Source organism: Sphingomonas baiyangensis, from assembly GCF_005144715.1.
GTDB classification, from domain to species: Bacteria; Pseudomonadota; Alphaproteobacteria; order Sphingomonadales; family Sphingomonadaceae; genus Sphingomonas; species Sphingomonas baiyangensis.
The window spans coordinates 1,778,228-1,832,357 of record NZ_SWKR01000002.1; the positions used below are offsets into that span (position 1 = coordinate 1,778,228).

Genomic DNA, 54,130 nt, shown 5'->3' on the forward strand with positions numbered 1-54,130 from the left:
CGATCTCAACGAAGTGATCGCGCCGCTCAAGGGCTCGCTGCTGCCGTTCGGCTGGGCGAAGCTGCTGCTATGGATCCGGCGCCCGCGGGCGCGCACGATGCGCGTGCCGCTGATGGGCGTGGTCAAGCGGTTGCAGGCGTCGCGCATCGCGAGCCAGCTGGCTTTCATGATGATCGAATATATCCGCCGTGACGCAGTGGCGAAATACGGCGCCGAACGCGGCGAGATCGGCTGGATTCTCGACGACAATCAGGGGATGATCGCCATCGCCGACACGATCGAGAGCAAGATCAACCGGCGCTACACGATCTTCGAGCGATCGCTCGACGCCTGACGCGCGTCGCGACCGGACCGGGCATTCCGGTCCGATCGCATGCTGCGGCTCACACGCCGGCCGGAAGCGTCACGCCCGCGCGATCCCAGCCCCGCCGCGTATTGCATTCGGTGCGCATGATGCGCGAGTTCGGCTGCGCATCGCGTAGGCAGACCTTCTGGTTGGGGTTCTTCGCACGCGCAGGTGCGGCCTTGCTCGAGGCCTCGGCCTTCGGCGCGCGCGCCGGGTCGACGGCCGTGGCAGCGGCAGGCGACGAGGCGGCGGCAGCCATTGCGGCAATCGCGATCATGGGGGTGGCAAAGCGGAACATCTGATTTCTCCTCCAAGTTGCGCCGTTCTCGCCGGCGACAACCGTGTTAGTGCACTAGTTGTGCCAAACACTGGTCATGTGAGATTTCAGCGTGTTAGCGTTATCCGTAATCGCCGAAGGTGATGCAAAGAAGCGATAGGTACTACTATATGGCGCATTGCGCCAACTGGTCGTCAGCGGAGCGTGACCCAGGTCGGCGCATGGTCGCTAGCCTTTTCGCGGCCGCGATGCGCCTTGTCGACGCCGGCATCGGCCAGCCGGTCGGCGGCGGTGGGGCTGAGCAGCAGATGATCGATACGGAAACCCGCATCGCGCTGCCATGCGCCCGCCTGATAGTCCCAGAACGTCCACACACCGCCGCCGGGAAAGCGGGTGCGTAGCGCATCGGTCCAGCCCTGCGCCAGCAGGCGACGATAGGCCGCGCGCGATTCGGGCTGCATCAGCGCGTCCGATGCCATCGCGCGCACCGAGAATACGTCGTCGTCGTTGGGGATGACGTTGTAGTCGCCCGCAAGCACGACCGTCCGTTCGCTGTCGAGCAACGTGCGCGCATGTGTCGCGAGACGCTCGAACCAGCGCAGCTTGTAGTCGAACTTGGGGCCAGGCTGCGGATTGCCGTTGGGCAAATAGATCGACGCGACCACGAGGTCGCCGACCTCGGCCTCGATATAGCGGCTGTGCTCGTCCTCGGGCTCACCCGCCAGCCCGCGCACGCGCTCGACGGGATCGACGCCTTTCGCGAGAATGGCAACGCCATTGAACCCCTTCTGCCCGTGCCATACCGCGCCATAGCCGGCGTCGCGGATATCGGCTTCGGGAAAGGTCTCGTCGCTCGACTTCAGTTCCTGAAGGCAGACGATGTCGGGCGACTCTTCGGCGAGATATTCGAGCAGGCGCGGCAGGCGCGCCTTGATGCCGTTGACGTTGTAGCTGACGATCTTCACGCGCCGCGCTCAGACCGAGAAGCTGGTGCCGCAGCCGCATCCCGATGCCGCCACCGGATTATCGACGCGGAATGCTGATCCACCGAGGCTCTCGACGAAATCGACACGCGCACCGCGTACCAGATCGAGGCTCATGGGGTCGACGACCAGCCGAACGCCATCGGTCTCGACGGCGATGTCATCGGCCTCAGGCACATCGGCCAGTCCGAAGCGGTACTGGAACCCCGAACAGCCCCCTCCTTCGACCGACAGTCGCAGGATCGCAGGCTTGCCCTGCCGCTCGGCAATGGCGGCAACGCGCGCCGCGGCACTGGCGGTCAGCGATATGGCGGCGTCGGAAACGGCTTGGGTCATCGTCATCAGATAGGCCCGCGCATACGCTCCGGCAATGCGGACGATTACTGCGCGGGGCCACCCATCGCGGCGCGTGCGCGCAGTGCCTTGTCCTGCGCGCTCAGCAGCACGTCGGCGCTCTGCATGTACGGCATCGGATTCACCGGACGACCGTCGATGCGCACCTCATAATGCAGATGGCTGCCCGTCGACCGGCCGGTCGAGCCCATCAGGCCAATGAGCTGGCCCCGCTTCACGCGCGCATTGTCGCCGACGATGATGCGCGAGAGATGGCCGTAGCGCGTCTCGATGCCCTTGCCGTGATTGATCTCGACCAGATTGCCATAGCCGCCCACGCGCTTGGCGCGCGACACGACGCCGTCGGCGGTAGCGTAGATCGGCGTGCCGACGGGGCCGGGAATGTCGATGCCCGCATGCATCGCGGCAGTGCCGCGGAACGGGTCCGAGCGCACACCGAAGCTCGAAGTCAGCTTGAGATCGTCGACGGGCTGGAGCGAAGGGATGGCGATGACCGCCTGCTCAAGCGTGTCGAGCTTCTTCCAGCTCTGGAACAGCGAGCGGAACTGCGCATCGGCACCCGCACCTGCCGAGCCCGAGGCGGCTTCGGCCGCCGCTTCGGCGCCCTCGCGGCTGTCGAGCGGCAGATAGGGACCGCCCATCGCCGCCTGGGCGATGACGCGATCGGGGCGAACGCCCAGCCGGCGCAGATGCCGCTCGGTCGCCTTGATGCGCGCATCGGTGATCGCGCGCGCCTCGATCGCGAAGGCGACCTGCTGCGCGCCGACGCGCCGCAGCGGCGCCACGACCGACGCCGCGAGCCCCGTCGCCTGGCCGGCAGGCTGCGCCGCCAGCGCGGCGAGTTGCTCGGGATCGCCCTCGCCGCTCAGCACGGCGGCGATCAGTGCCTGACGCTGCTCGACCCGGGCTGCATGATCGGCGGCGGTCTTCTTGAGGCCGGCTACGTCGGCGCGCATCCGCGCCACTTCGCGCTGCATCCGCGTCACGCGCGTCTCGGCGGCCGAGGCACCGAACGCGCCCGAGGCGGTCAGCGTATCGACCGCAGCCGATGCCGCACCATAGCCCGAGAAGCCGAGCGCCAGCACCGCGGCGCCTGCCGCAAAGGCCTGCTGCCGGCCGGTGACGCTGAAACGGCGCAGCGTGCGCCCATCGTGCAAAATGAAATCGCGGTTTTTGAAAAGGTTGCGGAACCCGAAGCGGTAACTGGCGTTCGAAACGTTGGAAGTAGCGTGCATATTTCCCCGGCGACCCAGACGCACGGACGGGATTTTTCCCGTTCGCGAATGTGATGTCCCGATCGCAGCCCCTCCGCGCCCCGGACGGCTGCTCTTGTGCTTGGCGGGTCAGCCGGCGGCAAGAGCGCCGTAATATTCGCGCGTTAGACCGGCAGACTCACGCGCCGAGTCGTTGAACGGCGGCTTAATCGCTCCCCGAAAATACCGTGCGACCATCGCCTGCCAGTGCGCCGCCGGCTGGAATCCGTCCCGCGCGCAGGCATGATTGAACCAGATCGTGCCTGCGCGCACGTGCCGTACTTCGTCGGTCAGGATGCGCCGGAGGATCGCCACCGTCGGCGCGTCGCCGGCATGGGCGAAGCGCTCGATCGTCGCGGGCGTTACGTCGAGCCCGCGCGCTTCGAGCACCATCGGCACGACGGCGAGGCGCCCATGCACGTCGCCCGCCGTCGCCAGCGCGGCATCCCACAGCCCGTCATGCGCGGGCAAGGCGCCATAGAAGCTGCCGAGCGAGCGAAGCCGCCGGTCGACCAGTGCGAAGTGCATCGCCTCGTCGGCACCCACCGCGACCCAATCGTCGACGAACGCGCGCGGGAAGCGGGCGCCGAAGCGGCCGACCAGATCGAACGCCAGATCGATCGCGACGAATTCGATATGCGCCAGCGAATGGATGAGCGCGATCCGGCCGCGCTCGGACCCGCCCTTGCCGCGCTTGGGCATGCGGTTGGGCGGCAGCAACTCGGGGAAGTCGGGGCGCGCGGGCCGATCGGGCATCGCCACGTCGAATCGGTGGGCGAGCGCACCGCGCCGCCATGCCCGTGCGGCGGCGCGCGCCGCCTTGCGCTTGGCGACCGGATCGCCGGCGAGCAATACCGCGCGCGCCGCTCCGCCGATGCTCGCGCCGATGGTCAAAGCGCGCGTGCCGCCGCCAGCACCTGTTCGACATGACCGGGCACCTTGACCTTGCGCCACACGCGCTGCGCCACGCCCTTGGCGTCGAACAGGAAAGTCGCGCGCTCGATGCCCATATGTTTCTTGCCGTACATGTTCTTCTCGACCCAAACGCCGAACGCCTCGCACACCGCACCATCGGCATCGGTCGCGAGCGGCACGGTCAGGTCGTGCTTGGCAGCAAATTTCTGGTGATCGGCAGGCGAGTCCTTCGAGATGCCGATCACGCCGACGCCCGTTTCGGCAAACTCGGGCAGCATCGCGGTGAACGCCTGCGCCTCTCGCGTGCAGCCCGACGTATCGTCTCGCGGATAGAAATAGACGACGAGCGCGCGCCCGTCGGCCACATCGCCCAGCTTGCGCAGGGTGCCGTCGGGCAGCGTCACTTCGATATCGGGAAGCGTATCGCCCACTTCGATTGTCATCGCTCAATCTCCCTCGCCCGCGACGCCGCGCCACGCCGCTCCGACCTCCTGCCTAGTCGCTGCAAGCGTTTCAAGCACTGCCGGCCAGTCGGGCAGGTCGAGCGCCTGCGCGACCAGCGCACGCGTCGGCTCGGCCGGCGCGTCGGCATCGGGCGCCACCAGCCGCAGCGTGACCAGCAGCCGCGTCAGCACGTCGTGCGCGCGCACGAGCGTAGGCGCCATCAGGCCGGCTTCGGCCAGCGCACCGATCGCGGCGCGCAGATCGGGCGTGAAGCCGATGCGGTGGACGAGTTGCAGCGTGTGGACCGCGAATTCGAGATCGACGAGCCCGCCGTCGAGCAGCTTGGCGTCGAGCGGCCCCTGCGGCGGCTTGTGCGCGCGCATCTCGGCGCGCATCGCCACGGCATCGGCAACGATATCGCGCACCGGCCGCGCGCCCGCCAGGACGGCGTCGATCACCGATTGTACGGCTGCGATGGCTTCGGGCGATCCATATACCGGCCGCGCGCGGGTGAGCGCCATATGCTCCCACGTCCACGCGCTTTCCTGCTGATAGCGGCGAAATCCCTCGAGCGAGACGACCAGCGGCCCCTGCGCGCCCGATGGCCGCAGCCGCGTGTCGACCGGGTAGAGCGGCCCCGATGCCGTCGGCACCGAAAGCGCGGCGGTCAGCCGCTGCGCGAGGCGGTTGTAATAGTGCACCGCACCCAGAGGCTTCTCGCCATCCGATTCGACGGCATGGTCGCCGGTGAAGAGATAGACGAGATCGAGATCCGAGGCGTGCGTCAGCGCCGCGCCGCCCAGCCGCCCCAGCGCCAGCACGACGAGCTCGCTGCCCGGCACCTTGCCGTGGCGTAGTGCGAATTCGGCGACGGTCGCATCGCCCAGCACGCCGATCGCCGCCTCGGCGACGCGCGCATAGCCCGCCGATACCGACAGCGGATCGCTTGCCCCCGCGATGATCTGCGCACCCAGCGCGAAACGCTTCTCGTTGACCATTCGGCGCACATGGTCGAGCTGCCGCTCGTAATCCTGCCGCTCGCGACCACGCATCTCGGCCGTCAGCGTCGCGACGTCGGGAACGGGTTCGAGCGCGCTCGCATCGATCAGCCCGTCGAGCAGCTCGATGCGACGCCCGAGCACATCGGCCAGCGTCGGCGCGTGGCTGAGGATGTTGCCCAGCAGACGCGCCAGCGGTGGCTGCGCTTCGAGCAGGCGCAGGAAATTGATCGCGCTCGGAAGCCGCGCCAGCAGCTTGTCGAGCCGGATCAGCGCCTGGCCCGGATCGGCCGCGCCGCCCAGTGCCTGCATCAGGCCCGGCAGCACCGCTTCGAGCGCCGCGCGCGCCGTGGGGCTCCGCAGTGCCGGATAGCTGCCCGACCGCCATTCCTCGACGCGCCGCACCGCGACCTCGGCATCGGCGAATCCCGCAGCCTCGAGCCGTGCACGCAGCCGGTCGCCGTCCTCGGGCATGCCGCTATCCTCCTCGGGCTCGATCGCATCGTAGATGCGCCCGACGCGATCGACATGCGGCGCCAGAAGCGCGAGCAGCGCGCCGCCATCGGCAAGACCGTGCAGCCGCGCGACGCGATCGAGGCTGTCGCTCGCCGGCAGTGCGTGCGTCTGACGATCGTCGATCATCTGCACGCGATGCTCAATGGTGCGCAGCAAACGATAGGCATCGGCAAGCGCGCGCGCATCGGCGGCATCGATCCAGCCCGCCGCTGCTAGCAGGCCGAGCGCGTCGAGTGTCGCGGGCGCACGCAGCGCCGGATCACGCCCGCCATGGATCAGCTGGTGCGTCTGCGCGAAGAACTCGATCTCGCGAATACCGCCGCGGCCGCGCTTCAGGTCGTAACCGGCACCGAAGGCTTGGCCCTGCGCGTGATGATCGCGGATGCGCCGCGTGATCGACCGCACCTCGGCGATCGTCCCGAAGTCGAGCGCGCGCCGCCACACAAACGGGCGGATCGCCGCGAGAAACCGCTCGCCGAGCGCCTTGTCCCCCGCCGCGGCACGCGCGCGGATGAACGCCGCGCGTTCCCATGGCAGCGCCTGCGATTCGTAATAGGAGATGGCCGCATCGACGGGCAGCGCGATCGGCGTGACCTCGCTCGACGGGCGCAGCCGCAGATCGACGCGCAGCACATAGCCATTGGCGTCGCGCGCCTGGAGCAGCTCGACCACACGCTTGCCGATGCGGATCGCTGCCTGCTGCGCATCCTCGTTCGCGCGGTGTGGCAGCGTGGCGGGGTCGAACAGGAAGATCGGGTCGATGTCGGACGAATAGTTGAGCTCGCCGCTGCCCTGCTTGCCGAGCGCAATGGCGGCAAAGCCGATCGGCGGTGCGCCCGACACGCGCTCGTCGATCGCAGCGGCAATCGCGCGGTGCAGCGCGCCGTCGGCGAATTGCGTCAGGACCGCGACGACACGCTCGAAGGTATAAGCTCCGGAAAGATCGCCGAGCGCGACGATCAGCGCCAGACGGCGGCGTTCGCGCCGCAGCGCCTGCGCGACCGAATCTGCGTCGAACGCCGCTGCCACCGCGAGCGGATCGGCCAGCGCGGCTCGCAGGTTCTCGGCAAGATCGGGTTCGCGATCGAGCGCCCAGCCGAGAAAGGGCGATTCACGCCTGGCACGCGCCACCGCGTCGCCAAGCATTTCGGGCAGGACCGTTCGGGCAGGCGTAGCATTCATGTCACGCGTCGGCGAAATCGAGCGGGTGTGCGCTGTCAAGCAACAAATCGCCGCATGGGTCGTTCAACCGTCCATGATGGCGATGCATCTCGGCGACAATCTCGATCCGCAGTCCGCGCGCGTCCATATCGGGATGCCGCGCGCTACCGATGCCGTCGGCGGTGCGCTGCGCGGTGCCTATGCGCGCGATCGTTCGCTGCCCGGCGACATGCGCCGCCTGCTCGAACAGCTCGACGCCAAGACTTCCGAACGCCGCTGACCGGATCAGCGGTCGCGGCTTAGATCGTCGACCTCACCCATGATCGTGTCGAGCGCCGTACGGCCGCCGGCATCATGCTCGCGGCGCGACGGGAGCGCTCCCTGCGTGAGCAGCGCCTCGAGCGCGACACGGCCGCGCGCGACGCGGCTCTTGATCGTGCCGACCGCTACTTCGCAGATCTCGGCCGCTTCCTCATAGGCGAACCCGCCCGCGCCGACGAGGATCAGCGCCTCGCGCTGCGGTCGAGGAAGGTGGAGCAATGCTCGCTGCATGTCGGTCAGCTCGACATGGCGATCCTGGCTGGCGGGCGCGGCGAGCAGCCGGTCGGCAACCAGATCGTCCCACTCGCCCTTGAAGCGCGCGCGGCGCATCTGGCTGAGATACAGGTTGCGCAGGATGATGAAGGTCCACGCGCGCATGTTGGTGCCCGCCTGAAACCGCTTGCGCGCCGCCCACGCCTTGAGCAGCGTTTCCTGCACCAGATCGTCGGCCACGTCGCGGCTGCCCGAAAGCGAACGCCCGAACGCGCGCAGATGCGGAATAACCTGCGTCAGATGCGCCTTGAACTCGCCGTCGGGCAGCGAGACGTGCTCGCGCGGCGCATCGGCGGCGGACACCGCATCATTCGGTTCGGTGGACGACATGGTTTCCCGCTCTACCGGGCGCGGAGTTTCCACGCCAGAACGTTGAAGATAGGGCGCACCGGGGGCAAAGGCCAGCCCCCGGGCGTCTCGGTACGCAGTCGGCGGGCCTCAGGCCAGCAGCAGCCAGGCGAATATGATGATGACCAGTGCCAGCGACACGGGAAGGATCACACGCGTCATGTGCGGCGTGGTACCGGCACGGGCGCGGTCGGTGTCGATGTGCTTTGCGTTGTCTTCGTCAGCCATGCAGGCTCAACCCCCGGAAATCATTTTGGGTCCGTATCAGTCGTTCGATAGGGCGATGCTCAGCCGGCGGGCACCGTCGCCTGGTCGAAGAACAGCGCCTGGCTGATCGCCGCCTTCACCGTCGAGCGCTGGAACGGCTTGGTGATGAGGAAGGTCGGCTCGGGACGTTCGCCCGTCAGCAGCCGCTCGGGGAAGGCCGTGATGAAGATTACGGGCACGTTGAATTCGGCAAGGATGTCCTTGACCGCGTCGATGCCCGAACTGTCGTCGGCGAGCTGGATATCGGCAAGCACCAGACCGGGCCGGTCTTCGAGCGCCAGCGCCACGGCTTCGTCGCGCGTCACCGCCACGCCGGTCACATCGTGGCCAAGATCGCGCACGATCGTCTCGAGGTCCATCGCGATGATCGGCTCGTCCTCGATCACCAGCACGCGGGCGCGCGTCTGCTGCTCGATTTCGGCGAGCGCATCGCTCACCAGCTCGTCGACCTCGCTGTCGGTCGCGCCGATCAGATAGGCGGTATCCTCGACGGTGAAGCCTTCCATCGCCGTCAGCAGCAATGCCTGGCGCGAGAGCGGTGCGATCCGCGCCAGCCGCGCGCGGGCGATCGCCTCGGCGTCGCCGCCATCCTCGCCGGCATGCATGTCCTCGATCTGGCTCGACGACCAGATCGCCTGGAAGGTGCGATACAGCCCCAGCCGCGCATCGACGTCGCGCGGAAACTCCTCGGGCGCGGCGACGATCGCCTCGAGCGTGGCGCGCACATAGCGGTCGCCTTCGGTCTGGCTACCGGTCAGCGCGCGGCCGTAGCGGCGCAGAAAAGGAAGATGCGGGGCAAGCTGTTGTCCAAGCGACATGTTCGTACTTCACTCCTTCGGCGCGGCAAGGCCGCCGCTCGCGCATCGGCACGAGATGCTGGCGCGCGGGCAAATCTGCAAGCGCACAGGCGAAGGTTCCCCCCTTCCCCGATTTTGCTTCTCGACCGGAACCATCGAGAACGTTTTTTGTTTCACACCCGAAGCGCTTTGTGTGCTTGGGATATTCACGCTCCCACCCGGGGGCCGTAATTTCGTTCGCGTGCGCCTCAGGGGTGTTCGCGATCCGCAGGGGGAAGTAGGTGCGTTCAGGGAACAGCCCCGCCGCCGGCTCGCATGACGATGCGACCGCGACCGGGAAGAGCGGCAAAGAATCCCGTACCGGCAATCGTGATGGCAACGCAGGCGGTGCTCGGCACGGCGCAGGCGGTGGCCGTTCGGGTGGTGGCTCGGGTAGCGGTTCGGGCGGCGACCGCCGGAATGTCGGCGACGCCCTGCGTGCCGTCTATCGCGAGGCCGTCGATGAGAGCATCCCCGACGAATTGCTTGACCTGTTGAAGAAGCTGGACTGAACAGCAACGCGATGCAGGACGCTTCTCCACCGTCGGGGTTGAGCAGCCCCGCCGGGGGTCCGTCGGTCGACGGCTTAGTCGCACGCTCGCGCTTCCCGACGGGTGCGCGCGTATTTCTCATTCTCAGCGCCGCGCTGCTGCCGCTGGCGCTGATCGCGCTTTTTGCGTCGTTGCAGACCACGCGCACTGCCGAGATCGAAGTGCGCAGCCAGCTTCGGCTTGCCGCGACCGAAAGCGCGCGCGCACTCGCGATCGAGCTCGTCGGCAACATGACGTCGCTGCGAAGCGCCGCCGACGCGCTCGCGCTCGACCGTGACGATGTCACCGCCTGTGCCCGGCTACAGGGTCTGTTCGCACAGCAGCGCGCCGGCGGCGTCCGCTTCGCGATCACCGATAATGGCGGCGCGCTGCTGTGTGGCGGCCCCCTTCCGGCCAGTGTCGCGCTTGCCGCAACTTCGCCTGGCGCGCTGCTCACGCCCGACGCGCTGGTACTGACCATTGCTTCGCGCGACGGCACGGTCGAGGCGACCGCGATAATGCCGGCGCCCTTTCTTGCCACCGTCAGCCGCCCGAGCAGCTTCGCGCCCGAAAACGCCGTCGCGCTGTTGCTGGGCGACGAGACGCTGCCGCTCACCACACTCGATACCGGGTTGCTGCGTCGTAGCGAGCAGACCGAGCGCCCGATCGGCATCGCCGGGCTGCGTCTGGCGATGACGATGCGCAGCGCGCCGATCACGTCGCCGGTGTTGCTGTCGATGCTACTGCCGCTGCTGATGTGGGCCGCCGCTGCCGGCATCGCCTGGTTCGTCGTCGACCGGCTGCTGATCCGGCCGCTGCGCCGCCTGCGCACGGCGGTGGGTGCCTATCGACCGGGCGAAGAGCTGAAGCGCATCAATTACGGCTCGGTCCCCGCGCAGGAAATCCAGCATCTGGGCGATACCTTCGGCGACATCGCGCGCGTCGTGCGACTGCACGAGGCCGAACTCGCCGAGGGACTCGTACGCCAGACGAAGCTGACGCGCGAAGTGCACCATCGCGTGAAGAACAACCTGCAGGTGATCGCCAGTCTCATCAACTTTCATGCACGCGGCGCCGAGTCCGCCGATGCGAGCGCCGCCTATGCCTCGATCCAGCGGCGCGTCGATGCGCTGGCAGTGGTGCATCGCTATCATTTCGCCGAGCTTGAGGAAAATCGCGGCGTCGAGCTGCGCCCGGTGATCGGCGAGCTTGCCTCGAACCTGCGCGCCACCGCGCCCGCGGCCGCCGCGCGCATCAGCGTGGTGATCGAGGTCGAGCCCTATCTGGTGTCGCAGGACACGGCGGTCGCGGTCGCGTTTCTGTTGACCGAGATCGCCGAGCTGGCGATCCAGCACAATCCGCTGGCGGCGATACGCATGACGCTTCAGGCCGCGGAGAGCGAGCGGCAGGCAATATTGCGCGTCAGCTCGCCCGCGCTGATTGCCGATCCCGAGCTCGAAGCACTGATCGAACGTCGCTACGGGCGTGTGATGTCGGGCCTTGCCCGCCAGCTGCGATCGACGCTGCATCACGATCCGCTGGTCGGCGCATACGAGATCGCGATACCCATAACGGGCATCGCCTGATTTTTTGAATTGGCGCGGAACCCGGCGATTTGATCGGCGTTCTGCTCTTCGGATGGCGACCTTTTGCCCCCCCGCTCTCGCCATCCAAGACATGGGCCCGGAAGCGCTTCCCCTCCCCCCCCGGTGGCGCTTCCGGGCCTACAATTTTCCCCACATCGTTGATCGAGCCGCCGGGTTTCGCAGCGCCGAGCATTCGGTTGCTAAGGCGGAACGAAATCGCAGCGCGAGCATTCAATCGCGGCAAGCCGTTTTTTGGGAGATCACCAATGCGCAAGATGTTCGGACTGGCGATGGTAGCGACCGCTCTGCTGGTCAGCGCATGCAATACCGTCGAAGGCGTGGGCCGCGACGTGCAGTCGGCAGGCGCCGCGGTCGAGGACGCTGCGGACTGAGCAGCGCCGATCCCGTGATCGAAGCAAGAGGGCCGCGGTGCGAACCGCGGCCCTTTTCGCATCCGCTCATTCGGCGGGAGCGGCGTCCTCGCTTGCCGCAGCCTTCCGGCGCGAGCGCTCCGAAAACCAGATTCCGACCAGCGCCAGCTCGTACAGCAGGATCAGCGGGATCGCGAGCAGGAACTGCGAGCCGACATCGGGCGGCGTCAGCACCGCGGCGATACCGAATGCCGCGACGATCGCGTAGCGTCGCGCGCCGATCAGCTGCTTGCGCGTGACGATGCCGGCGCGCTCGACGAGCATCAGCAGCACCGGCAGCAGGAACGAGATGCCGAACGCGAACAGGAACTGCATCACGAACGAAAGATAGTTGGCGACCGAGGGCAGCGCTTCCTGACGGATGCCGCCGAAATTGCCCTCGAACCCGAGCAGGAAGTGCAGTGCCACGGGGATCGTCACGAAATAGGCGAGCGAGGCGCCCGCCGCGAATAGCAGCGGCGTGGCGAGCAGGAACGGCAGCAGCGCGCGCTTTTCCTTGCGGTACAGCCCCGGCGCCACGAACTGCCAGAGCTGGTTGGCGAGCACGGGGAACGAGATCATCAGCGCGGCGAAGAACGCCACCTTGATCTGGACGAAGAACGCTTCGAAGATCTGCGTGAAGATGATGCGATCCTGCCCCGCCTCGACCAGCGGCCGCACGAGGATCGTGAAGATCGGCTCGACGATGAAGTAGCAGCCAACGAACGCGAGCACGATCGTGATGACGCAGAACAGCAGGCGGCGACGCAACTCGATCAGGTGATCGAGCAGCGGCGCCTGCGATTCGTCGATATCGTTCACGGCACGTCCTTGCGGTCGGCAGCGCCGGCCGGTGGCATGGCAGGAGCGCTCGCGTCGCTGCGGATTTCGGGCTGGCTCACTTCCGCGCTCGGGCCATTCGATGTGGCGGGCTCGCCATCATCTGCCGAAGTGTGCGGTGCGGGCAGCGCAGTCGCGGCGGGCTCGGGCGGATGCTCGCGCATGATCCGCGCATTCTCCTCGGCCCATTTCGTTTCCATCTCGCTCAGCTCTGCCTCGCGCACCATCGCGTCGAAGCCCGAACGGAACTGGCGCGCCACGCCGCGCGCCTTGCCGACCCACTGGCCGACCATCCGCATCGCGCGCGGAAGATCCTTTGGGCCGATCACCAGCAGCGCGACTACCGCCACCACCAGCATCTCGGTCATGTTGAAGTCGAGCATGGCGCTCCAATGCCTACGCGCCGTCGCCGGCTCAACGCAAATCGTGCCGCCGGCGGATCAGCCGTGAGCGTTCAGCGCTCCTCGCGCGTGCGCTCGGCCTCGTGCTTGAACGCGGGCTCGGCGGCGCGCTGCGCCTCGATGCGCGATGGCGGCGCCTGGTCTTCGTCCTCCGACATGCCCTTCTTGAAATTCTTGATGCCCTTGGCGACGTCGCCCATCATGTTCGAGAAACGGCCGCCGCCCAGCAGGACGATGGCGATGATGCCGAACACCAGCCAGTGCACGAGGCTGAAGGAACCCATGGTCAATCTCCCGAATACCGCCCCTATCTAGTCGTCTTCGCCGGCACTTTCCACCTCGCCCTGCAACATGGCGGTGTCGACGGGATCCAGCAGCCCCGCTGCCCTGAGATCGTCGATGCCGGGCAGGTCGCGGCGGCTGGCCAGGCCGAAATGGTCGAGGAACGCCAGCGTCGTCGCGAACAGGAGCGGACGGCCGGGCGATTCGCGACGGCCGGCGGGGCGTACCCAGCCCGCTTCCATCAACACGTCGAGCGTGCCCTTCGATATCTGCACGCCGCGGATCGCCTCGATTTCGGCACGCGTGACGGGCTCGTGATAGGCGATGATCGCCAGCGTCTCGATACCCGCACGGCTGAGCTTGCGATGCTCGTCGCGGTCGCGCCGGAGCAGATGCGCAAGATCGCCCGCAGTCTCGAAATGCCAGCGCCCGCCGCGCTCGACGAGCACGATGCCGCGGCCGGCATATTCGTGCGCCAGCGTACCAAGCGCCTGCGCGATGCCCTCGCTGCCGCCCAGATGCGCGGCAATGGCGGCGGGCGTCATCGGCGATTCGGACGCGAAAAGCACCGCCTCGACCGCGCGCAGCAACGGGTCGCGCTCGCTCATGCCCTTGCGCCACGCAGCATGAGCGGCGCGAAAGCATGTTCCTGATCGAGCTCGATGCGCCGCTGGCGCGCAAGCTCGAGCGCGGCTACGAAACTCGATGCCAGTGCCGATCGCCGCCAAGGCGCATCGCCCTCGGGCAGGAAGGCCTCGATCCGAGTCCAGGCGACCTCACCACCCAGCATCGCCGCCAGCCGGGCGAGCGCGGTATCGAGCGTCATCACCGGGCGGCGCGCGACGACATGCAGCGCCGGGCGCGTGCGCGCGCTTACGCGGCCATAGGCGGCGATCAGGTCGAACAAGTCGGCCTCGGGGCGTAGGTGGCGGATCGTGCGCAGACCCTCGGGCGCGCCGCGTGCGAACACGTCGCGACCCAGCCGGTCGCGCGCCATCAGCCGCGCGCCCGCCTCGCGCATCGCCGCCAGCCGCTCGAGCCGGAGCGTCAGGCGCAGCGCCAGTTCCTCGGGATTGGGCGTCTCGCCGGGATCGCGCGGCAGCAGCAGCGCAGATTTGAGATAGGCGAGCCACGACGCCATCACCAGATGATCTGCGGCGACTTCGAGCCGCAGCGCGCGCGCGCCCTCGATGAACGCCAGATACTGGTCGACGAGTTCGAGGATCGAGATCGCGCGCAGATCGACCTTCTGAGTCCGCGCCAGCGCCAGCAGCAGGTCGAGCGGCCCTTCCCAGCCATCGATCGCCAGCGTCAGCATGCCGCTCGCGTCGTTATCGGCAGGCTGGGATGAAATGGACATGGCCAGATCATGCCAGAGCTTCGCCGGGCTGCGAAGCGGCCTCGCACCGTGCCGCCCGTCCCGGCTGGCGCACGGCCGAACCGCTTCGAGCTTGCGTTGCGCGACCGAAACCATGACCTCGCGCACCGAAACACCCGAAATCAAAAGGAGAAAATCATGATTTCGATCGGTCGCACGCTGATTTTGACGACTGCCCTCGGCCTCGCCGTGCCGGCGCTCGCGCAGACCACGCCGGGCACGATGCCGAGCGGCGCAACGCCCGGAACCTCGGGCACGCCGCCGCAGACGGCACCGATGACGCCGCCGGCCGCCACGCCGCCCGCAGGCACCACCGCAACCGCAACCGCCACGACGGTGAGCGATGCCGATGTCGGCAAGTTCGCCAAGGCGATGGTCGCGATCGACGCGGTGCAGAAGGACGCCGCGATCACGCCCGAGCAGAAGCAGACGCAGATGGCCGCCAAGGTGCAGGAAGCCGGGCTCGACCCCGCGCGCTTCAACGAGATCGGCCGCGCGACGCAAAGCGATCCGGCGCTGCAGGCAAAGGTGCAGACGGCAATCACCGCCGAAATGGGCGGCGCCACGCCGACGCAGTAACCTTGTAGCCATGCACATCGAGAGGGCGGCGGAAGCGATTCCGCCGCCCTTTTGGCGTCAGGCGAGCGCCAGCAGCGCGTCGCGCTTGGCGATGCACTCGGCCAGGTCGCCCTCGGGCGCCGTGCGCGACGCCATCGCCCGGTCGAGCCGCGTGCGGCCTTCGGCGCCGAGCGGCGCCACCTTGCCGGCAATGTCGGTCATCTCGTCCATGCGCGCCCAGCAGTCGAGCGCCACGTCGCAGCCCGCCGCCAGCGCCGCCGCCGCCTTGTCGCCGGCACTCCCCGACAGTGCCTTCATGTCGATATCGTCGGTCATCAGCAGCCCGTCGAACCCGATGCGCTCCCGGATCACGTCGCCGATGACCGTCGGCGAAAGCGTCGCCGGGCGCTCGGCATCCCACGCCTCGAACACCACATGGCAGGTCATGCCCATCGGCGCGTGCGCCAGTGCCGCGAACGGCGCGATATCGGCCTCGAGCGCGGTGGCATCGGCAGCGACGCGCGGCAGTTCGTGATGGCTGTCGACGAGCGCGCGCCCGTGCCCCGGCATGTGCTTGACGACACCGATCACGCCCGCCGCCGCCAGCCCGTCGAGCACCGCGCGACCGATCGCCGCCACCTGCATCGGATCGCTGCCATAGGCACGCTCGGCGATCGCGGGCGTCGTCTCGGCCACCACCACGTCGAGCAGCGGCAGGCAGTCGACGGTGATGCCGACCTCGGCCAGCGTCAGGCCGATCGCCTGCGCATTGACGCGCGCCGCCTCGATCGCCGAGATCGGCGCTTTCTCGTATAGCCGCGCGAAGGCGGGGCCGGCGGGGAAATCGGGCCAGACGGGCGGACGCATCCGCGCGACACGGCCGCCTTCCTGGTCGATCAGGATCGGCAGGTCGTCGCGGCTCGAAAGGCTGCGCAGATCGTCGGTCAGCGCGCGCAGCTGCGCGCGGTCGCCCACATTGCGGCCGAACAGGATGTAGCCGAGCGGATCGGCGTCGCGGAAGAAGGCGCGCTCGTCGTCGGTAAGCGTCAGGCCCGACAGGCCGTAGATCACGGGTAGCATCGCCGCGCGCTAGCCCATCGCGCGCGCGCGCGAAAGTCAGTCGGTCGTCGGTGCCGGCGCCACCTCGCCCATCTGGCCATCGCCGGCGCGATAGCCGAGCGTCGCGGTGCCCTGCACCGGCCCCGCGACGTCGGCGACCAGATAGAGCGGCCGCCGCTTCGATTCGACGTAGAGCCGCCCCAGATATTCGCCGATCATCCCCAGCACGAACATCTGCACCGCGCCCAGGAACACCGTGACCAACATCGTCGAAGTCCAGCCCTGCACCGCGGTGCCGGTGAAGAAGCCGATCGCGATGTAGATCAGCAGCAGGAACGACAGGAAGAACAGCGCAAGCCCGATATGGCTGGCGAAGCGCAGCGGCGCGGTGGAGAAACCGGTTACGGCATCGAAGGCGAAGCGCAGCATCTTCGAAAGCGGGTATTTGGTCTCGCCGGCATGGCGCTCGGCGCGATCGTACAGGAACGGCACCTGCCGGAACCCCACCCACGCCACCATGCCGCGAATGAAGCGCGCCTGTTCGGGCAGCGACAGGAAGGCGTCGAGCGCGCGCCGGCTCATCAGCCGGAAATCGCCGGTATCGAGCGGGATCGGCGTGTCGGTCACGCGGTCGAGCACGCGGTAGAATGCCGCTGCCGTCAGCTTCTTGAAGAAGGTCTCGCCCTCGCGGCGACGGCGCACGGCATAGACGACATCGGCATTCTCGCGCGCCATCGTCGCGCGCATCTCGCCCAGCAGCTCGGGCGGGTCTTGCAGGTCGGCGTCGATGATGAGGATCTGGCGTCCGCTGCACAGATCGAGCCCGGCGGTCAGCGCCAGCTGGTGCCCGTGGTTGCGCGAGAGATTGATCGCAACGACGCGCGGATCGGCCGCCGACAGGCGCTGCATTACCTGCCAGCTTTCGTCCTTCGACCCGTCGTTCACCAGCACGATCTCGTGATCGTCGCCCACGCATCCGCGCGCCGCCGCCGAAACACGGGCATGCAGCGCCTCGAGACAGGCGGCCTCGTTGTAGCAGGGAATGACGACCGAAAGCGCGGGACGGTTCATGGCGCGCGGCTCTAGCGTGAAATGCGCGGCGGGGAAATCGCCGAAGCTCAGCCCGGCAGGAAGCGGCGCACGATATCGCGCGCCACGCGCACGGGGCGGCGCGTGTCCGAATCGAGCGCGCACCAGCTGCTCTCGACCTCGGCCAGCACTTCCTCGCCGCGCCGGATCATCGTGGTGAAGAAGGCGCGCGCACCTTCCACCCGCTCGGCCACGACGGTGGCGATGACGGTATCGTCGAGAAAGGCGGGGCGGCGATAGGTGATCTCGTGCTTCAGCGCGACCCAAAGATGGCGGGCAACCGCCTCGGCAGGCGCCACCTTTTCCCAATAGGCGACGACGGCTTCCTGCACCCACGACAGATACACCGCATTGTTCACATGGCCCATGTGATCGATGTCGCCGGGCGCGATCGTGAGGCGGTGCTGATGCATACTGCATGATGCGCGTTGCTGACATCACTGTCAATGAATCGCGGCTTGCATTGCGCGCGCCGCGCGCGCCAAACGGGCGCATGATGCGGCGGCTGTTCCTGTTCTTCCTGCTGGTACTGGCAGCGGCGCCGGCTGCCGCACAGCGCCCGCCGCTGGTGCTCGCCGCCGCCAGCATGCAGGAAGCGCTTGAGGACGCGGCCGGTGCCTATGCCGCGCGCGGCAAGGCGCGGCCGGTCCTGTCGTTCGCCGCAAGCTCGGCGCTCGCGCGCCAGATCGTTGCCGGCGCGCCCGCCGATCTGTTCGTCTCGGCCGACGAGGCGTGGATGGATGCCGTCGAGGCGCGCCGCCTGCTTGCGCCCGGCAGCCGCGCGACACTGGCGGGCAACCGCCTCGTCGTGATCGCGCCGCGTGCGACGCGGCTTGGCGCGCTGCGGCGCGCTCGCGACATCGTGGCCGCGCTCGGGGACGGCCGGCTGGCGATGGCCGATCCTGCATCGGTTCCCGCCGGCCGCTATGGCCGGGCCGCACTGCAACGGCTGGGCGCATGGCCGGCGCTGGCGGACCGGATCGCCGCCGCCGAGAATGTCCGCGCCGCGCTGGCGCTGGTCGAGCGCGGCGCCGCGCCGCTCGGCATCGTCTATGCAACCGATGCGCAGGCATCGCGCCGCGTACGTGTCGTCGGTCGCTTCCCGCCCGCGAGCCACCCGCCGATCCGCTATCCCGTCGCGCGTATCGCCGCCTCGCGCAATCCGGAGGCCGAAGGCTTCCGCTGCTTCCTGCTGTCGCCCGCCGGCCGCGCGATCCTGCGGCGCCACGGCTTCGCCGTGCCCTGATGCTGTCGGGGGAGGAATGGGCGATCGTCCGGCTGTCGCTGCTTGTAGGCGGCGTGGCGGTGGCGGCGGTGCTACCGCTCGCCTTCGCGCTTGCGTGGCTGCTCGCGCGGCGGCGCTTTCCGGGTCGCGTGCTACTCGACGCGCTGATCCATTTGCCGCTCGTCGTGCCGCCCGTCGTCACCGGCTGGCTGCTGCTCCTCGCCTTCGCGCCCGATGGCCCGATCGGCGCTATGCTCGATCGCTGGCTGGGCGTGAGCGTGCTGTTCCGCTGGACGGGTGCCGCGATCGCCGCGGCGGTGATGGCGCTGCCGCTGATGGTGCGCGCGATCCGCCTGTCGATCGAGGGCGTCGACCGCCGGCTGGTCGACGCCGCGCGCACGCTCGGCGCATCGCGGATGCGCGCCTTCGCCACCGTCACGCTGCCGCTGGCGATACCCGGCGTGCTCGCCGGCACGGTGCTCGGCTTTGCGCGCGCGCTTGGCGAGTTCGGCGCGACGATCACCTTCGTGTCGAACGTGCCCGGCGAGACGCGCACGCTGCCGATCGCGATCTATTCGGCGTTGCAGACGCCCGGCGGCGAGGCTGCGGTGCTGCGGCTCGCGGCAATCTCGGTCGCGCTGTCGCTCGTCGCGCTCGTCGTGTCCGAAGCGCTGGCACGGCGCATGGGGCGCAGCGCGCATGTCCTTTGACATCTCGCTCGCCAAGCGCCGCTGCGATCGCCTGATCGCCGCGCACGTCACCGCCGGCGACGGCGTGACGGTGCTGTTCGGCCCCTCGGGCATCGGCAAGACGAGCGTGCTCGACATGGTCGCCGGTCTGCTCGCGCCCGACGAGGGCCATGTGCGCGTGCACGGCGTGACGTTGTTCGACTCGACCACGCGCACCAGCGTGCCGCCCGAGCGCCGCCGCGCGGGCTATGTATTCCAGGACGCGCGCCTGTTCCCGCACCGCCGCGTCGAGGCCAATCTGCGCTATGGCGAGCGGCTGGCCGCACCCGCCGAACGCTGGATCGATTTCGATGCGGTGGTGACCTTGCTCGACATCGGCCAGCTGTTGCGGCGCTGGCCCGCCACGCTTTCGGGCGGCGAGGCACGCCGCGTCGCGATCGGCCGCGCGCTGCTCGCAGCACCGCGCTTCCTGCTGCTCGACGAGCCGCTGTCGTTCCTCGACGCCGCGCGTCGCGACGAGATCGCCCGCACGATCGAGGATATCCGCGACCGGCTGCGTTTGCCCATCCTGATGGTGACGCATGACGCCGCCGAGGCAGAACGGCTGGCGACGCGCATCGTGCGCATGGGTTAGCCCTTGCTTGGCGCGCCGGGGCGGTTAGCCTTGGCGACGAACCGTTGCTTCCAAGGATATTCCATGCGCCTCATCGCCCTGCCCGCGCTGCTGCTCGCCACCTCGGCTCTGGCGCAGGAAGCCGCCACGCACCGCCCCGAAGATGTGGTGAAGGCCGAAGCCGTCAGCCTCGCCCCCGGCGCCACCGCCGCCGACGACGTGTCGCGCTACCTGCTGGTGCGCAGCCCGCGCGGTGCCGTGGCGCTCGCGGGCGGTGAGCGCGTGGCCTATACCAGCGACGTGACCGGCCGCCCGCAGATATGGGTGATGCCGGCGGGCGGCGGGCAGGCCGACCAGATCAGCTACGGCTCGGGCGTGGCGTGGGTGCGGCCCGCGCCCGATGGCGGCATCCTCTACGGCGCCGATACCGATGGCGACGAGCGCGTCGGCATGTACTGGATCGGCGCCGACGGCATGGGCGAGCGCACCGTCATCGCCAAGTCGCCGGCCTATCGCCAGTTCGGCGACTGGTCGGGCGACGGCAAGCGCTTCCTCTATGCCTCGACCGAGCGCAACAACACCGATTTCGACATCTGGGTCGCCGATCTCGCAGGCGGTGCGCCGCGCCTCGTGCTCGAGGCCAACGGCACCAGCTACTACCCCCTGGCATGGCAGCCGGGCGGCGAGCTGGTGATATTGTCCGAAGTGCGCGGTTCGGATGCCAACAACCTCCATCTGCTGAACGTCGCGACGGGCGAACGCCGCGCGCTGCTCGTGCCCAAGGAAGCCGCCGAGCATAGCGGCGTCACATGGGCGCCCGACGGCAAGGGTTTCTATCTCGCGCACAACGGCGCGAGCGATACGCATCGCCTTGCCTATTTCGATCTGGCGAGCGGCCAGCTTCGCACACTCGCCGATCCCAAGCTCGACATCGCCGGCGTCGAACTGAGCGACGATGGCCGCTATCTGGCGTGGACGACGATCGAGACGGGGTTCAACCGTCTGCACGTGCGCGACCTGCAAACAGGCCGCGACGTCGCGCTGCCTGAGCTTCCGGCGGGTCTCGTCGGGCTGCGCGCGGTGAAGGGCGGCGGATCGAAGATGCTGCTGTCGCTCAATACGCCGCAGACGGCGGGCGAGACGCATATCTGGGATCCCGCCGCCCCCTCGACGCCGCCGGTGCGCATTCTCAAGGCCGATACGCCCGGCCTCGATCTCGCGCAGATGGTCACGCCCGAGCCGGTGGCGTTCAAGGCGCGCGACGGCGCGCCGCTTACCGGCCTGCTCTACATGCCGCGCAACCTGCCCGCCGGTGCGAAGCCGCCGGTGTTCATCGAGGTGCATGGCGGCCCCAGCGCGCACGCGGTGCCCGCGTTCGCGCCCGACATTCAATATTATGTCGCGCGCGGCATCGCGGTGCTCGATTTCAACTATCGCGGCTCGACCGGGCAGGGCAAGGCGTTCGCCGCGCTCAACGATCGCGAGAACAAGGTCAACGAGGTCGGCGATCTCGCCGATGCGGTGGCGTGGCTGCGCCAGTCGGGCAAGGTCGACGGCAGCCGCATCGCGGTGGGCGGCGGCAGCTATGGCGGCTATCTCACCAACCTGGCGCTCGGCACCTATCCCGACATGTTCGTGGGCGGCGTGTCGGCGGTCGGCGTGTCCGACTGGGTGGCCGCGCTCGAAGGCGCCAGCCCCAGCCTCAAGGCCGCCGACAAGCTCGAGTTCGGCGACATTTCCGATCCCAAGGTGCGCGCATTCTTCGCCAAACTGTCGCCCATCAACAACGTCGCGAGGATCAAGACGCCGATGATGGTCCTCCACGGCGCCAACGACCCCCGCGATCCGGTGAGCGAAAGTGATCGGCTCGTCGCGGGCATCCGCGCGAACGGCGGCACCGTCACCTATCTGCGCTTCCCCGACGAAGGGCACGGCATCACCAAGGTCAACAACCGCGTTCACGCCTATCGCCGCGTGGCGGATTTCCTCGAACAGCGCTTCGGGATGCAGCGCGAGGCAGCGGGGTCGGCGTCGCGCTGACTTCGGGTCAGCGCTGGCCTCCAGCGCCGACGCGGTGCTTGACGGTGCGATTCCGGCGCCGTTTGCCTGCCACGGCGCTCCCGAACGTTGCCGCCTGTCGGTCCTGATCCTAAGGGGAGCGGCATGGCCAGCCCTCCCCCGCTTCCCGCCGGCAATGTCGCGCTGCTGATCGATGCCGACAATGCCTCGCCCGCAACGCTCGATCCGGTGCTCACCGTGCTGGCCGAGCTCGGCACCGTCAACATCCGCCGCGTCTATGGCAACTGGCGCAAGACCGCGCTCAAGGGCTGGGCCGACGCGACGCTGACGCATGGCATCGAGCCCTATCAGCAGTTCGATATCACCAAGGGCAAGAACGCCACCGACATGCGCATGACCATCGATGCGATGGACCTGCTGTTCCGCGGCCGCGTGACGGGTTTTGGCCTGATGTCGTCGGACAGCGATTTCATGCCGCTCGCGATGCGCATCCGCCAGGAAGGCCTGCCCGTCTACGGCTTCGGCAGCAGCCGCACGCCCGAGGGATTTCGCGAGGCGTGCAGCCGTTTCATCGACGTGCAGGCGCTGCTCGACAGCGAAACCGCCACCAAGCAGGGCGCGGTTGCGACGGACGCGCCTTCTGCTGCGGTGAGCGACGAGGTCGTCAAGTTGCTCATCGATGCCTACAATGCGAGCAAGAGGGACGAGCGCGGCTTCGCCAGCCTCAACGATGTCGGCCAGCGCGCGGGCAACCGTTCGAGCTTCGATACGCGCAACTACGGCTTCGCGCGGCTGTCCGATCTGATCGGCGCCGTCCCCAATTTCCAGTCCGAGCGGCGCGAAGGGGGCCGTGTGTACGTGAAGCGGGTACGGTGATGCAGGTGATGACGACGCAGCGAATACACGTCTCGGGCAAGGTGCAGGGCGTCGGCTATCGCGACTTCGTCGTCCGGCAGGCGCGCACCTGCGGGATCACCGGCTGGGTACGCAACACGCGCGACGGACGCGTCGAGATGCTCGCATCGGGCGACGACGAGGCGCTGGCCCGCTTCGTCGATCTGTGTCGCGGCGGCCCGATGCTCGCGCGCGTCGACCATATCGAGGCCTATCCCGACGACGAACGCCCCGCCAAGGGCTTCACCAAACGCTTCACCGCCTGATCGCGGGAACCCGCGGGCGCGTTCGTGCTTTTGCCGTAACGACACGGTGAAAGGGGGATGCGGATGCGCTGGAAGATGATGGCGATGGCGAGTGCCGCGGCACTCGCGGCCGCGACGCCGATCGCTGCCGAGGCTCCGCAGGCGCAGCGCGTGCAGGCGATCACCGCGCAGGAGCGCGCGCAGGGCCAGCAGGCCAATGCCGAAATCGTGCGCGAATATGGCGGCGTCTACGACGGCCCGCAGGTTGCCTATGTCAAGCGCGTCGGCCAGCGCGTTGCCACGCAATCCGGGCTGGCGACCACGCCCGGCGCGTTCACCATCACCGTGCTCGACAGTCCCGTCGACAATGCCTTCGCAACGCCGGGCGGCTATGTCTATGTGACGCGCGGATTGCTAGCGCTGATGAACGACGAGGCCGAACTGGCGGCGGTGCTCGGCCACGAGGTCGCGCATGTCGCGGCGCGGCACAGTCGCAGCCGTCAGAACACCGCGACGCGCAACACGCTGCTCGGCGCGCTCGGCCAGGCGATCGTCGGCGCGGTCGCGGGCAATTCGGGATTCGGTTCGTTGCTCAGCCGTGGCATCGGCGCGGGCGCGCAACTCGCGACACTCGGCTATTCGCGCGGACAGGAGACCGAGGCCGATACGCTCGGCGTCGGCTATCTCGCGCGCACCGGCTATGATCCCGTCGCCCTGTCGACCATGCTCGAAAGCCTCGCCGCGCAGAACCAGCTGAGCCAGGCGATCGCCGGCCAGACGCGTGCGTTGCCCGCCTGGGCGAGCACGCATCCCGAACCCGGCGCCCGCGTCGCCCGTGCGCGTAGCGAGGCGACGCGCATCCGCGCCACTGGCACCGCGCGCGGCCGCGACGCACATCTCGCCGCGGTCGACGGGCTGCTGTACGGCGACGACCCGGCGCAGGGCGCGATCCTCGGCCAGCGTTTCGTCCATCCTGCACTGCGCATCGGCTTCACCGTGCCGCAGGGCTATACGATGGCGAACAGCCCGCAGGCGGTGACGATCGTGGGCGGCGGCGGCCAGGCGCAGTTCGCGACGCTTCCCTATTCGGGCAATCGCGAAACCTATGTGCGCGGCGTGCTCCAGAGCGTTGCCGGCGCCAACGCACGGCTGCCTGCCTATCAGCTCCAGTCGACAACGGTAAACGGCATTCCCGCCGCCCAGGCGACGATCCGCGCGGCATCAGGCAATACGCCCGTCGATGTGACGGTGGTGGCGCTCACACCTTCGGCGACCCGCGCCTATCATTTCGTGACCGTCACGCCCGCTGGCCGCGGCGTGGCGCCCTTCGCCTCGACGATCCAGTCGTTCCGCACGATCACCGCCGCCGAAGCCGGCGAAGTGCGCGCACGCTATGTGCGCGTGGTGCCCGTCGGCGCGCGTGATACGGTGCAGACGCTGGCGGCGCGCATGGCGTTCCCCGACCGCCAGCTCGAGCGCTTCCTTACCCTGAACGGCCTGTCAGCTAACGAGCGGCTTACCCCCGGCACGCGCGTTAAGATCGTGACGCACTGAAGGCCCGGCGACAGCGCGCGCGGCTCAGCCGTCGTCGTCGTTGAGCCGCCGCGCGCGGATCGCGCGCCAGGCGGGTTCGGCGCGGTCGTTCCGGACCATGATCGCCTCGACCTCGTCGAATTCCTCGAGGCACAGCGCCTCGGTGATGCTCATCGGGAAATAGATGTTCTCGTCGGTCGAGGCGAGGATGCCGTAGGCACCCTTTCCCTCCTCGCTCGAGGTGATGAAAACCTGGTCCTTCTTCGCCATTCGATCGTCCGTCCGAGAATTAGTTGGCGGCGCGCACGACCAGCGTCGCGCAGCTCACCTTGAAGGAGCGCACCAGCCAGGTGAGGCGATGCAGTTGCGCCAGCGCGATCCGCGGGCGCCACAGGCCGCTCACGATGCGCCAGCCCGCACGCACCGGATAAGCGATGAGGTTGGCGGCCCCCTTCCCCGCTTCCTCGGCAATCAGCCCGCCATCGGCGAGGATCGTGGAGGCGACGATCTGCGAATTGGGGAAATCGCGTGCCAGCGCCACCGGGTCGGGGCGATACAGCGTGTCGATCGGATCGGGATGATAGGGGTAGCTGTGCGGCACCGTCACCACGATATGCCCAGCCTCGCCGACGATCGCCTCGCACGCGCGCGCCACCGCCTGCGGATCGCGCACATGCTCGAGCAGGTTCGAGCAGATGATCGAGCGGAAGCCCATCGCCTGCAATTGCGCGATATAGGCAGGGTCGAGCACATCGCCGACCAGGTCGACACCGTCGTCCTGCTTCATGTCGGCATGCACGATGCGAAAGCCTGCCGCGCGCAGCGGCGCGAGCAGCCGCGCCTCGATATGCGGTTTCGACACCTCGCGGAAATGGCGCGTCGACGATCCCAGATTGAGCAGCGGCGAAGCCTTGTCGGGCCCCAGCGCAAGCAGCGAGTCACGGATCCAGTCGGCTTCGCATGGACGCATGCGTCGGATATCCCAAAACGTACGGCGTCGGGACTGTCCCGCGTACCGCGCTCGTCTATAACAGCCTATCGTACGGCGCCAGTCGCATTGTCGCGCCCGGCAAGCTCGGCTATGGCGCGCGCTTGCGGGTCCGGGGGGGGTGGCGGAATGGCGAGAGTGCTGCTGGTCGCGTCCTACGCGCCGTCGCTCGTCAATTTTCGCGCGCCGCTGATTGGTGCACTGCGCGACGCGGGGCACGACGTACATGTCGCAGCGCCCGACGCGAAGGCGGTCATCGCGGCCTCGTCGCTTGCCAGCATCGTCACCGCACACGAAACCGCGCTCGATCGGGCGGGCGGCAACCCGCTTGCCGACCTCGCCTCGATCGCGGGCTATCATGCGCTGATGCGGCGCGTCGCGCCCAGCCATGTGCTGCCCTACACGATCAAGCCGGTGATCTATGCGACGCTGGCCGCGCGGCTGGCAGGGGTGCCGCACCGCTTCCCGATGCTCACCGGGCTCGGCTATCTGTTCGAGAGCGACAGCCCGCGTGCGCTTTGGATGCGCCGCGTCATCGCGCCGGTGATGCGTGCCGCACTGCGCGGCGCCGATGCCGTGATCTTCCAGAATCCCGACGATCGCGAGACGATCCGCCGCGCCGGGCTGCTCGCGCAGGACGCGCGGGCAAAAGTGGTTGATGGCTCGGGCATCGACCTCGATCATTTCACCCCGCAGCCGCAGCCATCCTCGCCCGCCGTGCTGTTCGTCGGCCGGCTGGTGGCGGCCAAGGGCGTGGCCGAGTTCGCGGCAGCGGCACGGATCGTGCGCGCACGGCGCCCCGACGTCGCCTTCCGCATCGCCGGCTGGATCGACGCAGCCAACCCGTCGGCGATCGCGCAGGCGGATCTCGACCGCTGGGTCGCCGATGGCGATATCGAATATCTAGGGCGGCTCGACGATGTACGCCCCGCACTTGCCGCCGCATCGATCTTCTGCCTCCCCTCACTGTACGAAGGGACGCCGCGTACCGGGCTCGAGGCGCTGGCGACGGGACGCGCGATCGTCACGACCGATGCCCCGGGCTGCCGCGAGATAGTGCGCGAGGGCAGCAACGGTCATCTGGTGCCCGTACGCTCGGCGCAGGCGATCGCCGATGCGGCGCTCTCGATCGTCGATACCCCGGGTCGCGCCGCTGCGATGGGCGAAGCGAGCCTCGCCTATGCGCGCGAACGCTACGACGTGCGCCGCGTCAACGCCGAGATGCTGCGGATCATGCGGCTGGAGGCAATCAGGTGAAGCGGTTGACCGATCTGGTGCTGGCAGGCGGCGCGCTGCTGGTGCTGTCGCCCGTGCTACTCGCCGTAGCGCTGGCGATCGCGCTGCGCGACGGGCGCCCGGTGCTGTTCCGCCAGCAGCGGCCCGGCCTGCGCGGCCGCCCGTTCGACATCCTCAAGTTCCGCACCATGCGCGTCGCCGCCGAGCCGGGCGCGCTCGACGCCACCACCGCGCGCGTGACGCCGCTCGGCCGTTTCCTGCGCGCAACGTCGCTCGACGAGCTGCCGGCACTCTGGAATGTCGTGCGCGGCGACATGAGCCTCGTGGGGCCGCGACCGCTGCTGATGCAGTATCTGCCGCTATATTCGCCCGAACAGGCGCGCCGGCACGAGGTACGCCCCGGCATCACCGGCTGGGCGCAGGTCAACGGCCGCAACGCGATCGACTGGGAGCGCAAGTTCGCGCTCGATGTCTGGTATGTCGACAACCGATCATGGTGGCTCGACTTGCGCATCCTGTGGATGACAGTGATGAAGGTCGTCCGCCGCGCCGATATCGATGCGGGGGCCGAGGTGACGATGCAGCCGTTCACCGGCAACGGCGAGCGGCGATGACGCGCTTTGCTATCCTCGGCGCCGGGGGCCATGCCAAGGTGGTGCTCGAAGCGCTGCGACTGGCCGTCGCCGATGCCGAGATCGTCGTCGTCGATGATGGGCGTGGCGACGACGGGGGCGACCTGCTCGGCGCACCGATCATCGGAACGCGCGCCGCCTTGCTCGATCGGCGCGCGAGCGCGCTCGTTCCCGCGCTCGGCGACAACCGCGCGCGTCTTGTGGCGATTGAATGGGCACGCGAGGCGGGGCTGGAGATCGCCAGCGTCATCCACCCCGCCGCGATCGTTTCGCCAAGCGCGGTCATCGGCGCGGGCTGCTTTCTCGCCGCAGGTGCGATCGTCAACGCCGACGCGCGGCTGGGATCGGGCGTGATCGTCAACACCGGCGCATCGGTCGACCATGATTGCGTGCTGGGCGATGGCGTGCACGTGGCGCCCGGCGCGCGACTGTGCGGCAACGTCCGCATCGGCGCGCGCACGCTGATCGGCGTCGGCGCGGCGATCATCCCGGGGCGAACGCTGGGCGCCGACTGCGTCGTCGGGGCCGGTGCGGCGGTGGTGCGCGACAGCGACGATGGCGTGCGCATCGCTGGAGTACCGGGACGTGCATGAGCCGCGCGATACAGGGGCGGCGAAAGCCGGCTTTCTGCCCGACCTCCAGATCGCGCGTTTCGTCGCGGCATTCATCGTCATGTGGGGGCACCTCCAGCACGAGACAAAGGCGCTGGGCATCGCCACGCAAGGAGCGCTGATCGATTTCGCGCCGATCTACTACCCCTCCGGCGTCGACATCTTCTTCGTCATCAGCGGCTTCATCATGTATCTGCTGGGGCGCGACCGCTTCGGCGAGCCGGGTTTCGCGCGGACCTTCCTCACGCGCCGCCTCATTCGCATCGTGCCGCTATACTGGCTGTTCCTGTTCGCGATGCTCGGTGCGATCACGCTGTTCGGCGGGCGCATGAACAACACCAATCTCGATGGCGCGCACATCGTCTCGTCGTTCCTGTTCGTGCCATGGCCGCGGATCGACGGTAACGTGGTGCCGGTGCTCAGCTCGGGCTGGACGCTCAATTACGAGATGCTGTTCTACGCGATCTTCGCCACCGGGCTGCTGTTTTCGCGGCGGCAAGGCATGACGATCGTCGTCGGCGCGTTGATCGCCCTGTTCGCGATCGGCCAGATCGTGCCCGAATCCTGGTTCGTGCTGCGGTTCTGGGGCAAGTCGATCATCCTCGAATTTCTGCTCGGCATGGCGCTGGCGCACTTCTATCTGCGGGGCATACGGTTGCCGCGCTGGGCGGCCATCGCGTTGATCGCGGCGGGCTTTGCGATGCTCGTCGTGGCGAACGACGTGCAGCTGGTGCAGCGCGCCGGCCGCTTCGTGGGCGCCGGCATCGCCGCGGCCTTCATCGTCGCCGGTTTCGTGCTGAGTGCCCGGCCATCCTCAGGGCCGGTCGCGCGGGGCTTCGTCGAGGCGGGCGATGCCTCCTACGCGCTCTATCTATCTCACCCCTTCACGCTCAACCTGCTCGCGATCGTCTGGGAACGGCTGGGAATTGGCAGTCCGGCATTGTTCTTCGGCAGCGCGCTCCTGCTGTGCGTGCTGGTCTCCATCGCGATCTACAGGCTTCTCGAACGGCCGGTGATCGCGTGGTTGAATGCACGCGCGGGCGGTCGGCGGAGCGAAGCCGTCAAGCAGTTCTAGGCACCCGGTTGCGACCGCGCATCACGAATGGTATCATGTGATACCAGTTCATTCGCGGAGCCACGCCATGCAGCATCTCGACGTCAATCCGATGGGCCTGAACGGGTTCGAGTTCTGCGAGTTCACCTCGCCCGATCCCGATCGCATGGCCGCGCTGATGGAGCAGATGGGTTTTGTCGCGGCCTCGCGGCACCCCTCGCGTGACGTGGTGCGCTACAAGCAGCAGCGCATCAACCTGCTGCTCAACCGGATGGAAAGCGGCCATGCCGCGCAGTTCCGCGCCGATCACGGCCCCTCGGCCTCGGGCATGGCGTTCCGCGTCGCCGATGCGAAGGCGGCGTTCGATGCCGCGCTCGAGCTTGGCGCCAAGGCCGCCGATGCCGGCGAAGGCGCGCTGGGCGAGGGCTATGCGCTCGAGGGGATCGGCGGATCGATGCTCTATCTCGTCGATCGCCACGGCGATGCCGGCGACCTCTATGCCGACTGGATCGCGATTGAGGGCGCCGAGGAAGCCGAGCGCGCCAACTCGGTCGGCCTCGACCTGCTCGATCACCTCACGCACAATGTCCGGCGCGGGCAGATGCGCGTGTGGAGCGAGTTCTACAGCCGCATCTTCCAGTTCGAGGAACAGAAATATTTCGACATCAAGGGCAAGGCGACCGGTCTGTTCAGCCAGGCGATGATCGCGCCCGACAAGGCGATCCGCATCCCGCTCAACGAAAGCCAGGACGACAAGAGCCAGATCGAGGAATATATCCGCGAGTATAAGGGCGAGGGCATCCAGCACCTCGCCTTCACCACCGAGGATATCTACGCGACGGTCGAAAAGCTGCGCGCGCGCGGCGTGCGGCTGCAGGACACGATCGAGACCTATTACGAGTTGATCGACAAGCGCATTCCCGGCCACGGCGAGGATGTAGAGCGGCTGAAGGCCAATCGCATCCTGATCGACGGCGACACCGGCGACGAGGGCATCCTGCTCCAGATCTTCACCGAGAACATGTTCGGCCCCATCTTCTTCGAGATCATCCAGCGCAAGGGCAACGAAGGCTTCGGTGCGGGCAATTTCCAGGCGCTGTACGAGAGCATCGAGCTTGACCAGATCCGTCGCGGCGTCGTCACGGTGGACGCATAAGCGTCGGCCGGACGCCGGCACGAAAGTGTCGGGCCGCGACCGGCCGGCACGGTAAGCCGGGCTTCGGGCACGGCTCTGCCGGGTCCGACGCCCGGCGGGTGTAATCTAGAGCGCAGGGCAGAACCGAAGATGCACGACTACACCCCCGGCTTCGGCAACCACATCGCGACCGAGGCTGTCACCGGCGCCTTGCCCATCGGCCGCAACAGCCCGCAACGGGCGCCGTTCGGCCTCTATGCCGAGCAGCTCTCGGGCAGTGCCTTCACCGCGCCGCGGCACGAGAACCGGCGGTCGTGGCTGTACCGGATGCGCCCCACCGCGCAGCATGGCGCCTTCACGCGCTATGCCGGTACGCCGCTCCTGCGCACCGCGCCGTTCGACGAGACTCCGCCCAGCCCCAACCGGCTGCGCTGGGATCCGCTGCCGATGCCCGATACAGCGACCGATTTCGTCGACGGTCTCGTCACCTATGGCGGCACAGGCGACGTAGCGGCACAGAGCGGCGTCGGCATCCACTGCTATGCCGCCACTGCCGACATGAACGATCGCGCGTTCTTCTCGGCCGATGGCGAGCTGCTGATAGTGCCGCAGCACGGACGCCTCGCGATCGACACCGAACTCGGGCGCATCGAAGTGGCCCCGCTCCAGATTGCGTTGATCCCGCGTGGCGTGCGCTTCCGCGTGGCGCTGCCCGATGGCGCGGCGCGCGGCTATGTCTGCGAGAATTACGGCGCGCCCTTCCGGCTGCCCGATCTGGGGCCGATCGGCGCCAATGGCCTTGCCAATCCGCGTGACTTCGAAACGCCGCACGCCTGGTTCGAGGATCGCGACACGCCGTTCGAGGTGATCCAGAAGTTCCAGGGCGGGCTGTGGACGACGATGCTCGACCACTCGCCCTTCGACGTGGTGGCATGGCACGGCAATTTGGCGCCGTGGCGCTATGATCTCACGCGCTTCAACACGATCAACACCGTCAGCTTCGACCATCCCGACCCGTCGATTTTCACCGTGCTAACCGCGCCGAGCGACACGCCTGGCACCGCCAATTGCGACTTCGTGATCTTCCCGCCACGCTGGATGGTCGCCGAGGACACGTTCCGCCCACCGTGGTTCCACCGCAACGTGATGAGCGAGTTCATGGGGCTCATCCACGGCGCCTATGATGCCAAGGAAGGCGGCGGCTTCGTACCCGGCGGCGCATCGCTGCACAACCAGATGAACGGCCACGGCCCCGACCAGGCGACGTTCGACAAGGCGAGCAGCGCCGATCTCAAGCCCGTCAAGATCGACTGCACGATGGCGTTCATGTTCGAGACGCGCCACGTCGTGCGCCCCACGCGCTGGGCGATCGAAAGCCCGACGATGCAGCTCGACTATGACGATGCCTGGGCCGGCTTCACCAAGGCGGCCCTGCCGCAGTGAGCGATGCGCGGCTCGATGCCACCCCCGCCGGCGTCGATCTCGGGCCGCTCGACCTGATCGCCGATGGCAACGCGCGCAACTTCGTCGTGCAGATGCGCGCGGGCCGCTTCCACGGCTTCGTAGTACGGCGCGGCGATGCGCTGTTCGGCTATGTCGATCGCTGCCCGCATATGGGCCTGCCGCTCGCACAGGCGCTCGACGACTATCTGACGCCCGATGGCAGCCGCATCGCATGTAGCTGGCACGGCGCGATCTTCGCGGTCGAGGACGGCGCGTGCATTGGCGGGCCGTGTGCGGGCGGGCGCCTCGCCGCCTGGCCCGTCCGCCTTCGCGACGGTCGCATCGTCACCGGCTGACCACCTGCTTTGGTCCATGTCCCGGCACGAAAAACCTTGCCAATCTTCATCGCATCGCGTTCGATGGCACCAGCGTCCGCGTGCCGCGTTGTCGCGCGGTGAAGTACAGGCGTAGCGTGCGAAGTCGGAGAAGCAGATAGTAGGAGCAGGTGGATGGACGAGCGAGCAATCAAGCGTAGCGGTTGGGTAGCCTTGGGGGTCACGACGAGCGCATTGCTGCTGAGCGCCTGTGGCGGCGGCGGTGAGGCCGAGAAAAAGTCCACCACCACCACCACGACGGCGGCGACGAACACCTCTGCTCCGGCAGCGCCTGCGGCACCCGCAGGCGGCGCGGCGCCCGCCCCCGACAATACCGACACGTTGACCGGCGCGACCTTCGCGAGCTTCACCGGCGATCCGGCGAGCGGTAAGACGGTATTCCTCCAGTGCCAGACCTGCCATGCCGTCGAAGCCGGCGTGAACAAGATTGGCCCCTCGCTTGCCGGCATTGTCGGCCGCGCGGCTGGCACCGTGGCAGGCTATAACTACACGCCCGCCAACAAGAACAGCGGCATCACCTGGAGCAAGGAGAAGCTGTTCCAGTATCTCGAGAACCCGCAGCGCGTGGTGCCGGGCACCAAGATGGCCTTCGCCGGCATCGCCGACGAGCAGAAGCGTGCCGACGTGATCGAGTATCTCGCCAACCCGCAATGACGCCAAAGGCCCCGCGCTCGCCGCGCGGGGCCCTACCGTTCCGGCTCGTCGCGCAGATCGGCGAGATGGAGGGGAAACGACAGCGCGAGCGCGACGGCGATCCATGGCCATGCCGCCTCGGTGAGCGCAAGGCGCAGCGCGACGATCATCAGCGCGCCCGGCCCCAGCCGCGTCAGGATGCGTATGACCGGCCACCCACGGCGACGAAGCAATAAAGCCTCGGCTGCGAGGATCGCGAGGATCAGATCCGCGGCGTGACCGCTCGCGAAGAAGGCGCTCAGCCGAACGGTCCGTTGAGACGGACGATTTCCCAGTTGAGCAGCGCCGCCACCATCACCCAGGCGAGATAGGGCAGCAGCATCAGCCCCGCCGTGCGCGATTGGCGCGCTGCCACCCACAGCAATGCCGCGGTCGAGGCGATGAGCGCCACCACCTCGACGCCCGCCCAGTCGGGTCGCGCGAGGCGAAAGAACAACATGCTCCACAGGATGTTGAGAAAGCCGTTGAGCGCGGCGAGCGCGACCAGCCAGTCGACCGCAGCGCGGCTGCGGGCATGTCGCCACGCCGTGACGCCGGCCAGCGCGGTGAGGGCGAATACCGCGGTCCACACGACGGGATAGGCCAGATCGGGCGGTGCCCAGCCGGGCTTGGCGAGGCTGCGATACCAGGGGCCGAGATCGGTCATCGTCGCGCCGAGCATCGCGACGAGTGCCGCCGCCATGCTGGCGACGATCACCGGGAACAGCCAGGGGCGGGCCAGCGCGGTCATGCCGCCGATCCGATCAAATGGCGCATGTCCTTCCAGAAGATGCGCAGATGCGCCATCGGGCGCGCGCGGACGAGGCGTTTGTGCATATAGGCCTGCCATGTCAGATGCTGGACGTCGGGGTCTTCGCACATCGCGACGAAGCGCTCGCGGCGCTTGTCGGTACGATACCAGAAATGCTGCATGATGCCGAGGATCCAGAACACCCGGCCATGCGCCGACAAAAAGCGGCGGCGCGCGCGCGCCAGTTCGCGCACGCGCCCGGTTGCGAGAAACGCATCGACGGCGCTCGCGCCTTCGCGCCCGCAGGCCATCGCGTAATAGATGCCCTCGCCCGATGCCGGCGCGACGACGCCCGCGGCATCGCCGACTACCAGCGTGTCGCGGCCATCGTCCCAGCGCCGGAGCGGCTTCAAGGGAATCGGCGCGCCTTCGCAGCGGATCGTCGCGCAATCCGCAAGCCCCGCCTCGCTGCGTACGCGCGCGACCGCATCACGCAGCGAGAAGCCCTTGTGCGCGCTGCCCACGCCGATGCTCGCGGTGTCGCCGTGCGGGAAGATCCACGCATAGAAATCGGGCGACATGCGTCCCTGATAGATCACGTCGCAGCGCGCGCGATCGAACCCCGCCGCCGGCGACGCGATGATCTCGTGATAGGCGAACACCGATTTGGTGATGCCCCGCCCGCCAAGCGCTGCCCGCGCCACGCCCGATCGCGCGCCATCGGCGCCGATCACGCTGCGCGCGCGCAGCCGCCGCTCGGCACCGCCCCGGCTCTCGCGGTAGACGACGACTGCGCAACCAACGGCATCGCGTTCGATCGCACTAAACGTGCCGGTGCGGCGCTCGGCACCTGCCAGCGCGGCACGCGCGCGCAGCCATTCGTCGAACTGCTCGCGGTCGACCATCCCCACGAACCCGTCGCCCACGGGCATGTCGACATGCCGGCCCGACGGCGCGACCATGCGCGCCTGCGTCGCCTTGCCTACCAGCAAATGATCGGGAATCGCGAAGTCTGCGATCGCGCGCGGGGGAATGGCGCCGCCGCACGGCTTAATGCGCCCGGCACGATCGAGCAGCACGACATGCCGACCCGCACGCGCCAGATCGGTCGCGGCCGTCGCCCCGGCAGGGCCGCCGCCCACCACCACGACATCAGCATCATAGCGCGCGTTGGTCATGCCGGTTCCCCCATCATCGCGCGCTCGCCTCGTGCCGCCACGGCGCCGATCGCAAGCATCGCCGCCACCGCGAACAGTGCGGCCTCGAGCACGAACACCAAGCCGAATGCCGCGGCATCGCTGCCGGTGAGCGCCCGGCCAGCATCGACGCCGATGGCGCCGCCGAGCCCGCCAAGCGCGAAGGCGATCGCCTGCGCTGCACCCCACACGCCCATGCGCACGCCCGCCTGCCCGTCGCCCGCCGCGCCCGCCAGCGCCATCATCGATCCGATCGCGGCGACGGCGAACACGCCATTGGCGAGGCCGAGCAAGGCGACATTGGCGGCGAGCGGCCAGCCCGGCCCTGCCTGCGCACCGAACGCCAGGCCCAGAAGCGCCGCTGCCGAAGCGAGGCAACCGGCGATCGTCCAGCTACGCAAGCCGCTCGCGCTGCCGCCGCCGAACGCGCCGGCGCCCAGCCCCACCGCTATCATCCCCGCGAGTACGCCGGCATGCTGCACGCCGGCGAGCTGCGTCGATTCGCCCGGCGTATATCCGAAGCGCAAGCCCGCCATCGGCTCGAGGATCATGTCCTGCGTGGCATAGGCCAGCATCGCGACGAACACGAACAGCGTGAAGCGACGCGCATCGCGGTCACGCGCTATCGATCGCAGCGCCGCCCTGAGCGCGACCGGCGCCGTTCCGGCGGGGGCGATGCTGCGGCCCTCGACGCCGGCGACCGCCAGCAGCGTGACCGCGAACGCCGCCATCGCCACGCAGCCCACTACGATCGCGAGGCGCGGCAGCGAATAGGGATCGAGCCATGCGCCGGTTACGCCGGCACTCACGACGATGCCGGCGACCATCATTACCCAGGTCAGCGCAGCCGCCGCCGGGCGACGAGCCGGCGCCACGCGCACGGCGAGCAGCGCCAGCAACGAAGTGCCCGCCGCTCCCACGCCCGCGCCGATCATCGCATAGGCGAGCACTGCCAGCGCGATGCCGCCCCAGCCGCCGCCCGCGATCCACGCCAGCGCATCGACCGCGAGCAGCGTGCCGAGCGCCAGCAGCGCCATGCCGCCAACGATCCACGGCGTGCGCCGCCGCCCGCGATCCGAGCCATGCCCCCACACGGGACGCGTGAGCTGGACGGCATAGTGCCACGCTACCAGCCCCGCCGGCAGCGCCGCCGTCAGCGCATATTCGACCACCATCACGCGGTTGAGCAGCGAGGTGGAGAGCATCACCATCGCGCCGATCGCCGCCTGCACGCAACCGAGTCGCGCAATGCCGCCCCAGCCAAGCGGCGGCGCGGCGCTCACCACAGCCCCCCGAGCCCGGCCGCTGCGGCCATCATCCCGAGCACGTAAAGCGCGACGCCGACGGCATTGTACCACGGCGCATGGCGCGCGGGGTCGGCGACGAGCCGGCGCATCGCGAGTGCCTGCCCTGCCAGCACGCAGGCGACGACCGTCGCGGGGACCGGCATGTCCCAGCGCGCCAGCAGCACGATCACTACAAGCTGCGGCACCACCATCGCGATGCAGGCGATCCGCACCGCGCGCGCCATGCCTAAACGCGCCGGCAACGAACGGACGCCGGTGGCGAGATCGCCGCGCACCGCCTTGAAATCGTTGAGCGTCATGATGCCCCAGGCGCCGGCGGCATAGAGCAGCAGCACCGCGAGTATCTCGCCGCGCGGCAGTCCGCCCGCCATCACCGCCGCGCCGGTGAACCAGGTCAGCCCCTCATAGCTGAGCGCCACGGCGCCCGGACCGAGCAGCGCATCGGTCTTCAGCCGCAGCGGTGGCGCGCTATAGGCCCAGGCGAGCGCTAGGCCGGCAAGCGTCGCCAGCGCGATCCACGGCCCCGTCGCCCACGCCACCAGCATCGCGAGCAGCGAGCCCGCGCATGCGATCCACCACCCCCATTGCCCGCCGATCCGCCCCGACGGGATCGGCCGCTCGGGCTGATTGATCGCATCGACATGCCGGTCGAACCAGTCGTTTACCGCCTGGCTGGTGCCGCAGACGAGCGGGCCCGTCAGCGCTATGCCCGCAACGAGGAACGACCAGCGATCGGCGACGGGCACGCCCGAAGAAACGACGCCGCACACGAACGCCCAAATCGGCGGGAACCACGTAATCGGCTTCAGCAGCTCGATCACGTCGGCCCATCGCGGCAGCGGCGTCGCCAGCGGAGGAGTCGTTGATCCGTCCATATAGCAAGGCTACGCCTCACATATCAAAGCGTCAATCTGGCTTTACACTCCAGCGCCGAGAAAGCTGTGCTTCCCGCGTCGCAATCATCGCTCGGTTGTGACCGGCCGGGCCGATCGCCATCTCCCGTTGCATGGCGACACTTCTCGATCCCGATGCGCGCGGGCGCGTCATTCTCGTCGGTGCGGGTCCGGGCGATCCCGGCCTGCTCACCGTGCGCGCGGTCGAAGCGCTGCGGATGGCCGACGTCGTGGTGCATGACGGGCTGATCGATCCGCGCGTGCTCGATCTCGCGCCACCCGGAGCGCAGCGCATCTCGGTCGCCAAAAAGCGGTCGCGCCACAGCGTGCCGCAGGATGGCATCAACGCGCTCATCGTCGCGCATGTGCGTACCGGCGCCATTGTCGTGCGGCTGAAGGGCGGCGATCCGTTCATCTTCGGCCGCGGCGGCGAGGAGGTCGAGGCAGTGCGCGCGGCCGGGCTGCCCGTCGAGGTCATCCCCGGCGTGTCGGCGGCGCTCGGCTGCGCGGCCGAGGCGATGCTGCCGCTCACTCACCGCGATCACAGCTCGGCCGTCAGCTTCGTCGCCGGCCAGTGCAAGGGATTGGCCGATCAGGACTGGTCGGGCCTCGCCGGACAGGGTCGCACGCTCGTCATCTACATGGGCGTCGCCACCGCCGCCGACATCGCCGAGAAACTCATGGGCGAAGGCGTCGCGCCCGACATGCCCGTCGCAGTGCTCGAGCGCGGCACGCTCGCGGGCAGCCGCGCGCTCAGGACGCTGCTTGCCGATCTGGGCGCAATGGTCGCGCGCGAGGGCGTGCAGAGCCCGGCGATCATCGTCGTCGGCGAAGTGGTCGAATTGTCCGACGCCGAGAACCGGCTCGCGCGCTGGGCCCGCATTGCGGAGGCAGCGGCATGAGGATCCTGACGGGCAATGATCTCAAATCGGGCGATGTCGTCTGGTGGACGGGCAGCGACTGGTCGCGCCATGTCGAGGACGCCGCCGATGTCAGCGAGCGCGGCGAGGCGATCGCGCGCGAGGAGGAAGCCGCGCGCCGCGTCAACGTGCCCTATGTCATCGATGCGGCGGCAACCCCCGAAGGCCCGCGCCCCGCGCACATCAAGGACCGCATCCGCGCGCTCGGCCCCACCGTGCGCGCCGACCTGACGCTGCGGCCCGCCGATCCGGCGGCCGGCAGCTGGGTGATATGAGCAAGGCTGTAGCGCATGTATAAATACGACACCTACGATCAGGCCGCCGTCGACGCACGCGTCGCCGAGTTCCGCGATCAGGTCGAGCGCCGCCTGTCGGGCGCGCTGAGCGAGGACCAGTTCAAGCCGCTCCGGCTGATGAATGGCCTCTATCTTCAGCTGCACGCCTATATGCTGCGTGTAGCCATTCCCTATGGCACGCTCGACAGTCGGCAGATGCGAATGCTCGCGCATGTCGCGCGCACCTATGATCGCGGCTATGGCCATTTCACCACGCGGCAGAACATCCAGTATAACTGGATCAAACTCGAGGATGCGCCGGACATCCTCGCCGAGCTGGCGACGGTCGAGATGCACGCCATCCAGACCTCGGGCAACTGCATCCGCAACATCAGCTCGGACCAATATGCCGGCGCCGCGGCCGACGAAGTGACCGATCCGCGCCCCTGGGCCGAGCTGCTGCGCCAGTGGAGCAGCTTCCACCCCGAGTTCAGCTACCTGCCGCGCAAGTTCAAGATCGCGGTGATCGCCGCCGGCGAGGATCGCGCGGCGATGCGGCTGCACGATATCGGCATCGAGATCGTCGAGCGCGACGGGCAGCACGGCGCACGCGTGTTCGTGGGCGGCGGCATGGGCCGCACGCCGATGATCGCACCCGAAATCCGCGATTTCGTGCCGCTCGCCGATCTGCTCTCGTATCTGGAAGCCTGCCTGCGCGTCTACAATCGCTACGGTCGGCGCGACAACATGTACAAGGCGCGCATCAAGATCCTGGTGCACGAGATCGGCGCTGCCGATTATGCCCGCCAGGTCGAGGAGGAGTTCGCGCACGTCAAGGCGCTGGGCATCGATCTGCCCGCCGCCGAGTTCGAGCGGATCGCCGCCTTCTTCGCGCCCCCCGCGTTCGAGACGGGGCTGAGCGAGACGATCGATCGCAGCGACCCCGATTTTGCGCTGTGGCTCGACCAGAACGTCAAGCCGCACAAGGCGCCGGGCTATGCGATCGTCAACATCAGCCTCAAGCCCGTCGGCGGCATTCCCGGCGATGCTTCGGCCGAGCAGATCGACGTGATGGCCGATCTGGCCGAGCGGTACAGCTTCGGCGAGGCGCGCGTCACCCATGCGCAGAACATCGTGCTGCCGCACGTGCGCAAGGCCGATCTTTACGCCGTGTGGCAGGCGCTGGCCGAAGCCGGGCTGGCCGAGGCCAATCTCGATCTCATTAGCGACATCATCGCCTGCCCCGGCCTCGATTATTGCAGCCTCGCCAATGCGCGCTCGATCCCGCTGGCGCAGAAGATCGCGACGCGCTTCGCCGATCCAGCGCGCCAGCGCGAGCTGGGCGAACTCAAGCTCAAGATCTCGGGCTGCATCAATGCCTGCGGCCATCACCATGCCGGCCATATCGGCATCCTCGGCGTCGACAAGAAAGGCACCGAAAATTATCAGCTCTCGTTCGGCGGATCGGGTGCCGAGGATGTGAGCCTCGGCAAGATCACCGGCCCCGGCTTCGACGAAGATGGCGTCGTCGATGCGATCGAGCGCGCGACCGACCTTTACCTAGCGCGCCGCGAAGCCGGCGAACGCTTCGTCGATACCTATCGCCGGCTGGGCATGGAGCCATTCAAGGAGGCCATCTATGGCTGACGATTTGCTGCGCCTGCGCGACGACGAAGCGCATGACGAACCCGCCGTGACGCTCGATTCGTTTCTTGGCCAGTCGAACGCTACCGCCGTCCGGCTGGAGGCCGGCGAGGATGCGCGCGCGTTGCTGCCGCACCTCGAACGGCTGGCACTGGTCGAAGTGAGCTTCCCCAGTTTTCGCGACGGGCGCGGCTATTCGGCGGCGCGCATCCTGCGTGAGGCGGGCTATACGGGCGAGTTGCGCGCCGAGGGCGACGTGCTGGTCGACCAGATCGCGCATATGCGCCGCTGCGGGTTCGACAGTTTCGCGCCCGCCGCGCCGATCGACGAAGCGGCAATGGCGCGGATGCTGGCGATCCAGCCTCATGTCTATCAATGCGCCGCCGATGATCGCGCGCCGATCTGGAAGCTGCGGCATGGCTGATCTCGGCCTGCGCCGCGTCGACCGGATCGACGTCGCCCCGCGCTTCACCGCGGCCGACGCGCATCGGCTCAACAACCTGTTCCGCGGCCGCGACACCGTGGAGATGCTGCGCGTGCTGCTCGGCGAGAACATGCTCGGCGACGTCGCTATCGTTTCGTCGTTCGGCGCCGAATCGGCGGTGCTGCTGCACTTGATCGCCAGCGTCGATCGCCATGTGCCCGTGCTGTTCCTCGAGACGGGCAAGCATTTCCCCGAGACGCTCGCCTATCGCGATCGGCTGCGCGACCAGCTGGGCCTTACCGATCTGCGCGACCTCACCCCCGATCCCGCCGACCTTGCGGCGCGTGACGACAAGGGGCTGCGCTGGTCGTACGATCCCGATGGCTGCTGCGACCTCCGCAAGGTCGCGCCGCTCGCGCGTGCGCTTGCGGGTTTCGACGCGACGATCACCGGGCGCAAGGCGTTCCAGGCCTCGACGCGCGCGGCCCTGCCACGCTTCGAGCTCGACACGTCGGACGCGGCCGGGCGCATCAAGCTCAATCCGCTGGCAACCTGGGACAAGCAGGCGCTCGACGACTATTTCGCTGCGCACGACCTGCCGGCGCACCCGCTCGTCGCGCAGGGCTATCCCTCGATCGGCTGCGCGCCCTGCACCAGCAAGGTGGCGCCAGGCGAGGACCCACGCTCGGGCCGGTGGAAGGGCTGGGACAAGACCGAATGCGGCATCCACACGCCCGTGGCTGATGGCGATCCCGATCAGCCGATGTTCTGACGCGCGTTTGAGCGGCGCCGCGCACAGCGCTATGGCGCCGCCGATGACCCCTGCCCCATCCGACGCCGCGCTGCCGATCACCGTCGCGGCGCTGTACCGCTTCACCCGGCTCGACGATTGCGCGGCGTTGCGTGCGCCGCTCATCGCGCTTTGCCGCGACGAAGGCGTGCGCGGCACGCTGCTGCTCGCGCCCGAGGGCATCAACGGCACGATCGCCGGCAGCGATGCGGCGATCGCACGCGTGCTGGCGCATATCCGCGCGCTGCCCGATTGTGCGGCGCTGTCGGTGCGGATGTCGCACGCCGCCACGATGCCGTTCCACCGCATGAAGGTGCGTCTCAAGCGCGAGATCGTGACGATGGGCGAGCCCGATATCGATCCGCGCGCCCGTGTCGGCACCTATGTCGACCCCGCCGACTGGAACGCGCTGATCGACGATCCCGACACGCTGCTGATCGACACGCGCAACGATTATGAAGTGTCGGTCGGCAGTTTCGCGGGCGCGATCGACCCCGGCACCGCCAGCTTCCGCGATTTTCCCCAATGGTTTCGTGACCATCGCGACGCGCTTCTGGGTGAGGATCGCCCGCGCCGCGTGGCGATGTTCTGCACCGGCGGCATCCGCTGCGAGAAGTCGACGGCGTTCCTCAAGCAGCAGGGCGTCGAGCAGGTCTATCACCTGCGCGGCGGCATATTGGGATATCTCGAAACCGTGCCCGAAGCCGACAGCCGCTGGCAGGGCGAATGCTTTGTGTTCGACCAGCGCGTGACCGTGGGCCACGGATTGGTCGAAGGCTCCCATACGCTCTGCCACGCCTGCCGCCGCCCGCTGAGCACCGCCGATCGCGCGTCGCCCTTGTACGAGGAAGGCGTGAGCTGCGCGGCCTGTCATCCCGAGCGCAGCGACGACCAGCGCGCATCCTATCGCGAGCGCCACCGGCAGGAACTTATGGCAGCGAAACGCGGCGAAGCCCATGTCGGCGCGACCTATCCCGATCCTGGTAGCGACTGACTTAGCTGGCTCCGATCGGGAGGCGATGGCGGCACGCGTGCTGGTCAAGCGCAGGCCTGCATCCTAGATCGCAGATCATGGACTTCGCCGCCGACCCCGCCATTCCCGCCGCGACGCTGGTGGTGATGCGTGCCTGCGCGGGCGGTCCACCCGAGATATTGATGGTCGAGCGCTCGCGCGCGATGGCGTTCGCGGGCGGGGCGCTGGTGTTTCCCGGCGGTCGTGTTGATCCCGCCGACCATGAGGCCGCCGCGCTGCTCGCACCCGATAGCGACGCCGACGATATCGCCGCGCGTATCGCCGCGATCCGCGAGACGATCGAGGAAGCCGGCGTCGCGATCGGCATCGAGGCGCCGCTCGATATCGAGCGGGCACGCGCGCGCCTCTATGCTGGCGAACCGCTCACCAGCGTCGTCGCGCCCGGCGCGATCCGGCTCGACAAGCTCGAACCGTTCGCGCGCTGGCTGCCGAGGCACAAACAGGCGCGGACGTTCGACACGCGCTTCTACCTCGCCGAACTGCCCGCCGATGCTCCGCCCCCTTTGGTCGACGGCAACGAGAATGTACGGCTGTTCTGGGCGACCGCGGCCGCCGTGCTGGCGATGGCGCAGGCAGGCGAGGCACGGCTCATCTTCCCGACGCGCCGCAATCTCGAGCGGCTCGCGCAGCATGCGAGCCATGCCGAGGCGGTGGCCGATGCCAGGCGCTATCCGCTGCGCGCTATCACGCCCTGGACCGAAGCGGTAAACGGCGTCGAGCATGTCTGCATCGACGACGATCTCGGCTATCCCGTCACGCGCGAACCCGTGACGAGCGCGCTGCGCGCATGAGCGAGGTACGGCGCGTCATCCAGGCGATCGTCATCGCCGCGCTGCTGCTCGCGGCGGCGTTCGCGCTCTACGCCTTCGTGCGCAGCCGCCCGCAGGACATGCCCTGGACGCCGCTTGATCTCGGCCAGCCGATCGGGCTGTTCACCGGCCGCAAGCTCGCCGGACTGACCGACGACTATGCCACCTGCCGCGCGCTCCTCGATCGCGCCGGCGTCGAATATGCCGAACTCGCGCCCGTATCGGCGGGGCAATGCGGCTATGCCGATGCGGTGCGGCTCGAACCGGGCGGCGCGCGCACCATCGGCTTCGCGCCCGACCGGCCGGGCATGGCGTGCCCTGTCGCCGCGGCGCTGGCGCTGTGGGAGTGGCAGGTGCTCCAGCCCGCCGCCGAGCGCCATTTCGGCGAACGCGTGACGCGGATCGATCATCTGGGCACCTATAGCTGCCGCCGGCTCTACGGCCGCGACACCGGCGACTTCAGCGAACATGCTACGGCCGACGCGCTCGACGTCGCGGGGTTCCGGCTGAGCGACGGTGAGGAAGTCAGCGTGCTGCGCGACTGGGATGGCACCGGCGCGAAGGCGGCGTTCCTGCGCGAGGTGCGCGACGGCGCGTGCGATCTGTATTCGACCGTGCTGTCGCCCGACTATAATGCCGCGCACCGCGACCATTTCCACGTCGACCAGGCCGAGCGCGGTGCGGCGGGGAGCCGGGCGTGCCGCTGAGGCACGCCCGTACGCAGGTTCAGTTGGGCAACGCCGTCGCGTCGACCTTCTCGACCCAAGCCGGATAGAAGCTCGGCTGGCGCGACGACCAGCCCGACGCCGTCGCCGCCGCCTCGCTGATCGATTGCAGCAACTGACGGCGCAGGTCGGGATGCAGCGTCGGCAGCGCCGCCGCCGCGCAGAAGGCTGCGGGCAGCCAAGGGCGCACCGTCGGCCCCACCAGCCGCTCGTAGAGGAAGCGATAGGCCGAGAAGCTCATCAGCCGCCCCTGCCCCAGATCGAAGGCGGTGACCGTGACCAGCGGTGCCATGAACGGCTCGACGGCATCGAGCCCGTTGTCGTCGGGCACCATCGAGCGCAGCTCGGGAAGCCGGCAATAGATGCGCGCCTGTGCCCGGATGCTTGCCGCCTCGACGACGTCGCGCGACCAGCGCGACAGCGCGTCCTCGCGATCGAGGCCGACGTCGAGCGAACGGCGGACGTAACGCTGCGTCGCGGCCGCGAACCCTGCGAATTCCTTCATCTCCGCCAGCGCCATCGGACCCTGCGCGGGTTTCATCTTCGAAGCCATATCAACTCCCCACCGCTCGATCTACACGGCTCGTCGTACCAAATCGTGGTTAACGATTTGCTGAACGCGCCATCCTCCTCCCGTTCAGCAACCGAACACGGATTTGGGTGCGTTGCAACAATGAATGCGACGAACGGAATCTGGAGCAGCAAAACGATGCCTAGCGCAGCGTTTCCGCAACATATTGAGGTTGATCCGACGCGGTTCAGCTTTGCCGGCGCTTGCTGTACGTCCCCGCGATGGCCGCCGCTTCCGATTCGACCGTTACGCCGATGATGGCGCAATATCATGCGCTCAAGGCCGAAGCCGCCGACTGCCTGCTGTTCTACCGCATGGGCGATTTCTTCGAGCTGTTCTTCGAGGACGCCAGGATCGCCGCCGCCTGTCTCGACATCGCGCTCACCGCGCGTGGCGCGCACGGCGGCGATCCGGTGCCGATGTGCGGCGTGCCGGTGCATGCAGCGACCGCCTATCTCCAGCGGCTTATCAAGGCGGGGCATCGCGTTGCCATCGCCGAACAGGTCGAAACGCCCGAGGAGGCAAAGAAACGCGGTGGGTCGAAGGCGCTGGTGGCACGCGCCATCGTCCGCGTCGTCACCGCGGGCACGCTGACCGAGGAAGCGCTGCTCGACGCGCGCGCCGCCAACTGGTGCGTCGGCATCGGCGAGGCGGGCGGCGCGGTCGCCATCGCCGCCGCCGACATCTCGACCGGCCGATTCGAGATATTCGATACCGACACCGCCGGCATGGGCGCGGTGCTGGCGCGTCTCGATCCCGCCGAGATCGTCGCCGCCGAAGGCAGCGATATCGATGCGACGGCGTGGCGCCCGCGCAGCGAGTTCGACAGCGCGGGCGGCGAGGCGCGGCTGAAGGCGCTGTTCGGCGTCGCGACGCTCGATGGCTTCGGCAATTTCAACCGCGCCGCGCTTTCCGCCGCGGGCGGCCTCGTCGCCTATCTCGACCATACCGCGCGCGGGGCGCTGCCGTTCCTGCGCCCGCCACTGCTGCACGCCGGCGACGCGACGATGGCGATCGACGCGGCGACGCGCGAAAGCCTCGAACTCACGGTCACGCAGGCCGGGCAGCGCAAGGGCAGTCTGCTCGATTGTGTCGATCGCACCGTCACCGGCGCAGGCGCGCGCACGCTGGCCGCGGACATCGCCGCGCCCCTGATGGATCGCGCGGCGATCGAGGCGCGGCTCGATCTTGTCCAACGCTTCCACGACGACGCTGCCTTGCGCGAGCGCGTTCGTTCGCGCTTGCGCGCCATGCCCGATCTGGGGCGCGCGCTCGGACGGCTTGCCGCCGGGCGCGGTGGCCCGCGCGATCTGGGGCAGCTGCGCGACGGGCTGTCGGGCGCGTGGACGCTCGGCGAGCAGCTGCGCACCCTCGCGGCGCCGCCGCCGCTGCTCGCGGAGCTGGCGCCGCGCCTGCAGGGGCATGGCGCACTCATCGACCTGCTGACGCGCGCCCTGGTGCCCGAACCGCCTGTCGATGCAGCGCAAGGCGGGTACATCGCCGAGGCCTTCGATGCCGCGCTCGACGATCTGCGCAGCACCGGCGCGGGCGGGCGGCGCGCCATCGCCGCGCTCGAGGCGCGCTATCGCGAGGCCACCGGCATCGCTGCACTCAAGATCCGCCACAATGGCGTGCTCGGCTATCATGTCGAGGTGCCGGCACGCGCTGCCGACCGGCTGATGACGGCCGACAGCGGCTTCACGCACCGCCAGACGCTGGCGGGCGTGGTGCGCTTCAACGCGCCGGACCTGCACGAGGCGGCGCTCCGCGTCACCCAGGCGAACGCGCACGCGCTGGCCGCCGAGGCGGCGCATCTCGAAGACCTGACTGCCGCCGCGCTTGAATGCCGCCACGCGATCGCCACCACCGCCGACGCGCTCGCGGGCATCGACGTCGCCGCTGCACTTGCCGAGCGCGCCGCCGAAGCCGGCTGGACGCGCCCCGCGCTTGTCGACCATGCCTGTTTCGAGGTCGAGGGCGGGCGCCATCCGGTGGTCGAGGACGCGGTCACGAAGGCCGGCGGGCGGTTCGTCGCCAATGACTGCGACCTGTCCGAAAGCTCGCGGCTGTGGCTGGTCACCGGCCCTAATATGGGCGGCAAATCGACTTTCCTGCGTCAGAACGCGCTGATCGCGGTGCTGGCGCAGGCGGGCAGCTATGTCCCCGCCGCGCGTGCGCGTGTGGGACTGGTCGATCGCCTGTTCAGCCGCGTGGGCGCGTCGGACAATCTGGCGCGCGGACGATCGACCTTCATGGTCGAGATGGTCGAAACCGCCGCGATCCTCGCGCAGGCGACGCCGCGCAGCTTCGTCATCCTCGACGAAGTGGGGCGCGGCACTTCGACCTATGACGGCCTTGCGATCGCCTGGGCAGTGGTGGAGGCGATCCACGAGGACAATCGCTGCCGCTGCCTGTTCGCCACGCATTATCACGAACTCACGCGGCTCGCCGAACGCTGCGAGGCGCTCAGCCTGCATCACGTTCGCGCGCGCGAATGGAAGGGCGATCTGGTGCTGCTGCACGAACTCGCCACCGGGCCGGCCGATCGCAGCTATGGCCTCGCGGTCGCGCGGCTTGCCGGCCTGCCCCCCGCCACGATCGCGCGCGCCAAGGCGGTGCTTGCCAAGCTCGAAGCGGGACGTGCCAAGACCGGCGGGCTCGCGGCGGGCCTCGACGATCTGCCGCTGTTCGCCGCCGCCGCGACGCAGGAGGCCGAAGCCGTCGACACGCTGCGCGAGGCACTGGGCGCGATCGACGTCGACGCGCTGTCGCCGCGCGAGGCGCTCGATGCGCTCTATCGCCTCAAGGGACTGGCCGGGACGGCGCCCGCGCGATAGGGCGTGGCACCGCGTCCGATCCGTTGTGCAAGGCTGCCGAATGTCGTTCACCACCCTGCTCGTCCCCACTTATTCGCAGATGCTTGCGGCGCTGTCGGCGTGGCTCGACAAGGCCGCGCAACCGACCGCCGCCGATGCGCTGATGGCGGCACGCCTCGCGCCCGACATGTTTCCGCTCGCCACCCAGATACGCTTCGTGTGCGTACAGGCGATCGAGGGGGTGGCGCGCCTTTCGGACCAGCCGTTGCCTGCGCTGCACGCCACCCTGCTCGGCGAAGGCCGCGCCGCCGGCGACGCGCCGGGTTCGATCGCCGACGCACAGGCCCGCATCGCCGAGACGATCGCGCTGCTGGCCGCGCTCGGCCCCGATGCGCTCGATAGCGATCCCGATCGCGCGCTGGCGCACGCGCTGCCCAACGGCATGGTGTTCGATCTCACCGCACAGCAATATGCGCGCGACTGGGCGCTGCCGCAGTTCTATTTCCACCTGATGGCCGCCTACGCGATCCTGCGTGCCGAAGGCGTGGCGCTCGGCAAGGCCGATTTCGTCCAGCACATGTTCGGCTATCTGCGCCCCGGGACGATGCCCGGCGGATGATGCCCGCACCGGCTGGACAGGCGCGCCATCGGGCGCCAAACGCGCCGCGATGAACGATCCCGCCACCATCCGCCGCCTCTATGGCCGCCGCCAGGGGCACAAGCTGCGTATCGGCCAGGAAGCCCTCGTCGCCGATCTGCTGCCCCGGCTGGCGGTGCCCGAAAGCGGCCCGCTCGACGCCACGACGCTGTTCGGCCGCGACTGTCCGCTCGAGCTCGAGATCGGCTTCGGCGCGGGCGAGCATCTGGCGGGCCAGGCAGCGGCGCGTCCCGATACCGGCTTCATCGGATGCGAGCCGTTCCTCAACGGCGTCGTCGGCGCGCTCGGCCACGTCCGCGACGGCGATCTCGACAATGTGCGCCTGCACATGGGCGACGCGCTCGAGGTGATCGAGCGGCTGCCCGACGCCAGCCTGTCGCGCATGTATCTCCTTCACCCCGATCCGTGGCGCAAGGCACGCCATGCCAAACGGCGCATGGTCAATCACGGCCCGCTCGACCTGATCGCCGCCAAGCTCGCACCCGGCGCCGAGTTCCGCCTCGGCACCGACGATCCCACCTATTGCCGCTGGGCGATGATGGTGATGAACGCGCGCCGCGATTTCGAATGGCTCGCCGCCACGCCGCACGATTTCCTGATGCGCCCCGAGGACTGGCCCGAAACGCGTTACGAGCGCAAGGCGCGGCGCCAGGGGCACGAAGTCTGGTACTTCATTTTCCGTCGTATATAACTAATACACTTAGAATTTTTGTTCAGCTAAAATCAGTAGCTTAACCCGCCGATCGCCGCCGATAGTATCCGGCGGTTTCCGATCTGGTGCTTACCCGGTGCTTATTTTTGTGGTACATAAGGTATCGCAATGGCAACCGGCAGGATCACCAAGCGGACCATCGATGCGCTCTTGGCGAACAGCGTCGCGGGCTTCCTTTGGGACGAGGATCTGAAGGGGTTCGGGGTCAAGACGACGGCACACGGGTCCGCGTCTTACGTCGTCCAGTACCGGTTGGGTGGCCGGGAGGCGAAAAGCCGGCGTTACACGATTGGGGGCCACGGGTCCCCGTGGACGCCAGCGACGGCCCGCGACGAAGCTGTCCGGATGCTGATACTAGTGGCGCAGGGCGTCGATCCTGTGGAATCCGATAAGCAGCGCCGCCGGGAAGCCGTCGATCTGGCCTTCTCCAATTATGCGGATCGCTTCGCCAGCTCTTGCAAGGGAAAGGGCTGGAAGCTGCTCGTGAAACGCTCGCTGGCGCTTCACGTCAAACCCGTCCTGCGCGACAAGCCCCTTCCGACGATCACGCGGGTCGACATAGTGGCCGTGCTCGATCGCATGCCTGAAGAGCAGGTCGGCAACCGGCGGAACGTGTTTGCGGTCATGCGGCGGCTGTTCAAATGGGCGATGAGCCGCGGCGACATCGCGTCTAGCCCCATGGAGGGGATGGAGACCCCGCCGCCTGTTAAGCCGCGCGAGCGGTGGCTGGGCGATCAGGAACTCGGCCGTGTGTGGACGCAAGCGCCTAAGACGCATCGCTGCTTCGGTCCTATCGTCCGGCTTCTGATCGCCACCGGGCAGCGGCGGGAGGAAATTGCCGGATTGGATTGGGAAGAGCTGAACCGCGACCAGCGCGAGATGCGTCTCTCCGGCAGTCGCACCAAGAATGGCGAGCCAACCATGGTCCCGCTCAACGATCTAGCGGTCAATGAGCTTGATCAAGTCGCGCGAGGCGAGACCTGGCCAAAGCGCGGCCGGGTCTTCCCCACATCGGCGGGAGCCGCATTCACCGCTTACCACAAGGGCAAGACCAAGCTCGACAAACTGATCGCCGCGGACGGCGGCGATCCAGTGGCGCCGTGGCGCCTGCACGACCTGCGCAGAACGCTGGCAACCGGCTTTCAGCGGCTGGGCGTCCGCTTCGAGGTCACGGAGGCCGTCCTCAATCATGTTGGCGCCTCACGGTCCGGAGTGGCCGCAATCTACCAGCGGCACGACTGGAAGCCGGAGAAACGAGCGGCCCTGGATGCCTGGAACGACCACATTGTAAATATATTGGGCGGCCTGGAGACCCGGTGACAAAGGGCCGCGCTCACCGCGTGTTCCTCGACATCAAGGATCAGGTGGCCAGCCGCTCGATGATCGGACATTCGGGCCGCTCGTCTCCGTGGCATCGCTTCGCTAGGTCCAGCAGCGTTGCCCGCATCTCCTCCAGCGCCTGAGCCTTGCGGCCGAGCTCCTCGGCCCGTGCGGTCGCCAATGCCTTCACGTCCGCACTCGAGCGACCTTTGTCCGCCCATAGCCCGAGCAGCGCACGAATCTCTTCGATCGGAAACCCCAGGTCGCGGGCATGAGCCACAAAGCGCAGGCGGGAAACATCCGCGTCTGAATAGTCGCGATAGCCACTGTCCCGACGCGGCGGCGCCGGGATCACGCCGATCTTCTCATAGTGCCGGATCATCCGCTGGGAGACCCCGCTCGCGTCCGAAGCCTGGCCGATATTCATAGGCGCACCGCGTTCAACCTCAGCGCGTTCGTCACCACGGCGAACGAGGAGAGAGCCATAGCTGCTCCGGCCAGCATCGGCGACAGCAGGATGCCGGCGACCGGATAGAGCACGCCCGCTGCGATCGGAACGCCAATGCCGTTGAACAGGAAGGAGAAGAGCAGGTTCTGGCGGATGTTCCGCATGGTCGCGCTGGCGAGCCGGCGCGCACGGACCATCGCGGCGAGGTCCCCCTTGGTGAGCGTCATGCCCGCACTCTCGATCGCCACATCTGTCCCGGTGCCCATGGCGATGCCCACGTCCGCGGCGGCGAGGGCAGGTGCGTCGTTGATGCCGTCGCCCGCCATCGCCACGCGCGCACCCTTCACCTTGAGCTCAGCGACGATGCGCGCCTTGTCCTCCGGCTTCAGGTCAGCCCGCACCTCATCGATGCCGCCGATCTGCCGCGCCACTGCCTCGGCAGTGCCCTGCCCGTCGCCGGTGAGCATCACGATCCGCAAACCCTCACGCTTCAGGTTCGCAATGGCTTCGGCGGCTGAAGGCTTCACAGGATCGGCCACCACCAGCATGCCGGCGGGATGGCCGTCGATCGCCACGAGCATGACACCTGCGCCCGCCGTGCGATGCCGCGTCGCAAGCGTCTCCAATGGACCTGAATCAGCACCGGCGTTCTGCATCATCGACGCATTGCCGACTGCTACCCTCCTCCCGGCTACCATCGCGGACACGCCAGCGCCCGTAATGGAGTCGAAACCTTCAGGAGAGACGAGCGCAAGGCCGCGCTCTTCCGCCGCTGCTACGATCGCATGCGCAAGCGGGTGCTCCGAACGGGATTCCACCGCGGCAACGAGCGCTAGCAGTTCATTTTCGGCAAAGCTCCCAGCCGTTTCGATGCCGACTAGCTTCGGCTTACCTTCTGTCAGAGTGCCGGTCTTATCGATCACGAGCGTATCGACCTTCTCCAGCCCCTGAAGCGCCTCGGCGTTCTTGATGAGAATGCCCGCATGCGCACCGCGCCCGGTGCCGACCATGATCGACATTGGCGTCGCGAGCCCCAGCGCACAGGGACATGCGATGATCAGGACGGCGATGGCGTTGAGAAGCGCGTGGCCGAAGCGTGGCTCCGGGCCGACCAGGTTCCACACCACGAACGTCGCCATCGCGACGGCGACAACCAGGGGCACGAACCAGCCCGAGATCCTGTCCGCCACCGCCTGGATCGGCGCCCGGCTCCGCTGTGCCTCTGCCACCATCTTGACGATGCGCGCGAGCACCGTGTCCGATCCGACCGCACGCGCGGTCATCACCAGACTACCGGTGCCGTTCACGGTGCCGCCAGTGAGCGTGGCTCCCGTCTCCTTCAGAACGGGAGCGGGTTCGCCGGTGAGCATCGACTCGTCCACCGACGACCGGCCCTCCGCGACTTCCCCGTCGACCGGGATCGCCTCGCCGGGACGAACCCGCAGGTTGTCGCCTGCGCGGACATCGGCGAGAGCAACCTCCTCTTCGCGTCCATCGGCGAGGATGCGTCGCGCAGTCTTGGGCGCGAGATTCATCAGCGCGCGGATCGCCTGCCCGGTCGCGGCGCGGGCGCGGAGCTCCAGAACCTGGCCGAGCAGCACGAGCGTGACGACGACGCCCGCCGCCTCATAGTAGACCGGGACCGTGCCGTGCATGCGGAACGTCGGCGGAAACAGGCCAGGCGCGACCGTCGCGACCAGGCTGTAGAGAAAGGCTGCGCCGACACCGATCGACACCAGCGTGAACATGTTGAGGTGGCGCGTCCGCAGCGACATCCAGCCGCGTTCAAAGAAGGGCCACCCTGCCCAGAGAACGATGGGCGCGGTCAGGGCCAGTTGCACCCATGGGTTCCAGGCGGGCGGCACGAAGTGCACGCCGATCATCTCGGCGACCATCGATATCACGAGCAGCGGGACAGTCAGCGCACCCGCGACCCAGGTACGACGAGTGAAGTCCACCAGTTCGGGATTGGGGCCATCGTCGAGGCTCGGCTCCTCCGGCTCGAGCGCCATGCCGCAGATCGGGCAGGTACCCGGGCCTTCCTGCCGAATCTCTGGATGCATCGGACAGGTCCAGATCGCGCCGGGGGAGGCCTTGGGCTCGGGTCGAGCCTTCTCCCCGGTGTAGATGCCGGGATCGGCGACGAACTTCGTGCGGCAGCCGGCCGAGCAGAAGTGGAATTCCTGACCGCCATGCTCCGCGTGGTGCGCCGTCGTCACCGGATCGACCGTCATGCCGCAGACCGGGTCGATCACCGTGCCCGCGCCGCCGGCATGGTGATTATGTTCATGGGCACCGGCTGAAGTGCCTGAATCCTTCGAACGGCTGCCGCAGCATCCGCCCGACCCGGACGTGTCCGCGGCAGGAGCGAGGTAGCGATCGGGATCGTTCAGGAACTTGGCCCGGCAGCCAGCGCTGCAGAAATGATGCTCCTCACCGAAGTGATGCGCGTGGTGCGGCGTGCTCGTCGGATCGACACGCATGCCGCAGACCAGATCGGTTACAAGGGCGCCCGTGGCTTCTCGGGTAGCGCCGCCTTCGCAGCAGCCGTGATTCCCGCCGTGTTCGTGCTGATTCGTCATCGCATTCCTCCAACGGACCATCATTTGGGGTCTGACACCATGTCAGGGTCAAGAGGCGATTTGCGGCGCGAGTCAGCCGCCGGCCGGCTCAAGTGTGCCGAGCCAGGCGACCAGCGCGAGGATCGCGACCGCGCACCCCGTCTCGACCGCGACGCTGCGGCGGAGCGCAGCCATGGCCAGCCGGTGGTCGCCATCGGCCATCGCGACCAACAGCGTAGGCGTCAGCCGAAAGCGGTTGGCGGCAGCGAGCGCGAGCATGACGACGAACAGCGCCAGCTTGGCCAAGAGCAACTGACCATAAAGCGTAAACGGAAGCTGCGGAAAAGCGGCGGGCCCCACCACGAGCAAGATGTTCGCCAGCCCGGTCACCACGGTCACTGCCACGATGATCGTCCCCATGGTCGCGAACCCATGCAGCGCACCATGGGTGAGCTCGAGATGGGCGGCGTCCACACGCTGGGCCGGGCGGGCGACGAGCAGCACGAGCGCGAACAGCGCGCCGGTCCACACTGCCGCCGCCAGCAAGTGCGCGATGTCGGCAACGAGGTGCAGCCAGCCGGCGGTCCCCTCGTTCATCGCGCCGTGCCCGCTCCAGGCGAGCGTCGCCACCGCAATCGCCAGGGCTGATGCGCATACCGGCAGTGCACCGGACGCGCGTCCAATCAGGAACGCAGCCCCTGTCGCGAGGACCAGTGCAGCCATCCGCATGGTCCATGCCGCTCCGACAGAGGTGCCGGAGAGCACCATCTGCAGCGTATCGACATCGACTTCGGCCACAGACAGTCCGAGCATGCCGGCAGCGAGGAGGAGAAGGCCGCACACCGACAGCAGCAATCCGAGCAGGCCCAGCACGGCAATCCATGTGCGGACCGTTAGCCCGGCGACTGCGCGTGAATTGGCGAGCGCGAAGACAGCAAGGCCGGTCGCCAGCATCAGGTCCAGATAAAGCGCGAACCGGATGCCGATCCCCGCCGAGTCCATGTCAGGCCACCTTGAAGGCGTAGCCGCCCTTCACGCGGTGCGTGTCCGACGAGACCACATGCCAGTCGAGCCGGTAGGTGCCTTTGGCTAAGGGCTTGGCGAAGGCGACGACCATCGTCTTGCCGTCAGCGGCAATCTTGACCGTGGCGGTCACCTTCATCGGCGGATGCGACGCCATGCCGGGCATGCCGGTCATCGTCACGTCGGCCCCGGAGAACTTAGGCAGCAGCCTTTCGGAGAAGTTCAGCTGCACCTTCACAGGCGGAGATACGGTGGCGTTCGGGCCGGGCGTGGCTGAGACGAGCTTCGGGTGAGCCAACGCCGGCGACGCGACGAGCGCGGTGGCTGCCGCGGCGATCAGGAACTTCCCCATATGCATTCGGATACTCCATCGGCCGCACCATGCGGCTGTTCCGGAGATACGCACCGCTGCAGGGCAACCCTCGCCAATCCACCGAACCCGCAT

General features: G+C 68.3%; 62 protein-coding genes and 1 pseudogene (1 of these 63 only partly in view). 34 read left to right on the forward strand and 29 right to left on the reverse strand.

From position 1 onward, the window contains the following. Both FBR43_RS11825 and FBR43_RS16315 read left to right on the forward strand, forming a co-directional pair. A protein-coding gene (locus tag FBR43_RS11825) for an N-acetyltransferase (RefSeq protein ID WP_136943307.1) crosses the window boundary here: on the forward strand, nt 1–334 show its final stretch. The gene continues 818 nt to the left of window position 1, outside the view; only the last 334 of its 1,152 coding nucleotides appear in the window; its start codon lies beyond the left edge, outside the window; it ends in the stop codon at nt 332–334. A 116-nt stretch (nt 335–450) separates the two neighbouring features. After that, on the forward strand, nt 451–648 hold the full coding sequence (locus FBR43_RS16315; protein ID WP_136943308.1) for a hypothetical protein: 198 nt from the start codon (nt 451–453) through the stop codon (nt 646–648). A gap of 169 nt (nt 649–817) precedes the next feature. On the opposite strand, the gene xth is transcribed toward FBR43_RS16315, so the two are convergent. From xth to FBR43_RS11860, 6 genes are all read right to left on the reverse strand, one after another. Further along, nucleotides 818–1,588 carry an exodeoxyribonuclease III gene (gene xth / locus FBR43_RS11835; RefSeq protein ID WP_136943309.1) on the reverse strand — a complete coding sequence of 257 codons (771 nt, stop codon included), beginning with the start codon at nt 1,586–1,588 and terminating at the stop codon, nt 818–820. Between the two features lie 9 nt (nt 1,589–1,597). After that, the gene (gene erpA, locus FBR43_RS11840) at nt 1,598–1,942 is read right to left on the reverse strand and encodes an iron-sulfur cluster insertion protein ErpA (protein ID WP_136943310.1); all 345 of its coding nucleotides are present in this window, start codon (nt 1,940–1,942) and stop codon (nt 1,598–1,600) included. A 44-nt stretch (nt 1,943–1,986) separates the two neighbouring features. Beyond that, entirely contained in the window at nt 1,987–3,117 is a 1,131-nt protein-coding gene (locus FBR43_RS11845) for a M23 family metallopeptidase (protein ID WP_317128323.1), read from the reverse strand. Between the two features lie 186 nt (nt 3,118–3,303). Beyond that, the gene (locus FBR43_RS11850) at nt 3,304–4,107 is read right to left on the reverse strand and encodes a ferritin-like domain-containing protein (RefSeq protein ID WP_136943312.1); all 804 of its coding nucleotides are present in this window, start codon (nt 4,105–4,107) and stop codon (nt 3,304–3,306) included. Continuing rightward, the gene (locus tag FBR43_RS11855; RefSeq protein ID WP_169542589.1) at nt 4,104–4,571 is read right to left on the reverse strand and encodes a peroxiredoxin; all 468 of its coding nucleotides are present in this window, start codon (nt 4,569–4,571) and stop codon (nt 4,104–4,106) included. The genes FBR43_RS11850 and FBR43_RS11855 overlap by 4 nt, the downstream gene beginning before the upstream one ends. Before the next feature lie 3 nt (nt 4,572–4,574). Next, on the reverse strand, nt 4,575–7,232 hold the full coding sequence (locus tag FBR43_RS11860; protein WP_136943313.1) for a bifunctional [glutamine synthetase] adenylyltransferase/[glutamine synthetase]-adenylyl-L-tyrosine phosphorylase: 2,658 nt from the start codon (nt 7,230–7,232) through the stop codon (nt 4,575–4,577). 109 nt (nt 7,233–7,341) lie between these two features. Between FBR43_RS11860 and FBR43_RS11865 the strand changes: the two genes are divergently transcribed. Beyond that, nucleotides 7,342–7,527: a hypothetical protein gene (locus tag FBR43_RS11865; protein ID WP_136943314.1), complete on the forward strand. Its 186-nt coding sequence runs from the start codon at nt 7,342–7,344 to the stop codon at nt 7,525–7,527. 5 nt (nt 7,528–7,532) lie between these two features. On the opposite strand, the gene FBR43_RS11870 is transcribed toward FBR43_RS11865, so the two are convergent. From FBR43_RS11870 to FBR43_RS11875, 3 genes are all read right to left on the reverse strand, one after another. After that, nucleotides 7,533–8,171: a sigma-70 family RNA polymerase sigma factor gene (locus FBR43_RS11870; RefSeq protein ID WP_136943315.1), complete on the reverse strand. Its 639-nt coding sequence runs from the start codon at nt 8,169–8,171 to the stop codon at nt 7,533–7,535. 108 nt (nt 8,172–8,279) lie between these two features. Further along, nucleotides 8,280–8,417 carry a hypothetical protein gene (locus tag FBR43_RS16190; RefSeq protein WP_169542591.1) on the reverse strand — a complete coding sequence of 46 codons (138 nt, stop codon included), beginning with the start codon at nt 8,415–8,417 and terminating at the stop codon, nt 8,280–8,282. Nucleotides 8,418–8,476: 59 nt separating this feature from the next. After that, nucleotides 8,477–9,274: a response regulator gene (locus FBR43_RS11875; RefSeq protein ID WP_136943316.1), complete on the reverse strand. Its 798-nt coding sequence runs from the start codon at nt 9,272–9,274 to the stop codon at nt 8,477–8,479. 260 nt (nt 9,275–9,534) lie between these two features. Between FBR43_RS11875 and FBR43_RS16490 the strand changes: the two genes are divergently transcribed. From FBR43_RS16490 to FBR43_RS11890, 3 genes are all read left to right on the forward strand, one after another. After that, nucleotides 9,535–9,804 carry a NepR family anti-sigma factor gene (locus FBR43_RS16490; RefSeq protein WP_136943317.1) on the forward strand — a complete coding sequence of 90 codons (270 nt, stop codon included), beginning with the start codon at nt 9,535–9,537 and terminating at the stop codon, nt 9,802–9,804. A gap of 38 nt (nt 9,805–9,842) precedes the next feature. After that, nucleotides 9,843–11,408 (forward strand): sensor histidine kinase, encoded by a 1,566-nt coding sequence (locus tag FBR43_RS11885; RefSeq protein ID WP_249276566.1) that lies wholly within the window; start codon nt 9,843–9,845, stop codon nt 11,406–11,408. A gap of 266 nt (nt 11,409–11,674) precedes the next feature. Beyond that, the gene (locus tag FBR43_RS11890; RefSeq protein WP_136943319.1) at nt 11,675–11,800 is read left to right on the forward strand and encodes an entericidin A/B family lipoprotein; all 126 of its coding nucleotides are present in this window, start codon (nt 11,675–11,677) and stop codon (nt 11,798–11,800) included. A 66-nt stretch (nt 11,801–11,866) separates the two neighbouring features. Here FBR43_RS11890 and tatC read toward each other — a convergent pair whose 3' ends face one another. From tatC to FBR43_RS11915, 5 genes are all read right to left on the reverse strand, one after another. Further along, nucleotides 11,867–12,640, reverse strand: a complete 774-nt coding sequence (tatC, locus tag FBR43_RS11895; RefSeq protein ID WP_136943320.1) for a twin-arginine translocase subunit TatC — start codon at nt 12,638–12,640, stop codon at nt 11,867–11,869. Further along, a complete protein-coding gene (gene tatB / locus FBR43_RS11900) occupies nt 12,637–13,041 on the reverse strand; it encodes a Sec-independent protein translocase protein TatB (protein WP_136943321.1) in 405 nt (134 codons plus the stop codon). The genes tatC and tatB overlap by 4 nt, the downstream gene beginning before the upstream one ends. A 71-nt stretch (nt 13,042–13,112) precedes the next feature. Then, nucleotides 13,113–13,343, reverse strand: a complete 231-nt coding sequence (locus FBR43_RS11905) for a twin-arginine translocase TatA/TatE family subunit (protein ID WP_136943322.1) — start codon at nt 13,341–13,343, stop codon at nt 13,113–13,115. 27 nt (nt 13,344–13,370) lie between these two features. Beyond that, nucleotides 13,371–13,949, reverse strand: coding sequence for an SMC-Scp complex subunit ScpB (scpB, locus tag FBR43_RS11910; protein WP_136943323.1), 579 nt, complete (start codon nt 13,947–13,949; stop codon nt 13,371–13,373). After that, on the reverse strand, nt 13,946–14,701 hold the full coding sequence (locus FBR43_RS11915; protein WP_136943324.1) for a segregation and condensation protein A: 756 nt from the start codon (nt 14,699–14,701) through the stop codon (nt 13,946–13,948). The genes scpB and FBR43_RS11915 overlap by 4 nt, the downstream gene beginning before the upstream one ends. A 156-nt stretch (nt 14,702–14,857) precedes the next feature. Here FBR43_RS11915 and FBR43_RS11920 point away from each other — a divergent pair, with 156 nt between their 5' ends. After that, nucleotides 14,858–15,298: a DUF4168 domain-containing protein gene (locus tag FBR43_RS11920; protein WP_169542592.1), complete on the forward strand. Its 441-nt coding sequence runs from the start codon at nt 14,858–14,860 to the stop codon at nt 15,296–15,298. A gap of 57 nt (nt 15,299–15,355) precedes the next feature. On the opposite strand, the gene FBR43_RS11925 is transcribed toward FBR43_RS11920, so the two are convergent. The 3 genes from FBR43_RS11925 to FBR43_RS11935 are packed head-to-tail and all read right to left on the reverse strand — an operon-like array spanning nt 15,356 to nt 17,838. Then, nucleotides 15,356–16,357: a glycoside hydrolase family 3 N-terminal domain-containing protein gene (locus FBR43_RS11925; RefSeq protein ID WP_136943326.1), complete on the reverse strand. Its 1,002-nt coding sequence runs from the start codon at nt 16,355–16,357 to the stop codon at nt 15,356–15,358. Nucleotides 16,358–16,393: 36 nt separating this feature from the next. Next, the gene (locus FBR43_RS11930; protein WP_136943327.1) at nt 16,394–17,407 is read right to left on the reverse strand and encodes a glycosyltransferase family 2 protein; all 1,014 of its coding nucleotides are present in this window, start codon (nt 17,405–17,407) and stop codon (nt 16,394–16,396) included. A gap of 47 nt (nt 17,408–17,454) precedes the next feature. Next, a complete protein-coding gene (locus tag FBR43_RS11935; protein WP_136943328.1) occupies nt 17,455–17,838 on the reverse strand; it encodes an acyl-CoA thioesterase in 384 nt (127 codons plus the stop codon). An 80-nt stretch (nt 17,839–17,918) separates the two neighbouring features. Between FBR43_RS11935 and modA the strand changes: the two genes are divergently transcribed. The 7 genes from modA (at nt 17,919) to FBR43_RS11970 (ending at nt 24,664) form a co-directional block, all read left to right on the forward strand. Then, entirely contained in the window at nt 17,919–18,671 is a 753-nt protein-coding gene (gene modA / locus FBR43_RS11940) for a molybdate ABC transporter substrate-binding protein (protein WP_249276567.1), read from the forward strand. Beyond that, nucleotides 18,671–19,360, forward strand: a complete 690-nt coding sequence (gene modB, locus FBR43_RS11945; RefSeq protein ID WP_136943329.1) for a molybdate ABC transporter permease subunit — start codon at nt 18,671–18,673, stop codon at nt 19,358–19,360. Before modA ends, modB begins: the two co-directional genes overlap by 1 nt. Next, on the forward strand, nt 19,350–19,973 hold the full coding sequence (locus FBR43_RS11950) for an ATP-binding cassette domain-containing protein (RefSeq protein WP_136943330.1): 624 nt from the start codon (nt 19,350–19,352) through the stop codon (nt 19,971–19,973). Before modB ends, FBR43_RS11950 begins: the two co-directional genes overlap by 11 nt. A 63-nt stretch (nt 19,974–20,036) precedes the next feature. After that, nucleotides 20,037–21,992: a S9 family peptidase gene (locus FBR43_RS11955; RefSeq protein WP_136943331.1), complete on the forward strand. Its 1,956-nt coding sequence runs from the start codon at nt 20,037–20,039 to the stop codon at nt 21,990–21,992. 123 nt (nt 21,993–22,115) lie between these two features. Next, entirely contained in the window at nt 22,116–22,847 is a 732-nt protein-coding gene (locus tag FBR43_RS11960) for an NYN domain-containing protein (RefSeq protein WP_136943332.1), read from the forward strand. 8 nt (nt 22,848–22,855) lie between these two features. After that, a complete protein-coding gene (locus FBR43_RS11965) occupies nt 22,856–23,131 on the forward strand; it encodes an acylphosphatase (RefSeq protein ID WP_136943333.1) in 276 nt (91 codons plus the stop codon). A 63-nt stretch (nt 23,132–23,194) separates the two neighbouring features. Continuing rightward, nucleotides 23,195–24,664, forward strand: coding sequence for a M48 family metalloprotease (locus FBR43_RS11970; RefSeq protein ID WP_249276568.1), 1,470 nt, complete (start codon nt 23,195–23,197; stop codon nt 24,662–24,664). Between the two features lie 24 nt (nt 24,665–24,688). Here FBR43_RS11970 and FBR43_RS11975 read toward each other — a convergent pair whose 3' ends face one another. Together FBR43_RS11975 and FBR43_RS11980 are read right to left on the reverse strand one after the other, a co-directional pair. Next, nucleotides 24,689–24,913 (reverse strand): hypothetical protein, encoded by a 225-nt coding sequence (locus FBR43_RS11975; RefSeq protein WP_136943335.1) that lies wholly within the window; start codon nt 24,911–24,913, stop codon nt 24,689–24,691. Nucleotides 24,914–24,932: 19 nt separating this feature from the next. Beyond that, entirely contained in the window at nt 24,933–25,613 is a 681-nt protein-coding gene (locus FBR43_RS11980; RefSeq protein WP_136943336.1) for a methyltransferase domain-containing protein, read from the reverse strand. 147 nt (nt 25,614–25,760) lie between these two features. On the opposite strand from FBR43_RS11980, the gene FBR43_RS11985 reads away from it, so the two are divergent. The 8 genes from FBR43_RS11985 to FBR43_RS12015 all read left to right on the forward strand — a co-directional run bounded on the left by FBR43_RS11985 (nt 25,761) and on the right by FBR43_RS12015 (nt 32,791). Continuing rightward, nucleotides 25,761–26,888 carry a glycosyltransferase family 4 protein gene (locus tag FBR43_RS11985; protein WP_136943337.1) on the forward strand — a complete coding sequence of 376 codons (1,128 nt, stop codon included), beginning with the start codon at nt 25,761–25,763 and terminating at the stop codon, nt 26,886–26,888. Then, entirely contained in the window at nt 26,885–27,481 is a 597-nt protein-coding gene (locus tag FBR43_RS16200) for a sugar transferase (RefSeq protein WP_169542593.1), read from the forward strand. The genes FBR43_RS11985 and FBR43_RS16200 overlap by 4 nt, the downstream gene beginning before the upstream one ends. Beyond that, nucleotides 27,478–28,092, forward strand: coding sequence for an acetyltransferase (locus FBR43_RS16205; protein WP_169542594.1), 615 nt, complete (start codon nt 27,478–27,480; stop codon nt 28,090–28,092). The genes FBR43_RS16200 and FBR43_RS16205 overlap by 4 nt, the downstream gene beginning before the upstream one ends. Further along, the gene (locus FBR43_RS11995; RefSeq protein WP_169542595.1) at nt 28,085–29,185 is read left to right on the forward strand and encodes an acyltransferase family protein; all 1,101 of its coding nucleotides are present in this window, start codon (nt 28,085–28,087) and stop codon (nt 29,183–29,185) included. The genes FBR43_RS16205 and FBR43_RS11995 overlap by 8 nt, the downstream gene beginning before the upstream one ends. A gap of 67 nt (nt 29,186–29,252) precedes the next feature. Further along, on the forward strand, nt 29,253–30,320 hold the full coding sequence (gene hppD / locus FBR43_RS12000) for a 4-hydroxyphenylpyruvate dioxygenase (RefSeq protein WP_136943340.1): 1,068 nt from the start codon (nt 29,253–29,255) through the stop codon (nt 30,318–30,320). 129 nt (nt 30,321–30,449) lie between these two features. Next, nucleotides 30,450–31,742 carry a homogentisate 1,2-dioxygenase gene (gene hmgA, locus FBR43_RS12005; protein WP_136943341.1) on the forward strand — a complete coding sequence of 431 codons (1,293 nt, stop codon included), beginning with the start codon at nt 30,450–30,452 and terminating at the stop codon, nt 31,740–31,742. Further along, nucleotides 31,739–32,098, forward strand: coding sequence for a Rieske (2Fe-2S) protein (locus tag FBR43_RS12010; protein WP_136943342.1), 360 nt, complete (start codon nt 31,739–31,741; stop codon nt 32,096–32,098). Before hmgA ends, FBR43_RS12010 begins: the two co-directional genes overlap by 4 nt. A gap of 153 nt (nt 32,099–32,251) precedes the next feature. Beyond that, the gene (locus FBR43_RS12015; RefSeq protein ID WP_136943343.1) at nt 32,252–32,791 is read left to right on the forward strand and encodes a c-type cytochrome; all 540 of its coding nucleotides are present in this window, start codon (nt 32,252–32,254) and stop codon (nt 32,789–32,791) included. A gap of 277 nt (nt 32,792–33,068) precedes the next feature. On the opposite strand, the gene FBR43_RS12025 is transcribed toward FBR43_RS12015, so the two are convergent. From FBR43_RS12025 to chlG, 4 genes are read right to left on the reverse strand one after another with little or no spacing between them, the layout of a single operon-like run. Next, nucleotides 33,069–33,560: a TspO/MBR family protein gene (locus FBR43_RS12025; protein ID WP_169542596.1), complete on the reverse strand. Its 492-nt coding sequence runs from the start codon at nt 33,558–33,560 to the stop codon at nt 33,069–33,071. Further along, a complete protein-coding gene (locus FBR43_RS12030) occupies nt 33,557–34,738 on the reverse strand; it encodes a geranylgeranyl diphosphate reductase (RefSeq protein WP_136943344.1) in 1,182 nt (393 codons plus the stop codon). The genes FBR43_RS12025 and FBR43_RS12030 overlap by 4 nt, the downstream gene beginning before the upstream one ends. Next, nucleotides 34,735–36,039, reverse strand: a complete 1,305-nt coding sequence (locus FBR43_RS12035; protein WP_249276569.1) for a BCD family MFS transporter — start codon at nt 36,037–36,039, stop codon at nt 34,735–34,737. Before FBR43_RS12035 ends, FBR43_RS12030 begins: the two co-directional genes overlap by 4 nt. Continuing rightward, nucleotides 36,036–36,938, reverse strand: a complete 903-nt coding sequence (gene chlG / locus FBR43_RS12040) for a chlorophyll synthase ChlG (RefSeq protein ID WP_136943345.1) — start codon at nt 36,936–36,938, stop codon at nt 36,036–36,038. The genes FBR43_RS12035 and chlG overlap by 4 nt, the downstream gene beginning before the upstream one ends. 131 nt (nt 36,939–37,069) lie before the next feature. Here chlG and cobA point away from each other — a divergent pair, with 131 nt between their 5' ends. The 8 genes from cobA to FBR43_RS12080 all read left to right on the forward strand — a co-directional run bounded on the left by cobA (nt 37,070) and on the right by FBR43_RS12080 (nt 43,558). Next, nucleotides 37,070–37,858, forward strand: coding sequence for a uroporphyrinogen-III C-methyltransferase (cobA, locus tag FBR43_RS12045; RefSeq protein ID WP_136943346.1), 789 nt, complete (start codon nt 37,070–37,072; stop codon nt 37,856–37,858). Then, entirely contained in the window at nt 37,855–38,151 is a 297-nt protein-coding gene (locus FBR43_RS12050) for a DUF2849 domain-containing protein (protein ID WP_136943347.1), read from the forward strand. Before cobA ends, FBR43_RS12050 begins: the two co-directional genes overlap by 4 nt. Nucleotides 38,152–38,166: 15 nt before the next feature. Then, nucleotides 38,167–39,798 (forward strand): nitrite/sulfite reductase, encoded by a 1,632-nt coding sequence (locus tag FBR43_RS12055; RefSeq protein WP_136943348.1) that lies wholly within the window; start codon nt 38,167–38,169, stop codon nt 39,796–39,798. Next, nucleotides 39,791–40,219, forward strand: coding sequence for a DUF934 domain-containing protein (locus FBR43_RS12060; RefSeq protein WP_136943349.1), 429 nt, complete (start codon nt 39,791–39,793; stop codon nt 40,217–40,219). Before FBR43_RS12055 ends, FBR43_RS12060 begins: the two co-directional genes overlap by 8 nt. Continuing rightward, nucleotides 40,212–40,991: a phosphoadenylyl-sulfate reductase gene (locus FBR43_RS12065; protein ID WP_136943350.1), complete on the forward strand. Its 780-nt coding sequence runs from the start codon at nt 40,212–40,214 to the stop codon at nt 40,989–40,991. Before FBR43_RS12060 ends, FBR43_RS12065 begins: the two co-directional genes overlap by 8 nt. Nucleotides 40,992–41,034: 43 nt before the next feature. Further along, nucleotides 41,035–42,003, forward strand: a complete 969-nt coding sequence (trhO, locus tag FBR43_RS12070) for an oxygen-dependent tRNA uridine(34) hydroxylase TrhO (RefSeq protein ID WP_249276570.1) — start codon at nt 41,035–41,037, stop codon at nt 42,001–42,003. A 77-nt stretch (nt 42,004–42,080) separates the two neighbouring features. Beyond that, nucleotides 42,081–42,833: an NUDIX hydrolase gene (locus FBR43_RS12075; protein ID WP_136943352.1), complete on the forward strand. Its 753-nt coding sequence runs from the start codon at nt 42,081–42,083 to the stop codon at nt 42,831–42,833. Next, nucleotides 42,830–43,558 carry an extensin-like domain-containing protein gene (locus FBR43_RS12080; RefSeq protein ID WP_136943353.1) on the forward strand — a complete coding sequence of 243 codons (729 nt, stop codon included), beginning with the start codon at nt 42,830–42,832 and terminating at the stop codon, nt 43,556–43,558. The genes FBR43_RS12075 and FBR43_RS12080 overlap by 4 nt, the downstream gene beginning before the upstream one ends. Nucleotides 43,559–43,577: 19 nt before the next feature. On the opposite strand, the gene FBR43_RS12085 is transcribed toward FBR43_RS12080, so the two are convergent. After that, on the reverse strand, nt 43,578–44,129 hold the full coding sequence (locus tag FBR43_RS12085; RefSeq protein ID WP_136943354.1) for a hypothetical protein: 552 nt from the start codon (nt 44,127–44,129) through the stop codon (nt 43,578–43,580). A 272-nt stretch (nt 44,130–44,401) separates the two neighbouring features. Between FBR43_RS12085 and mutS the strand changes: the two genes are divergently transcribed. From mutS to FBR43_RS12105, 4 genes are all read left to right on the forward strand, one after another. Then, nucleotides 44,402–46,984 (forward strand): DNA mismatch repair protein MutS, encoded by a 2,583-nt coding sequence (mutS, locus tag FBR43_RS12090; protein ID WP_136944197.1) that lies wholly within the window; start codon nt 44,402–44,404, stop codon nt 46,982–46,984. A gap of 40 nt (nt 46,985–47,024) precedes the next feature. Further along, nucleotides 47,025–47,582, forward strand: coding sequence for a DUF1993 domain-containing protein (locus FBR43_RS12095; RefSeq protein WP_136943355.1), 558 nt, complete (start codon nt 47,025–47,027; stop codon nt 47,580–47,582). 49 nt (nt 47,583–47,631) lie between these two features. After that, entirely contained in the window at nt 47,632–48,312 is a 681-nt protein-coding gene (gene trmB, locus FBR43_RS12100; RefSeq protein WP_136943356.1) for a tRNA (guanine(46)-N(7))-methyltransferase TrmB, read from the forward strand. A 129-nt stretch (nt 48,313–48,441) separates the two neighbouring features. Next, on the forward strand, nt 48,442–49,653 hold the full coding sequence (locus FBR43_RS12105; RefSeq protein WP_136943357.1) for a tyrosine-type recombinase/integrase: 1,212 nt from the start codon (nt 48,442–48,444) through the stop codon (nt 49,651–49,653). A gap of 40 nt (nt 49,654–49,693) precedes the next feature. On the opposite strand, the gene cueR is transcribed toward FBR43_RS12105, so the two are convergent. The 5 genes and pseudogenes from cueR to copC form a co-directional block, all read right to left on the reverse strand. Then, on the reverse strand, nt 49,694–50,080 hold the full coding sequence (cueR, locus tag FBR43_RS12110; RefSeq protein WP_136943358.1) for a Cu(I)-responsive transcriptional regulator: 387 nt from the start codon (nt 50,078–50,080) through the stop codon (nt 49,694–49,696). Then, complete coding sequence (locus tag FBR43_RS12115) at nt 50,077–52,356, reverse strand: heavy metal translocating P-type ATPase (RefSeq protein ID WP_449448565.1); 2,280 nt, start codon at nt 52,354–52,356, stop codon at nt 50,077–50,079. The genes cueR and FBR43_RS12115 overlap by 4 nt, the downstream gene beginning before the upstream one ends. 123 nt (nt 52,357–52,479) lie before the next feature. Next, a pseudogene (locus FBR43_RS16655) lies at nt 52,480–52,707 on the reverse strand (YHS domain-containing protein); the annotation flags it as partial. Nucleotides 52,708–52,755: 48 nt separating this feature from the next. Continuing rightward, nucleotides 52,756–53,664, reverse strand: coding sequence for a copper homeostasis membrane protein CopD (copD, locus tag FBR43_RS12120; protein WP_136943360.1), 909 nt, complete (start codon nt 53,662–53,664; stop codon nt 52,756–52,758). Between the two features lies 1 nt (nt 53,665). Then, nucleotides 53,666–54,037: a copper homeostasis periplasmic binding protein CopC gene (gene copC / locus FBR43_RS12125; protein ID WP_212611920.1), complete on the reverse strand. Its 372-nt coding sequence runs from the start codon at nt 54,035–54,037 to the stop codon at nt 53,666–53,668. Between the last annotated feature and the right edge of the window lie 93 nt (nt 54,038–54,130).

What these genes read in the sequence shown, in the direction of transcription:
- FBR43_RS16315 (WP_136943308.1), top strand. Translation starts at nt 451, where the DNA reads ATGATGCGCGAGTTCGGCTGCGCATCGCGTAGGCAGACCTTCTGGTTG.
- erpA (WP_136943310.1), bottom strand. Translation starts at nt 1,942, where the DNA reads ATGACCCAAGCCGTTTCCGACGCCGCCATATCGCTGACCGCCAGTGCC.
- FBR43_RS11855 (WP_169542589.1), bottom strand. Translation starts at nt 4,571, where the DNA reads ATGACAATCGAAGTGGGCGATACGCTTCCCGATATCGAAGTGACGCTG.
- FBR43_RS11860 (WP_136943313.1), bottom strand. Translation starts at nt 7,232, where the DNA reads ATGCTTGGCGACGCGGTGGCGCGTGCCAGGCGTGAATCGCCCTTTCTC.
- FBR43_RS11865 (WP_136943314.1), top strand. Translation starts at nt 7,342, where the DNA reads ATGATGGCGATGCATCTCGGCGACAATCTCGATCCGCAGTCCGCGCGC.
- FBR43_RS11870 (WP_136943315.1), bottom strand. Translation starts at nt 8,171, where the DNA reads ATGTCGTCCACCGAACCGAATGATGCGGTGTCCGCCGCCGATGCGCCG.
- FBR43_RS16190 (WP_169542591.1), bottom strand. Translation starts at nt 8,417, where the DNA reads ATGGCTGACGAAGACAACGCAAAGCACATCGACACCGACCGCGCCCGT.
- FBR43_RS11875 (WP_136943316.1), bottom strand. Translation starts at nt 9,274, where the DNA reads ATGTCGCTTGGACAACAGCTTGCCCCGCATCTTCCTTTTCTGCGCCGC.
- FBR43_RS11890 (WP_136943319.1), top strand. Translation starts at nt 11,675, where the DNA reads ATGCGCAAGATGTTCGGACTGGCGATGGTAGCGACCGCTCTGCTGGTC.
- tatB (WP_136943321.1), bottom strand. Translation starts at nt 13,041, where the DNA reads ATGCTCGACTTCAACATGACCGAGATGCTGGTGGTGGCGGTAGTCGCG.
- FBR43_RS11905 (WP_136943322.1), bottom strand. Translation starts at nt 13,343, where the DNA reads ATGGGTTCCTTCAGCCTCGTGCACTGGCTGGTGTTCGGCATCATCGCC.
- scpB (WP_136943323.1), bottom strand. Translation starts at nt 13,949, where the DNA reads ATGAGCGAGCGCGACCCGTTGCTGCGCGCGGTCGAGGCGGTGCTTTTC.
- FBR43_RS11915 (WP_136943324.1), bottom strand. Translation starts at nt 14,701, where the DNA reads ATGTCCATTTCATCCCAGCCTGCCGATAACGACGCGAGCGGCATGCTG.
- FBR43_RS11920 (WP_169542592.1), top strand. Translation starts at nt 14,858, where the DNA reads ATGATTTCGATCGGTCGCACGCTGATTTTGACGACTGCCCTCGGCCTC.
- FBR43_RS11925 (WP_136943326.1), bottom strand. Translation starts at nt 16,357, where the DNA reads ATGCTACCCGTGATCTACGGCCTGTCGGGCCTGACGCTTACCGACGAC.
- FBR43_RS11930 (WP_136943327.1), bottom strand. Translation starts at nt 17,407, where the DNA reads ATGAACCGTCCCGCGCTTTCGGTCGTCATTCCCTGCTACAACGAGGCC.
- FBR43_RS11935 (WP_136943328.1), bottom strand. Translation starts at nt 17,838, where the DNA reads ATGCATCAGCACCGCCTCACGATCGCGCCCGGCGACATCGATCACATG.
- modA (WP_249276567.1), top strand. Translation starts at nt 17,919, where the DNA reads ATGATGCGGCGGCTGTTCCTGTTCTTCCTGCTGGTACTGGCAGCGGCG.
- modB (WP_136943329.1), top strand. Translation starts at nt 18,671, where the DNA reads ATGCTGTCGGGGGAGGAATGGGCGATCGTCCGGCTGTCGCTGCTTGTA.
- FBR43_RS11950 (WP_136943330.1), top strand. Translation starts at nt 19,350, where the DNA reads ATGTCCTTTGACATCTCGCTCGCCAAGCGCCGCTGCGATCGCCTGATC.
- FBR43_RS11955 (WP_136943331.1), top strand. Translation starts at nt 20,037, where the DNA reads ATGCGCCTCATCGCCCTGCCCGCGCTGCTGCTCGCCACCTCGGCTCTG.
- FBR43_RS11960 (WP_136943332.1), top strand. Translation starts at nt 22,116, where the DNA reads ATGGCCAGCCCTCCCCCGCTTCCCGCCGGCAATGTCGCGCTGCTGATC.
- FBR43_RS11965 (WP_136943333.1), top strand. Translation starts at nt 22,856, where the DNA reads ATGACGACGCAGCGAATACACGTCTCGGGCAAGGTGCAGGGCGTCGGC.
- FBR43_RS11970 (WP_249276568.1), top strand. Translation starts at nt 23,195, where the DNA reads ATGCGCTGGAAGATGATGGCGATGGCGAGTGCCGCGGCACTCGCGGCC.
- FBR43_RS11975 (WP_136943335.1), bottom strand. Translation starts at nt 24,913, where the DNA reads ATGGCGAAGAAGGACCAGGTTTTCATCACCTCGAGCGAGGAGGGAAAG.
- FBR43_RS11980 (WP_136943336.1), bottom strand. Translation starts at nt 25,613, where the DNA reads ATGCGTCCATGCGAAGCCGACTGGATCCGTGACTCGCTGCTTGCGCTG.
- FBR43_RS11985 (WP_136943337.1), top strand. Translation starts at nt 25,761, where the DNA reads ATGGCGAGAGTGCTGCTGGTCGCGTCCTACGCGCCGTCGCTCGTCAAT.
- FBR43_RS16205 (WP_169542594.1), top strand. Translation starts at nt 27,478, where the DNA reads ATGACGCGCTTTGCTATCCTCGGCGCCGGGGGCCATGCCAAGGTGGTG.
- hppD (WP_136943340.1), top strand. Translation starts at nt 29,253, where the DNA reads ATGCAGCATCTCGACGTCAATCCGATGGGCCTGAACGGGTTCGAGTTC.
- hmgA (WP_136943341.1), top strand. Translation starts at nt 30,450, where the DNA reads ATGCACGACTACACCCCCGGCTTCGGCAACCACATCGCGACCGAGGCT.
- FBR43_RS12015 (WP_136943343.1), top strand. Translation starts at nt 32,252, where the DNA reads ATGGACGAGCGAGCAATCAAGCGTAGCGGTTGGGTAGCCTTGGGGGTC.
- FBR43_RS12025 (WP_169542596.1), bottom strand. Translation starts at nt 33,560, where the DNA reads ATGACCGCGCTGGCCCGCCCCTGGCTGTTCCCGGTGATCGTCGCCAGC.
- FBR43_RS12030 (WP_136943344.1), bottom strand. Translation starts at nt 34,738, where the DNA reads ATGACCAACGCGCGCTATGATGCTGATGTCGTGGTGGTGGGCGGCGGC.
- chlG (WP_136943345.1), bottom strand. Translation starts at nt 36,938, where the DNA reads ATGGACGGATCAACGACTCCTCCGCTGGCGACGCCGCTGCCGCGATGG.
- cobA (WP_136943346.1), top strand. Translation starts at nt 37,070, where the DNA reads ATGGCGACACTTCTCGATCCCGATGCGCGCGGGCGCGTCATTCTCGTC.
- FBR43_RS12050 (WP_136943347.1), top strand. Translation starts at nt 37,855, where the DNA reads ATGAGGATCCTGACGGGCAATGATCTCAAATCGGGCGATGTCGTCTGG.
- FBR43_RS12055 (WP_136943348.1), top strand. Translation starts at nt 38,167, where the DNA reads ATGTATAAATACGACACCTACGATCAGGCCGCCGTCGACGCACGCGTC.
- FBR43_RS12060 (WP_136943349.1), top strand. Translation starts at nt 39,791, where the DNA reads ATGGCTGACGATTTGCTGCGCCTGCGCGACGACGAAGCGCATGACGAA.
- FBR43_RS12065 (WP_136943350.1), top strand. Translation starts at nt 40,212, where the DNA reads ATGGCTGATCTCGGCCTGCGCCGCGTCGACCGGATCGACGTCGCCCCG.
- trhO (WP_249276570.1), top strand. Translation starts at nt 41,035, where the DNA reads ATGACCCCTGCCCCATCCGACGCCGCGCTGCCGATCACCGTCGCGGCG.
- FBR43_RS12075 (WP_136943352.1), top strand. Translation starts at nt 42,081, where the DNA reads ATGGACTTCGCCGCCGACCCCGCCATTCCCGCCGCGACGCTGGTGGTG.
- FBR43_RS12080 (WP_136943353.1), top strand. Translation starts at nt 42,830, where the DNA reads ATGAGCGAGGTACGGCGCGTCATCCAGGCGATCGTCATCGCCGCGCTG.
- FBR43_RS12085 (WP_136943354.1), bottom strand. Translation starts at nt 44,129, where the DNA reads ATGGCTTCGAAGATGAAACCCGCGCAGGGTCCGATGGCGCTGGCGGAG.
- mutS (WP_136944197.1), top strand. Translation starts at nt 44,402, where the DNA reads ATGATGGCGCAATATCATGCGCTCAAGGCCGAAGCCGCCGACTGCCTG.
- FBR43_RS12095 (WP_136943355.1), top strand. Translation starts at nt 47,025, where the DNA reads ATGTCGTTCACCACCCTGCTCGTCCCCACTTATTCGCAGATGCTTGCG.
- trmB (WP_136943356.1), top strand. Translation starts at nt 47,632, where the DNA reads ATGAACGATCCCGCCACCATCCGCCGCCTCTATGGCCGCCGCCAGGGG.
- FBR43_RS12105 (WP_136943357.1), top strand. Translation starts at nt 48,442, where the DNA reads ATGGCAACCGGCAGGATCACCAAGCGGACCATCGATGCGCTCTTGGCG.
- cueR (WP_136943358.1), bottom strand. Translation starts at nt 50,080, where the DNA reads ATGAATATCGGCCAGGCTTCGGACGCGAGCGGGGTCTCCCAGCGGATG.
- copD (WP_136943360.1), bottom strand. Translation starts at nt 53,664, where the DNA reads ATGGACTCGGCGGGGATCGGCATCCGGTTCGCGCTTTATCTGGACCTG.
- copC (WP_212611920.1), bottom strand. Translation starts at nt 54,037, where the DNA reads ATGGGGAAGTTCCTGATCGCCGCGGCAGCCACCGCGCTCGTCGCGTCG.